Source organism: Hymenobacter mucosus, from assembly GCF_900188255.1.
Classification (GTDB): domain Bacteria; phylum Bacteroidota; class Bacteroidia; order Cytophagales; family Hymenobacteraceae; genus Hymenobacter; species Hymenobacter mucosus.
Genome location: NZ_FZNS01000006.1, coordinates 345,878 through 396,571 on the forward strand (window position 1 = coordinate 345,878; position 50,694 = coordinate 396,571).

A 50,694-nucleotide genomic window follows, 5' to 3' on the forward strand; every position below is an offset into this window, starting at 1 on the left:
ACGTGCAAGCAAACGGGTTGCAGTACCAAGCGTATTCGTTCTCTTTCACAGAGCCGTGGCTAGGTGGTCGCAAGCCGAACTCCTTCTCCTTCAGCCTAAATAAGAGTATCCAGCGCTTGGGTACCAACTTCGACCCCGAAACAGGCCAGTCTATCAAGGTAAACAGCGCTTCAGTAAGCTTGGGTCGCCGCCTGCGGTGGCCAGACGACTACTTCACGTTGAGTAACTCACTGTCGTACAGTCAGTACAAGCTGCAGAACTATAACATCTTCGAAGGTTTTACCAACGGTAACGCAAATAACTTCACGTTCAACACTACGCTGTCGCGCAACAGCATTGATAACCCAACGTTTACGCGTCGTGGCTCTTCCGTATCGTTGAGCGTAAACTTGACGCCTCCCTACTCTCTGTTCCCCGGTTCGCATCCGAATGTGAATGAGTGGGTAGAATTCCACAAGTGGATGTTCGATGCCTCCTGGTTCTCACCGGTGGTAGGAAAGTTGGTACTCAACACACGGGCCCACTTTGGCTTCATTGGCAGCTACAACAGCAGCCGCCAGATAGGTCCCTTCGAGCGATTTAAACTAGGTGGCTCTGGCTTGGGTGCTGGTGGTGCTTCCAACTTCTTGGTGGGTACTGAGTACGTAGGTCTGCGCGGCTATGCTGACCCAGGTAGCGACGATAGTGCACCTATCCCGACGGCCCGTAGTGGCTCCAATGGCGGGGTAGTGTATAACAAGTTCGTAATGGAAATGCGTTATCCTGTGAGCTTGAACCCTGCTGCAACTGTCTATGTTCTAAGCTTTGCAGAGGCAGGTAATGCTTTTGAACGCTACACTGATTACAACCCTTACAAGTTGTACCGTTCAGCTGGCTTCGGCGCGCGTATCTTTATGTCGGCATTTGGTTTGCTAGGCTTCGACTACGGCTGGGGCTTTGACAAAGTGCCGATCTATACGTCTGGACAGAACCAGCAGAAAGGCATGTTCCACTTTATCATCGGTCAGCAGATTCGCTAAGTTCGGCGGGCCGGTGGTTACCTTATCTTCACTCACATGCAGAAGTTAATAACGTGGATGATGGCAGCATTGCTGCTTGGTTTCACGGCCACCGCCGCAAATGCTCAGAAGTTCGGCTACGTTGATTCCGAGTTTATCATGAGTAAGCTGCCTGCCTACGCACAGGCTCAGCAGGAACTCAATACCTTGTCGGGTAACTGGCAGAAGGACATTGAGTCACAGAAAAGAGACCTTGATAAACTGTACCGGAATTATCAGGCCGAGGAAGTGGTTCTAACGGAGCCAATGAAGAAGAAACGTCAAGACGAGATTCTGAAGAAGGAACAGGACATTAAAGCCTACCAGAACAAGATTTTCGGCTTCGAGGGTCAACTCTTCAAAAAGCGCCAGGAGCTAACTAAGCCGGTGCAGGACCAAGTATTTGAGGCTATTGAGAAGGTAGCCAAGAAAAAGCAGTTGGCTATTGTATTCGACAAGTCTGGTGACCTGACCATGCTCTATACGAACCCTGTGCACGATTACACGGAGTTTGTTCTGGAGGAGTTAGGCTTGGCTTCAGAAGACCGCAACCAACCCGCACAAAAAGGTGCAGTGAGAACTGTAACCACTCCTACCGCCCCGGCAGGGGTAGAAGAAGGTACAGCTGAAGAAGCTGCTCCGACGCGTACTAAGACGTCGGCTCGGCCAGCTAGCCGAAAAAATTAACTTTGTGCATCTAACTCTCTGACGATTTACCTTTTGATGACCACCATGAACAAATTTCGCGTTGCGCTGGCTGCTGCCGCCCTTACTTTCACCACGGCTACGGCTTCTATGGCTCAGACCGCCGCACCGCTGAAAATTGGCTACACCAGCGTAGAATATGTGCTGAGCCAGATGCCCGAAAGCAAGCAGATTGAGTCTCAGCTGAAGGACTACAGCACGCAGCTAAAGAATCAGCTTGATGCCAAGGGTAACGAGTATCGTACGAAAGGCGAAGCTTATGTAAAGGCTCAAAGCACCATGACAGAAGTGGTGAAAGCCGATAAGGAAAAAGAGCTGCAAAATTTGCAGCAGTCAATTCAGGAGTTTCAGCAGAACGCTGAACTGTCGTTGCAGCAGAAGCAGCAGACTTTGCTGAAGCCAGCCTTGGATAAGCTCCAGAAGACGATTGATGCCGTAGCTGACGAAAATGGCTACACCTACATCTTGAATTCAGACGGTGCTAGCCCTGTACTACTACACGGCCCCAAAGAAGGTGACGTGTCGGATCTTATCCTCAAGAAAATGGGTATCACTCCTGGTGCCGCACAAGCAGCAGCTAAGGTAACAACTCCTGCTGCCGCACCAGCATCTACTCCCGCTGCTCCTTCAAAGACTAAGACTAAAACCAAGAAGTAATTGACGGCGCTTGTCTAGCGCTATATATACACTTCTTTTGAATACAAAACAGCCGGGGCATACGCCTCGGCTGTTTTGCTATAATAAACGACTACCTGTAGCCCGTGCCCATGGAGGAAAATCACACGCCTCAAGACGAAGACGACCAAGTGCCCTCAACGGCTGATGCACTAGAGGAGGGAGATGAAGGAGACGAGCTGTATGAGCATCACCGCATTCGAGCAGATAAGGGTCAAGAGCTACTCCGGCTAGATAAGTTTCTGCTAAACCGGCTGCCTAGTACTTCCCGCACTCGCATTCAAAATGCCATTCGGGCCGAGGCTGTGCAAGTGAATGATCGGCCAGCTAAGTCTAATTACAGGGTTAAGCCGTTAGATGTTATTACTATAACACTGCCGGAGCCTCCCCGCGAGTTCAAAGTTGTGCCCGAACCCATGGCCTTGGATATTCGGTTTGAGGACAGTGAGCTTCTACTTGTGAATAAGCCCGCAGGATTGGTCGTGCATCCTGCTTTCGGAAACTGGAACGGAACTTTAGTGAATGGGCTGGCTTACCATCTCAATAACTTACCCACTGGCCGTAACGGCGAAATTAGGCCTGGGCTAGTCCATCGTATTGATAAGGACACGTCTGGGTTACTAGTAGTTGGAAAGACGGAATGGGCAATGACTCATCTGTCCCAGCAGTTCTTTCACCATACTATTGAGCGTACGTATTTGGCACTGGTATGGGGCGTGCCCAAAGAAACGTCGGGCACAATTAGAGGCCATATAGGACGAAGCGTAAAGGACCGTAAGGTACAAGCTGTGTATCCTGACGGCGAGCAAGGCAAGCATGCTGTTACGCACTACCAGGTCCTACGCTCATTCGGGAAAGTAGCTCTCCTGAAGTGTAATCTTGAGACGGGCCGAACCCATCAAATCCGAGCTCATATGAAGCACATCGGTCACCCACTATTCGGTGATGCTACATATGGTGGTGATAAAATAGTATATGGTCAGCGCACTGGAGCGTACAAAAGCTTTGCGGAAAGCGCTCTGGCAATGATGCCACGCCAAGCACTACATGCAAAGTCATTAGGGTTTGTACACCCAACTACCCACGAGCACCTGCATTTTGAGGTAGAGCTTCCCGCAGATTTTGAGGCCTTGCTGGCTAAGTGGGAGCAGTATGCAGAATAAATCAAACGGTATAAACAGAAAAGGCCCGCTACCATATGTAGCGGGCCTTTTCTGTATAATTGAAACTCTATTACTTGCGCTTTACAGTAGCAGTCTTAGGCTTCGTAATCTCAGCTACGGCAGTTTTAGCTTGCTGGTCGGCTGGGTCAAGAGCCAATACCTGCTGCCAGTAGGGCAAAGAGGCTGCCTTGTCATTCTTGGTCACGTAGTAGTACGAACCAAGATACTTGTTAGCCTCGATCAGACCTGACTTGTACTTAGCTGCATCAGCGCCGCTAGCAACCTCAATATATTTCTCGTAGTGAGCCTTGGCGAGGCCTTGCTTTGAGTCTTTATCGATGTTGGCGTTAGCACGGGCACGCATCTGGTAACCAGGTACGTAGGTTGGACGCTCAGTCACTACTAAGCTGTACAAGCTATCAGCCTGAACAAACTGACCGTTCATCTCATACGCACGGCCTAAGTATACCTTGTCCGTCAGTTCACCACCTTTGTTAGCTGTCATCTTAGCACGATAGGTGGCAATGGCATTGGGGTAATCTTTGGCTGCCAAGTAAGCCTGTGCCAGTTCGTTCTGCAGTTCAGCAGCCTTCTTCGGATCAGAATCAATGGCCTTCTTGATGATGGCTGCACCTTCACTGGTTTTACCACCTTTGATCAGCATCTTACCGTAGTACACGTTGTCTTCGGTAATCACCTTGTTGCTAGCGCTAGCAACCTGCATGTATTTTTGCATAGCCGCCAGTGCCTCATCGTTCTTACCAGTCTCATACAAGGTATAAGCCTTCAGACGATTCATGGTCAGATCGTTGGGGTTGCTAGCAAGAACCTTGTCTACTTCTACTAGTGCCTCAGGATATTTCTTAGTGAGGTACAGGAAGGATGCATACTTGGCATCAGTAGTAGGCGACTTCTCAGCCAGCGAAGAGTACTTCTGGAATTGCGCCAGAGCGTCGTCGTAACGTCCAGCGAAGTAGTACGTCTCCGCTAGAGCGTTGTACGCAGGAGCATAATTCGGATCAAGGCTGATAGCTTTATCAAAGTTGGTCTTGGCCTCGTTGTAAGTACGAGCACGCATATTCAACTGACCTTTACGCACGTATGCTTTCACGTTGTTTGGGTCAGCAAGCGTAGCACGCTCGTAGCTGTTCATGGCTTCACCACCACCCGTTTCTGATTTCAGGTAGATGTCACCACGAGCAATCATCAACGCCGGATCATCCTTGCCGCTCTTGTTGAGCTTTTGGGCTGCATCCACGTAGGTAAGGGCCTTCGTGATGTCTTTTACATCTGACTCCGCATAAGCCTGCGCAATCATTGTATACACCTGCGCATTCTTGCCTTTCGACGCTTTTACAGCATTATCAAACTGCGCTTCAGCTTCAGCCGTTTTGCCTTGTGCTAAGGCGGCACGGCCAGCAGCTACCAAAGAGGTTGCGTCTTTCTGGTTGAGCGGAATACGATTGAAATAATACGCAGCCGAATCAGGCATGTCTCGCATCTGGTAGAGGCGGCCTAATTCATAAGAGGCTTCTGGCGAAGAGCCTTGCTTAAGCAACGAAGCACGGGCTTCGCTGTAGCGCTCCAGGTCGATGGATTTTTGGGCACCCGTAGTATTCTGAGCAAGAGCGGCAGTGCCGGAAACTGACAAAGCAGCGAGGAGCGTAAGCTTCCAGGGCTTGAGGTTCATGAGCAAAAGGTTTGGTGAATACAGGTGAAAGGGAAAGGAGTAAAGTGCTTAACGCGTTGTAGTCTCGATCAGGCGAACCTGCACGTTGGCAGGCATGAGCCCCGACTTTTGAATGATCAACTGACCATTATTGCCAGCTGCAAAAGAGGCAAAACCAGTGCCAAGGCCAGCCCGAGCTTCGCGGCTAATGACGTACAAGTCGCGCCGTAACGGGTAGTTACGCAAATCGGGATGAGCCTTCAACAGTTCAGGCTTCTTGTAGGCTAGGTTGCCCTGATAAGGCTGAACATAGTCTTCAGGAGTTGAACCACTTGCTCGGGCGCTTAAAGCAGCAACATTGACCCGTTCTAAGAACTTTTCAACAGTTGCGTCATCCCGGTCGCTGATCCAGTTTACGCCCACAACGCCAATAGCGTCTGGATGGGTAGCAACGTAATCTAGCAAGGCTGGGTTCGATTTTGCTGCAAAAGCCTGTTTTGTAAGGGCGGCTCCGCGTGTTACAGAGTCCTGTACGAAACGAGTGGTACTGGAATTATTATTGTCAAACACCACCCGAATGGTTCCAAGTTTCTTTTTGCCGCTTACCTGGGTCCATTCGGCTGTCTTGCCGGTAAATATATCACGCAGCTGCGCGACGGTGAGCAAAGTATCAGGATTAGAAGGATGCAGAATAATAGCTAAACCATCCGTGCCAATCTTAATGCTGCGAGGCTCCAGATTGATGCGCTTAAATACATTGCGCTCCGTTTCGCTCAGCTCCCGCGGTACAATAGCTAGTCGGGCCTTATCAGTGAGCAGGTCCTGAATAGCATCGCCCTCTGGCTTGTAAGCAGCCTGTAAATGGGCACTTGGGTACAGTTTCTCGAAGGTGTCAACCTGGGAAGTAATAATTGGCGCAAACGTCTCATCTACGCTAATATTAATGGTGCCACTAGTCGTGGTATCAGTAGAGTCAGGACTAGTAGAGCTGTTGCCATTCCCACAGCTGGCCAATACTCCACTGAGCAGAAGGAAAGCGCCGGCGAACCGGATGTTAGCGTGCATCGTCATTACGTTTGCGAAAATGGTGCTGATAGGTGCGGACAAATCTAACAATTCCGTAAAACACGAAGACCAAACCTAATAATTGACGCTTGGTGCTAGATATTGTTAATGCACTGGCTGCATCCGTCCAAAAGAAAATACCCAGTCCGCAATATACTACTGACATGACAAGCATGAAGTAGTGTGAGAAACGCTGTTTAGAAGGCTGATTTAATCTTTCTTCGGTGGGCGTGAGATTAAGCATGAGTATGCAACAGGAATGAGTTGATACTGAGCAAACAACGGAAGCTAATCAATTTGTTCAGCTAAGTAGCAGATGACAACGTGATGCGCATCACATTATTGCCACAAAAAAAGCCAAAAAATAGTCGGTTTAGCATAAACCGACTATTTTTTGGCTTTAGCAAAAACAACTAGATGATACAGGTAGTAGCTTTTACTACCTGCCACAACTACCTATTCGTAGTGAAAAGTGATAGGTAAGGTGTAACGTACTGGCACTGCACGGTTGTTTTGCCGACCTGGTTTCCAAGAAGGCATAGCTTTAATTACACGAGCGGCTTCCTCCTCGGTACCATAGCCCAAGCCCTTTAAGATCTCTACATCAGCAATACTACCGTCGGAGTTAACAGTAAATGCAACAAAGACACGGCCAGATACTCCTTCTCGAAGAGCATTGGATGGATATTTTAGGTTGCGTTGCAGATACTTTACCAGAGCCGCTTGGCCGCCAATAAAATCTGGCATTTCTTCCACATGAAGGAATGGTTTCGTTACGGCTGGCTCCGCCACTTTCGCAGACGTATCCTTACCGGTACCACCCAGAACTCCAGCATCGACGGCCTCACCTGCAATTGGGCCAACGGTTGTCCCTGGAGTGGCGTCGTTGTTAGTAATGACTTCTACAGGTTTTGTGTCGGGTTTTACTAATTCATCAGGTAGAATCTGAGGAGCAACATCCTTCGGCGGTTGCACCACAGCTATGGGCCGGGCAGCTGGTGGTGTAGTAACCGGGTCCGCTATATGCACATCAGTAAGCACGGTAGTAGGCGGTACTAACGGAATCTCAGGTACAACGACCAATGGTGGAAAGAAATACCGGACTGCCATTGGAATGCTGATCAACAGGGCTGCTAACGCAATGGCTAACATTAGCGCTTTCCTCATGTGTTCTCCGTACACACGGCGTAACACATATGCCCCGTAAGCTTTGTTACGTCCCTCAAAAACGATATCGTCTAAGGAGGGTAAGATGGAGGTGTGCGGTGTTGTGGTCATAGGATATAAAGAATAAAGTGAACAATGGTGCCAACGATATATTCCCCAAGCCAACTCATCCTCAACTCATCCTTATTAGGTGGCTTTCAACTAGTAAACGATGTGCCTAAATAGAATAGTATGCGTGCTGACTATATATATGTTATAAAATAAAACCCCGGATCAAGCAATTGCTTAATCCGGGGTTTAAAGGCTATAAACCGAAGTTTATGGCAGTACTATTTGATAGCGAAGGTTACTGGAACAGTAAAGTATACTGGTACAGCACGACCATTTTGTTTGCCAGGCGTGAACTTAGGCAGGTTCTTAATTACGCGAAGAGCCTCTTCGTCGCAACCAGCGCCAATGCCTTTTTCAATTGTAGCACCAGTTACGCTACCATCGGCACCTACTACGAACTTGATAAATACGCGGCCTTCCACCTGATTGCGCAGGGCCATGGCAGGATACTTAATATTCTTGCCGATGTAGCCGAGAAGAGCTTCTTGACCACCTGGGAATACAGGCATCTGCTCTACGTATTGATAAGGCTTTGTCTCTACTACTTCTTCTACTGCTTTGGTGCCTTCACCAGGCTCCAAACCAGCCAAATCAGCAGGGTTATCCGTGTTGCCTTTTACAGTTTCGTTAGCAACTACCTTATCCTTCAGCTCCTCTTGGTCAGGAATCTCTTCCTGCTTTGGTACTTCTTCATCCTTCTTGATAACAGGAGGGACAAATTTAACCGTGGTGAGCTTTGGTGGAGGTGGTGGCGGCGCGTCTGGCGGCGGCGGGGGTGGGGGTGGCGGCTTTGTAGCATCCAGCGGAGGTGCCTCAAGCGTATTCACCTTTAGCATCTTATCCTCCACTACCACTTCTTCTTTCTTCATCATGCGCGCCACAAGTGGAAAGGCAATGAGAAGAGCAAAGACAGCAACGGCAATAAGTACTGCTCGGGTTACGTGCTTGCCATATACCCGCCGGATTACGTAGGCTCCATAGGCCTTGTTGCGACCTTCGAAGACGATGTCATCGAGGGAAGCGTTGGCCAACTGTGCGTTGTCCATCATAATCCAGAAGATTTAATCAGTTCCTGGTCAGGCTTCGTGATGTCCACCAACGCGTACTTTTTCGTTTCGGTGATGTTCATCTCGTCGAAGATATCGACCATATTCTTGTACTCTGACTTGTCGTCCGGCTTGATCAGAACTACCAGATCAGGATTGCTTCGGTGCTGCAGCAACACTTTACGGATGCCATCGGCGCCGTAATTAGAAAGCTTTAGCTCTGGCTTAGTTGTGCCACTCAGCAAACCATCGTAGTAATAAATCTTGTTGCCTTCACCTAAGAGCAGAGTCAAAGCGTTTGATGCCTTAATTGCTGGGGGCTCCGGATCGTTTGGCTTCGGTTTCACCGGCATGGCCACTTCCATTACGGTTGGCTTGCTGAAGGTGGTCGTGAGCATAAAGAAGGTGAGCAGCAGGAAGGCCAAGTCCACCATAGGTGTCATGTCGATTTTGGTCGACATTTTTTTGGCCCGCTTCTTACCTCCTTTACCGGAGTCGGCTGACTGTTGTATTTCTGCCATGGCTGTGCGGGTTAGTTACCAGCTACTGGTTTTGTTTCCAGGTCGGTAATCAGGTTGAACCGGTTAATGTTCTTATCCTGCATCAGTTTGATGACTTTCCTCACCGTTGGTACGTCAGCAGTGCCGTCACCTTTGATAGCAACGTAAGCGGGCTTACCATAGGCGGATTTGCGGCTGAGTGACTGAGCAGTTTGTACCCATTCGATAAACTGGTTGTTAGCAGAGTCAGCAGGAATGCCTTCTTGCTTAACCAATTTGCGCTGTTCGCTATCCAAGCTAAGGAGAGCAGGTAGCTTTTCGATAGGGGTACCAAAGCTCGAAGCAACACCTTTGAAGGCTTGAACCTGAGCGGCAGTGAAACTCACTCCGTATTTGGCTCCAACCTGCGTCAGCAAATCTGCTTTGATAGCGTCATCATCTACCCCAAAGAATACGCGCTTGTCCTTATCAACAGCAATGGTAATTACGTGCGATTCAGGAAGGCGAATTTCCGAAGTGGAAGTTGGCGTATCTACCACCACTGCCTCTTCTGGGGCAAACTTGGTGGTGAGCATGAAGAAAGTCACCAGCAGGAAGGCCAAGTCTACCATCGGAGTCATATCCAACGACGGCGATGTTCTATGAGGCTTTACTTTGGGCATTGCTGGTGTAATTAATGAGCGTGATTCAGAAACGAATAAACCTGTGCTTTAGTGCACTGGCTGCCAGAAATTAAGCAGCGTGGTGTTCGGTTTCGCCGTGTTGAGCAGCGAAGGTCTGAATGATGCTGAAGCCAGCTTCGTCGATGCTGTAGGTCAACTCGTCAATCTTGCTCGTGAAGAAGTTATACGCTACGATGGCAAGAGCCGAAGTACCGATACCCAGTGCCGTGTTGATCAGTGCTTCCGAAATACCGTTAGCCAGACCTACTGCGTCAGGAGCGCCACCTTGTGCCAGAGCCGAGAAGGCCTTGATCATACCAAGTACCGTACCGATCAGACCAGTCAGGGTAGCTACCGAAGCCAGGGTAGAGATAATAACGAGGTTCTTCTCCAGCATAGGCAGTTCCAGAGCAGTTGATTCTTCAATCTCCTTCTGAATAGCCAAGATTTTCTGGTCTTTCTCCATGTTGCGCTCACGCGACATCTCTTGGTATTTCAACAGGCCAGCGCGTACTACGTTAGCAACGGAACCTTTCTGCTGGTCACAGGTAGCAATAGCACCGGTGATGTCGTTTACATTCAGCTTCTGACGGATGGTGCGAACGAAGCTTTCGATGCTCTTCGAACCTTTGGCACGGCTGATAGTGAGGGCACGCTCAATCGAGAAGATGAACACGCACAGGAACATTGTCATCAGTACGGGTACTACCGGACCACCTTTGTACACTACACCGAAGTAGTCACCAGATACTGGGTTGTTGTCGTGGTTACCACCTTGGAAGTGGCTGCCATCTCCTAGTACGAAGATGAAAATGAGGACGCTGACAATGAACGCCGCGAGGATGGCGATAACGGCAAACGAGGATGAACCACCACCCTTAGCTTCGCCTTTCGGCGCAGCAGCAGCAGCGGGCCGAGCCGCGGGCTTGTTTATGGCATTCTTTTGTTCCATTGTTCCGGAGAATTAGTGGGTTGTTGGTGAAAGGTTGAAGTTGAATGTAAAAAAGTGAACAATTGATCTAGCCATCAAAGACAGAGAAGCCCCGCTCACCCACACGCTGGCTGGTAGGCCATAAATAACGTGGGTCTGCTCGTGCGCGGGGCCTGTTCCAAAAGTGGGGCTAGCCTTGGCAAACCTAAGTAAAAACCTGTGTGCCGCCAAATGAAAAATGGCTTTAAACGCTTTAAACCAATTCGAGTCCTTTAAAAAGGCTATTTCTCGCTGTTTGAGGACTCAGACGAAACTTGGATTGATTTGGCTTCTTCCCAGTATTGGTCCATTTGAGCGAGGGATAAATCCTGAAGACGATGACCATCCTGTGCAGATGCAGTTTCCAAGTATTGAAAACGTTGGATAAACTTTCGGTTGGTTCTTTCGAGTGCTTCTTCCGGGTTGATACCGGCGTGACGAGCAAAATTGACCAGTGAAAACAGTAGGTCTCCGAACTCGGCGGTGGCGCGCTCCTGCTCAATTTGGTTGGGTTCCTGAACCGCAAACTCAACTCGGAACTCTTCTAGTTCCTCTTGTACCTTTTCCCAGACTTGTTCGGGCTTTTCCCAATCAAAGCCTGCGCCACGTGCTTTCTCTTGCACGCGCATCGCTTTAACTAAAGCGGGTAAGGAAACGGGGACCCCGCCTAATACGGACGTAGTACCCTTTTCACGAAGCTTTAGTTGTTCCCAATTGCGCTTTACGTCATCCTCGGTTTCAGCTTTTACATCGCTATAAATGTGAGGATGGCGGAAGATTAGCTTTTCACACTGAGCGTTCAACGCATCCGCAATATCAAAAGCGCCCTGCTCGCTTGCTATCTTAGCGTAGAAGGTTAGATGTAACATCACATCGCCTAGTTCCTTCTGAACGTCTGGCAGGTCCTTGCGCAGAATAGCATCACTGAGTTCGTAGGTTTCTTCTATGGTGAGGTGGCGCAAGCTCTCCATAGTCTGTTTTCGATCCCAGGGGCATTCGGCCCGGAGGCGGTCCAACACATCAAGAAGGCGTCCGAAAGCAGCTAACTGCTCAGCTCGCCGAGAAGCACTTGTATATTCCATTATCTCAAATATACGGGTGTCCTAGCGGATATGCGAACTACTCTCCCAACTACCACTGTCGGTACGTAGGAAACTAAAGTTAGGACTTCATCATATGGGACGCAACTTTCGTAGGGAAAGCAGGGGGGTTTGCCTACTTTTGTGCACTCCAACTCTGATCAAAACTGTGGCATTAATCAAATCTATTTCGGGCATACGAGGCACGATAGGTGGCGCGGCTGGTGACGGCTTGACCCCCCTAGACGTGGTTAAATACGCGGCTGCCTTTGGTACGTGGGTGTTGTCTAAAACGCAGAATAATACCATCGTTATTGGGCGCGACGCACGTCTGTCCGGCGATATGGTAAGCCGTCTAGTGTCGGCAACTCTGCAAGGACTAGGCATCAACGTTATTGACCTTGGCCTGAGCACTACCCCAACAGTAGAAATGGCGGTGCCAGCTAAGAATGCTGGTGGCGGCATTATCCTGACTGCTTCGCACAACCCAAAACAGTGGAATGCGCTGAAGCTTCTTAACAGCGTTGGAGAGTTTATTTCTGATGAAGATGGCAAGCAAGTGCTTGCTTTAGGTGATTCGGAGTCGTTTGTATTTGCTCCCGTAACGAAGCTAGGCAAATACTCAACGGACGACGCCTTCTTACAGCAGCATATCGATGCTATCCTGGCCCTGCCTTTGGTAGACAAAGAAGCTATTCGTGCTCGTAACTTCCGGGTAGTAGTAGATGCTGTGAATTCTACAGGCGGCTTTGCTGTACCTATGCTTCTAGAGCAGTTGGGCGTAGAGATTATTGAAAAACTGTTTTGCGAGCCTACCGGTGATTTTGCTCACAACCCTGAGCCGCTACCAGAAAATCTGCGTGATATTGCCCGAGTGCTGGAGAAAGGCTCCTTTGACGTGGGTATCGTAGTAGATCCTGATGTGGATCGTTTGGCGTTGGTGAACGAAGACGGTACTATGTTTGGAGAAGAGTATACGCTAGTGGCCGTGTCCGACTATGTGTTGCAGCAGAATGGAGGCGGCAACACGGTTAGCAACCTGAGCAGTACTCGTGCCCTGCGTGATGTAACCGAGAAGCACGGGGGAAGCTACGCCGCCGCTGCCGTTGGAGAGGTAAACGTGGTGAACAAGATGAAGGAAACCAACGCCGTAATTGGTGGTGAGGGTAACGGGGGCATCATATACCCCGAGCTTCACTACGGACGTGACTCGTTGGTAGGAATTGCGCTTTTCCTGAGCCACTTGGCGAAAAGTGGACTAACAATGACGCGGTTGCGGGCTTCGTACCCGAACTACTTCATCTCCAAAAATAAGATTGAACTCACGCCGGAAATTAACACCGATACGGTGCTGGTACGGATGCAAGAGCGCTACGCCAAGCAGCCAATCAATACGGTAGACGGTGTTAAGATTGAGTTCGATAAAGAATGGGTGCACCTACGCAAGTCTAACACCGAGCCTATCATTCGCATCTATGCTGAATCAGACTCTAACGCTACGGCCGACCATTTAGCTAATAAAATAATTGGCGACATAAAAGAAATTATCAACCAGTAAGGCAAAACCACTTTGCACCCGCTTAGTTGTCATTAAAGTGCTAATGACAGTGCTGAGTTGGCAAAATCCTGGTAGTCCAGCTTCGCGCTTATAGAAAGGATTCCGGCTACCCCGCCGGAATCCTTTATTTTTGTGCCACCTTCCTCGTTTTCCGTCTTAGCCACGCCTGCTCATGACCGTGTATTTCGATAATGCTGCCACCACTCCCTTGGACCCCGAAGTGCTGGATGCAATGTTGCCCTTCCTGCAAAACCACTTCGGCAACCCAAGCAGTATTCATGGCCATGGCCGGCAGGTGCGGGCTGCTATTGAGAATGCCCGCAAGACTATTGCTCATTTAATTAATGCCGCTCCATCTGAGGTGGTCTTTACCTCTTGCGGAACGGAGGCAGATAACTACGCTGCCGTAGGTAGCATTCGGACGTTGGGGCTGAAATATGCTATTACGTCGCCGCTGGAACACCATGCCGTGCTGCACACGTTGCAAGCCCTAGAGAAAGCCGGAGATATTCAGTTAAGCTACGTGCGCCACGATGAGCAGGGCCGGCTAGATCTTGCGCATCTGGACGCGCTGCTAGCTGGGCATGTCGGGCGCAGCTTCGTTAGTCTGATGCACGCCAACAATGAGATTGGCAATCTAAACGATATTAACTCAATTGGTAATATCTGTGCCCAACACAATGCAGTCTTCCATACCGACACGGTGCAAACAATGGGGCACTACCCGCACGATGTACAGCAGCTGAAAGCCAACTTTCTAGTGGGCTCAGCGCATAAGTTTCACGGCCCTAAAGGTGCCGGCTTCTTGTATCGGCGGTCTGGGCAGCAGTTAGACTCATTGATTAACGGCGGCTCTCAGGAGCGCAACCAACGTGCAGGTACTGAAAATGTGTACGGTATCGTAGGGCTGGCAAAAGCCCTTGAAATTTCGTACCGCGACATGAGCGCTCATCATCAGCATATCCAGGGGCTGAAGGATCGGTTTATTCAAAAGCTGCGGGCTGAAATTGAAGGCGTAGAGTTCAATGGTACTTCTGCCGAAGCCGATAAGAGTTTGTACACGGTTCTCAGTGTAAGCTTGCCCGCTTCGGATATAAACGAAATGCTGTTATTCAACCTAGATATCAGCCGCGTATCGGTGTCAGGGGGCTCTGCATGTACTAGTGGCGCCAACGCGGGTTCTCACGTGTTGAATGCTCTAGACTGTGACCCATCCCGAGGTACGATTCGTTTCTCCATGAGCAAATACAATACGGCTGAGGAGGTTGACTATGCAGTGGCCCAGTTAGCGAAGATGTATCAGAAGACTCCCTTGAAGGCCTAAACACTCGAGTAACACCCATACAAAAGGCCAGCTGTTTGACGACGGCTGGCCTTTTGTATGGGTGTTACTCGAGTGGCTTGCGCCGGTGTAAGAACCGTTGTTTCGAGTAGAATATTAGTAGCCCAAGTCCTAACACGAAGGCCATATCTATTCCAAAACGGCTGAGACCTTCTAGTGCCAAGTGAGAACGACCAACTGCCAGCCCGCAGCCTATTAAAGCTGCCGCAGGCATCAGAATGAGGGCAATCAGAGCACCTGCAATTACACTACGTCGGTAAGCAGCAATAATGATAATACCTGCTGCCGCACCGCAAGCGGAAACCAATAAAGTTTTGAGTGAGGGCTGAGCCATGCTTTTAACTTCGGGATTGGTAGCCAATTCCGCTGCTGAACTTTCGCCCGCGGCTGTGAGGCACAGCATGGTGAGGCCCGCCATTAAAATAAAGAGAGCATAGCCCAGCAGGGTAGACCGCAGGCCACGGCCTACTACATGCCAGCGTTTCAATACGGTACCCATTGGTATTGCCGCAATCGGCTCGAAACCCGGCGAAATAATGCTGGATGCAATAAAAGCTACGGCCTGCGGTACTGGCTCAGATACTAAACCTACGGCTGATAAAATTCCACCAAGGCCCATGAGTGCCATGTAATTCGGGGTAGGCTTTCCTTGATGGCGTAAGCCAGCTTCTATTTCTTCCCAAATTGCCTCATCCTTATCTCCCAAAATCTTTTCGCCTTCAGCAGGCGCAATAATGCTGCTTAACTCGGCTGAAGCTACCGATAGGTCGTTGGGGTGAGCGACAACTTCGCCCGCAATACGTAGTACATCGTCGGCACCCTTATTTAATACTTGCACGGAAATGATGTCGCCGACTGGTTTGCGCGAGGCCCCAATCTGCACGCTTAGGCTAATTACCTCATCGAGCCCAACAAGCTGCTGGCAAAGGTTTTCGGTGATGTTGGAAGGGACAGTTAGCTCAAGGCTGCGGTGCATACAGTAGCAGTAGTTGAAGTATAGAGTACGTGGTTTTCAACTAGCCAGCTATAGAGCTGCACAATTAAATGCCTTTGCAGCAGATAGTGCCGCCCTTAACATCACTGTAACGAGGCGGCTTCGTATTCTTTGACCCAAGGCATTTTTAGTGGGTCGCTTAGTGAATATTGACCGCGTTGCTCAGTCCCTTCACTAGGGAAGATGCGAAGTGGCGTATCGTATTTCGGCTATGGTTCGTATGGAATTGCCGAACTACACATGCCCGCTCTACGCTATGGCCGACATCAACATTCAGCGCAAGAAATCATCCCCTAGTCCTTGGCTGCTTATTTTGCTAGTGGTAGCAGGCTTGGGCATAGCTGCCTACTTCCTATTTCGAGCCGAGTCGGAGCCGCCGCAAGACGTTCCGGCTCCTGTTGGTTCGGGTATTCAGCCCCCACCCGATAGCACTACGGGTGCCGAAACAGGTCCTCGACCTACTGCAGATGCCGTGGGCGATATGGCAGCGGAAACGGCACCAGTGACTCCCGATGTACTAGCAGGCTTTGCCCAAGGCGATGCTTCCCAACCCCAGTACGGACGAGAAGGATTACGCTTGCTAACGTCCGCTTTGCTACCCCTGGCTGACCGCGACGACCTACGCGATGCTACCATAGCCGAAAAGCGCAACGACTTGACCAGTGCAACCAGCCGCCTGCAAGAAGACGGAAGCAGCTTGCGTCCGGGATACGTGGCCGCGGCGGCGTTCTTACAGGCCGTGCAGCAGAAGGCATATCCAAATCTGGAAGCCGAAGTTGGTGAACTGATGACGCAGGCCGGAGCACTGAGTGGCCGCGTTGCTACTCCTCAAGACCAAGCACAAGTGCAGCAATTTCTTACGCGCGCTGCTGCCGTACTACGCACTATCAACGAGACTGCTCGGTAGTTCGAGTTATTACTCTTAGCCAACTCACGTATGGAACCTACTACTGATCCTATTCCCTCCAGTGAGGGCATGCATTTGCGCCGCCTGCGCGACTTACCTAGTTTTGAAGTAGCCGATGGCAATCCAGATGTGCGCGGCTGGACCGTACGCGGTGGCGACGGCAAGCCTTTCGGGGAGGTATACGAACTGATAGTGGAGGCCGACGCCCTCAAGGTGCGTTACCTCGACGTGGAACTTTCGGCCGATCTGCATATTAACGAGCGAGACCGACACATTTTGCTACCAATTGGGGCAGCAGCCATTGATGAAGATGCTGATAATGTATTTGTGCCTTCGCTTACCGCTGAGACAGTATTGGAGTACCCACCCTACAACGAAATTCAAATCACCCGCGAATATGAGCAAGCTATGTTACTAGCTCTTCGTCTTCCACTATCTGAGGCCCAGCCCCGCAGCTTTTACGAGCAGCCTGGGTACGATGACCAGCAATTTTATCAGCGCCGTCGCATAGGATAGCAGTGCTGGTTACAACTTTAAGGGCGGCTCCCGCGCTACTACCAAGTTATTGGTAGTAGCGCGGGAGCCGCCCTTCTGTATGCTGGTTGTACTTGGTAAGTTAATTTCGGCGGATCATGTTAGCCACTGCTTCCACCCACTGCGGGTGCGAATTGAGGGATGGCACTAGCTGCCAATGGCTGCCACCTGCTTCCTCAAACATCTCTTTAAACTCGGTGCCTACTTCTATGGTAGTCTCCAAGCAGTCGGCTACAAAGGCGGGGGAGAAGGCCAACACATTCTTAATGCCTTTGCCCGGCATTTCTTTTAGCACCTCATCCGTGTAGGGCTGCAACCACGGGTCACGCAGGCGGCTTTGTAAGCGGCTTTGGAAGGAAGTGGTGTATTGCTCAGGAGTAAGCCCCAATGCCTTACCTAGCTGGCGGGAGGTCTCGAAACACTGTGCCCGATAGCAATACCGGTTGTTCTTGTTATAGCTGTTGCAGCAGTTACCCAGCTTGCAGTACCCGTTGTGGCTACCTTTCAACACATGGCGCTCAGGAATGCCATGGTAGCTAAACACGACGTGGTCGTAGTCGTGCTTAGCCATTTCCTCCCGGCCTAGCGTGGCGAAAGTGCCGATAAAGCCGGGGTCTTCCACGAACGTGCTGATAAACGAAATACTGGGCACTACCCACCATTTGCTTACAATGTCCATCACCTTTTCCTGTACCGAGCCAGTACTGGCCGCCGCGTACTGCGGAAACAGTGGTAGCACAATAATGCGGTCTACGGCAGCATCGCGCAGCTCTTGCAGGGCACTCTCTATACTGGGCTTCTGGTAGCGCATGCCAAAAGCTACTAGGTAGTCCTTGCCTAGCTTTTCTTGCACTAGCTTCTGCAAATCGAGACCGTGATAGAGCAGGGGCGAGCCGCGCTCAGTATCCCAGAGTTGCTGGTATATTTTGGCCGACTTGGGTGCCCGTAGGGGCACCACTAAGCCCTGAAACAACGGGTAACGTACCGCGGCCGGCATGTCAATCACGCGGGCATCAGTTAGAAATTCGTTTAGGTAGCGACGCACGTCGCTGGTCTGGGGCGAATCGGGAGTGCCGAGGTTAACGAGCAAAACGCCAATACGGCCGTTTGTGGGAGCAGGAGAGGGCATAGAATACAAAGGTGCCGGCTGGTGCCCGGCAAAAGTCATACGAACAGTTGATGACAAACAGCCACCGGTAAGCAACTACAAAGGTCGCACAACGAACGGCTAACTGAAACCTGACGTTCATCAACTTTCAGTTAGCCTATAGACAATCATCTGGCAGCCGATGTTTGTATAACAAGCGGTGAGCCCACCGAAAAACTGTACCTTTGCAGGCCAATTTTCAGATTCTGAAGTGAATACCGAACCTAAACCGCACCGCGCTGGCTTTGTGAGCATTATCGGCAAGCCCAATGTGGGTAAGTCAACGCTTATGAACGCCCTCATGGGCGAGCGGCTCAGCATCGTTACCAGCAAGGCCCAAACTACGCGTCACCGTATCTTGGGTATTCTCAATGGGGATGATTTTCAGCTCGTTTACTCCGATACGCCGGGTATCATTCAGCCCAAATATGAATTACACAACGCCATGATGTCGTTTGTGTACTCGTCTTTGGAAGATGCGGACGTCGTTTTGTTCGTTACCGACATCTACGAGAAGCACGACGAAGAGCCAGTTGTGGAGCGCTTGCGCAAGATGACGAACACGCCCATCATCTTGTTAGTCAATAAAATTGATCAAGCTGATCAAGCTGAAGTAGAAGCCAAGCTGGCCTATTGGAAAGAGCACTTGCCCAATGCCGCTGAGGTACTACCCATTTCGGCCCTCGAAAAGTTTGGTACCGACCAAGTGCTGCAACTGGTGCTAGACCGTCTACCAGAGCACCCTGCGTACTACCCCAAGGATGAGCTAACCGACAAGCCGGAGCGTTTCTTCGCTGCCGAAATGATTCGGGAAAAAATTTTCAAGCTCTACAAAAAAGAGGTGCCCTATAGCTGTGAGGTAGGCATTGAGGAATTTAAGGAGGAAGAAACCATCATTCGGATGCGTGCTACGATTTATGTAGAGCGTGCCAGCCAGAAGGGCATCATCATTGGCCAGAAGGGAGAAGCCCTGAAGAAAGTTGGTACCTGGGCCCGCGAGGAAATGGAGAGGTTTTTCCTGAAAAAAGTGTTCTTAGAAATCCACGTCAAAGTCAACGAGAACTGGCGTACCGACCCTAAGGCGTTGAACCGCTTCGGGTATCAGCAATAACCGTGAGCCATTGAACATTACCCAGTAGGGCAAAACGGCTACTAATACATTCCGACCTTCTTATCACTTAACTACTCCGGGCACTGCCGAAACTGGTCGGGCCGGCGGCTGGAGTCAGACACATGAAAAACACAATTGCCATTGTGGGCCGCCCAAACGTGGGCAAGTCCACGCTCTTTAACCGTCTGGTTGGCCAGCGCAAAGCCATCATGGACAACGAATCGGGCGTAACCCGTGACCGGCACTACGGCTATGGCGAGTGGACCGGGAAGTACTACACCGTCATCGACACGGGCGGGTACGTGCACAACTCCGACGATATTTTCGAAGGTGAAATCAATAAGCAGGTAAAGCTGGCTATTGATGAAGCCGATGTGGTACTGTTCATGGTAGACGTAGATGCAGGATTGCATTCCCTCGATGAGGAGTTTGCGAATGTGCTGCGCCGCTACCAGGGCAAGAAGCCCATCTACCTTGTGGCTAATAAGGCCGACACCAACGCCCGTGCTCATGCTTCGGGGGAGTTCTACGCACTTGGTATTGGCGACGGCGAAATCTATCCTATCAGCTCGCAGAGCGGCTCAGGTACCGGCGACTTGCTGGATGCCGTTATCAGCCATTTTGAAGAAGAAGGGGTAGAAGAGCCGGATGCTGGCATTCCCAAAATTGCCATGGTAGGACGCCCAAATGTGGGTAAGTCATCCTTTGTGAACTTGCTACTAGGTACCGACCGTAGCATTGTGACCGATATTGCCGGCACTACCCGCGACTCTATTCAGGCGCGCTACAACGCGTTTGGTAAAGAGTTTATTTTGGTAGACACGGCTGGTCTGCGTCGTAAGACCAAAGTGCACGAAGACGTAGAGTTTTACTCTGTTCTCCGCTCCATTCGCGCTTTGGAAGAGTCCGACGTGTGCATTGTGATGCTCGATGCTACCCGGGGTATTGAGGCCCAAGACCTAAACATCATTGGTCTGGCTGATAAGAACCGCAAGGGCATTGTCATCTTGGTAAACAAGTGGGACCTGATTGAAAACAAGGAAACCAATACGGCCAAGGAGTTTGAGGAGAAGATTCGTGAGAAGATTGCTCCCATCAGCTACCCACCCATCATTTTCACATCCGTTCTCACCAAGCAGCGTGTGCACAAGGCCATTGAAACGGCAGTGCAAGTGTATGAGAACAAGCGGAAGAAAATTCCGACTTCGGAGCTGAATGAAGTGATGCTCAAGGAAATTGAAAAGTATCCTCCGCCCATTACCAAGGGCAAGATGGTGCGCATCAAGTACGTTACTCAGCTGCCCACGCACAATCCAGTGTTTGCTTTCTTCTGCAACCTGCCTCAGTACGTGAAAGAAAGCTACACGCGCTACTTAGAGAACCGCCTGCGGGAAAACTTCGACTTTGAGGGGGTTCCCATTGGAATCGTGTTCCGTAAGAAGTAATACCAATTCTATCTAAAAAAAGCCTGTCTTGCAGTAGTGCAGGGCAGGCTTTTTTTGGCGCAGGGAGGGTTGGTGAAAAATAAATTAAAATTTTTTTTACAGTTGGGGTTACCTTCTCAATGGTGGAGTATAAAGCCCTGAATCTTGCGATTCGTCACTGGAGGAATTGCAGATTTTACCAACAAAGACTTTACAAACTCTCTCATCAACCCCCGATCATGAAAAAGGTATTGTTCCTCGCTCTGGCTGCTGCTTCGTTCTCATTTGCTTCTTGCGACAGCAAGACGGAAGATGCTCAAGAGCAAGCTGCTGACAACGTAGAAAATGCTGGCGAGGCTAAAGCTGACGCTATGGAGAATGCTGGCAACGAAGCTGGTGCTGACTCTGTAGAAAACGCTACGGACGCTCAGGCTGACAAAATTGAAAACGCTGCTGACTCAACCGACGCTCAGTAAATAGATGCGCCGTCCGGCGCTTAAAAAAGGGCCGCTCCTCAACGAGGAGCGGCCCTTTTTCTTTTGCTATGGTTTCGTATTAGCCTAAGCGGCGTTGTAGTAACCCGTCTACTACCTCAAATAATTTGCGTGGTGGATAGGTTCGCCAGGGTAGCTCATCGAGTTGGCCACCGAAGTTGACGTAGGAGTCAATGTTGTACTGACGCATTTCGCGAATGACGTGCTCCTGGAAATTTATGCCCGCAATCCAGCCTTCTTCTACGTCCTCAAACCATTCTTCATAGTAGGAGTCATCGGAGCCGTGAAAGTTGAACACGTTTTCGCCAATGAGAATGAACTTGCGGACACCCTCATGGGTCATCAAATCAATGATGTTCCGTTTGAGCTGCATGATATCATTTTCAATAGCATCATTCCACTCCCCAATGAACTCGATAATACCGATGCCTAACTCGTAATCAACGAATAGAATCTTGAGGTAGAGGGTTTCTGAGTCTAGGCTGTCCCACTGCGGGTGGATGTAGTAGCCGTAGATGGTGTTCACGTAAGTATCAAGGCTGTTTTCGGCCTCAAAGAGGGGAGAGCGAGGGTCTTCAGAAGCTGAATACTGATCCAGCCAGGCGTAGTGAGGTTCGATGGTGTGCACGGCGCGGGTAAGGGCAGAAGTGACCGAAAAAGTGAGCCTGCCCACGTGTAGCAGAGGCGGCAGGTGGTTTAACGGGTTTAGCCTCGAAACCGTTCGAGCAAGTTCGGAATGCTAAATAGTAGCTTAGGAGGACTGATACGCATCCAACGCCGCTCGCACCGAGCCATGTTGGCGGAGCAAGTCGGCAGCTTCTGGTTGAGAAATGCCTAGCTCATCCACAAGCATTCGTTCACCGCGGTCTACCAGCTTATGATTAGAAAGCTGCATATCAACCATTTTATTGCCCTTTACTCTACCCAAGCGAATGAAGGTAGCAGTAGTAAGCATATTCAGCACGAGTTTTTGCGCTGTTCCCGCTTTCAACCGAGTGCTCCCCGTCACAAACTCCGGTCCTGTTACTACTTCTACCGGAAACTCTGCTGCCGCCGCTACAGCCGAACCAGCATTGCACACAATGCAGCCCGTAGCCAAGCCATGCTGCCGAGCCTGCGCTAAGCCACCAATGACGTAAGGTGTGCGCCCTGAGGCCGCAATACCGACCACTATATCCCTGTCTGTGATAGCATGGGCCTGTAAATCGCGCCAGGCCTGCTCAGCATCATCCTCCGCATTCTCAACCGCCTTGCGAATTGCCGTATCTCCACCTGCAATCAGACCTATGACTATCCCATGGGGCACCCCGAAGGTAGGAGGGCATTCGGAGGCGTCTAGGATACCGAGCCGCCCGCTAGTGCCTGCCCCAATGTAAAAGAGTCGTCCGCCCGCTCCTACTCTGGCTACCGTAGCTTCTACTAAGGCTTCAAGCTGCGGGAGGGCTTTCGCAACAGCCTGAGGCACTGTTTGGTCCACGCTATTCATGCCAGCAAGCAGATCATGCGTGGAGAGGGTCTCCAGGTTATTGAATTGCGAAGAACTTTCAGTGGTGCTCATTGAAGACTTGGGGAAGGAGAGTAGGGAGGATGCGGTACGTAGTAGATGAGTAGCCGATGAACAGGCCGCGTTGTTTAGGTAGCCAACCGTCCAATGACGGGAAATTTATCAAAAACGTGTTCTGTATGGGGCGCATCCTGCTGCAACTCCTGTGTGAGGTCTTGCCCGGCCCAGTGCTCATAGTGGTTGCCCCGCTTCCATAAGCGGGAGCGGCTCACATCGTATACCAGCCCTTGGTAGCCCACCCATACCTCGTCCCTATCTTGGCCATTGCGCAGGGCTAATTGGGCTTTTGTATAGGTTGGAAGTTCCATAGTACGATAAGAAGTTGTTTGCTCGCCAGGGGCATTGTAGGCGAGTATCCACTGAAGAAGGCTTGCCCTGCCACTGCTCGCCTTTACCCCAGAAGGGCTTGGGTTAAGATCCAGCGGTTCGGCAGGTCGCCTTGGGCCGCGCGCAGGTAGTCTTGATAGCTACAGGGTACAATACGCTTGATGTGACTGTCGGCTAAGCTTTCTACCTCTAGCCACCATTTTTCGGTGCGCTTGCTTTTGTAGAATACTAACTTGGCTGGTGTACCGGGTAAGCCTACTGCGTAGCGTAGGAAACGGCGACTTTGAAAGTCGTCTTCGTGGCGACGGTGGTAGTAACCTTCCACAAAGTACCAAAGCATAGTTGCCAACGTCATGGCAGCTAAACCATGGTGGTCGTGGTCGGGACGGTAGCCGTAGAGGCCAAAAGAGCTAAGCTGGTCGTTGTGGCCCGCGTACCAAGCTAGCTTGGCGGCTTCTTCATTGGTAAGGCCGAACGGGTTGGCCGGGTAGTAGGCCGGGGCGTCGTTCCAGCGTAGGGCCGCCACATCGAAGCTGACGAAGTCGGCCTGCCGTAGTAAGGGCTCCGCTTGGCGCGTGTCGTCCCGTATCTGGCCCAAACGCAACGTCTCGAAGTGAAGTTTTTCTAGTGCCGCTAGCACGTCGGGGGCCACTAGGTACTGCTGGTGAGCCAGCTGAGCAAAGTTGAAGAGGAAGCTGGGCTCGTGCATGAGCATGCGGCGCAGATGGCTTTCTTCCGGGCAAGAGCCAACCTGCTCGGCCATATCCACGCGCGCATCAATAGTTGCGAAGCTAACGGCGCGGTCTAGGGTTTCGTACGCTAGAAACTGCCCGTAATCTAAATCGTGCGAGCCACCAAGCAGAATAGGCACGGTGTTATGCTCTAGTAAGGCGGCAATAATTTCGCGTAGGCGCTGGTAAGTATCTTCCAAGGCTAAGCCTGGGCGTAGATTGCCTAAGTCAACAAGCCGAATAGGGCCAGTACCCTTTTGCAGCTGATAAAAGTGACGGCGCACTAGGTCGGCGCCGTGCGCGGCTGGGGCACCAGCAGCACTGCCACGCCACTCATTCAGCCCAATTAAGGCCAAATCGGCAGAGCGCCAATCTGGAAACGTGTCCAGAAACGGCGTGGCGTATGCCGCTAAGGTAGTGGGAGAAGCGGAAGAAGAAATCAGCTCTTCGTGGAGCGGATCGAAAAAAATGGCCAGATTCATCGGGCGCGGCAGATGCGGACTCCGACAAAGCTACGTAAAAGCCAGGCACGGCCCTACCTGCTTTCAGCTGAGCATAGAAGCTTTCCCGTAAAAAAAGCAGTTATTTAAGCAGCGTTTTCTGTTGCGCTTTCTTGTGTGGCCCAACGGACTATTGCTCTGCCTCTCTTTTACTACTCCCACCCCTAGTGTCTTTCACTCGCATGGACATTCGCCGTACGTTTGATATTCTGCCTCAACTTCAGCAGAAATACAACAAGCCTGATTGCTTCGCCGCAAAAATCAATGGCCAATACACGCCTATTAGCACAGATGCGGCGGTTGAAAAGGTCAACCAAGTAAGCCTGGGCTTGCGCAGTTTGGGCGTTGGTAAGGACGATAAGGTCGCCATTATCTCCATGAACCGTCCTGAGTGGATGTTCGCTGATTTTGGCATTGCCCAACTAGGGGCCACCAGCGTACCCATGTATCCCAGCATCACGGTAGAGGATTACAAGTACATCTTTTCGGATGCCGACGTGAAGGCCGTGTTTGTGTCCGACAAGAAATTGCTGGACAAAGTGCGTGAGGCCACGCAGGGGCTGAATATTCCGCCGCAGAACGTTTTCACCTTTGATAAGGTAGAAGGTGCCCGCCACTTTTCGGAGCTGCTAGACTTGGGCAAGCAAGGTAACCCCGCCGATTTAGAGCCTTTGAAGGCTGCCGTGCAGCCCGATGACCTGCTGACGCTTATCTATACTTCGGGCACTACTGGCCAGCCCAAAGGCGTGATGCTGACGCACAACAATATCCTCAGCAACTGCCGCAATGCCCAACGTTTCGTACCTGTCACGAAAGATGACAAGGCCCTAAGCTTCTTGCCGCTCTGCCACATCTTTGAGCGCATGGTAACCCATATATACCTCATCAACGGCGTAAGCATATACTACGCCGAGAGCATGGAAACCATTGCCGACAACCTACGCGAAGTGAAGCCTGAAATCTTCACTACCGTGCCGCGCCTGCTGGAGAAGGTATACGATAAGATTGTAGCCAAAGGTCATAGCCTGGAAGGCACCAAGAAGCAGCTTTTCTTCTGGGCACTTAACCTGGGGCTCAAGTACGATAATCAGCAGAACCACGGATTCTTCTATAACACCCAATTGGCACTAGCCAATAAGCTCATCTTTAACAAGTGGCGCGAAGCACTTGGCGGCAATCTGCGGTGTATTGTGAGCGGGGGCGGAGCCTTGCAGCCCCGCTTAGCTCGTGTGTTTTGGGCGGCGGGCATTCCAGTAATGGAAGGTTATGGCCTCACCGAAACTTCGCCGGTTATTGCCGTGGGTGGATATGAGCCCGACAACAATATGATTGGTACCGTGGGGCCCATCATCGATAATACGGAGGTGAAGATTGCAGCCGATGGCGAAATCTTGACTAAGTCAGAATCGGTAATGAAAGGCTATTACAACAAGCCCGAGCTGACGGCCAAAGAATTTGACGAAGAAGGCTGGTTCCACACTGGCGACATCGGCGAAATTGTAGAAGGCCGGTTTCTCAAAATTACTGACCGTAAGAAGGAGATGTTCAAGACCTCCGGGGGTAAGTATATTGCCCCGCAGGTTATTGAAAGCAAGCTCAAGGAGTCGCCGCTGGTAGAGCAGTGTATGGTAGTAGGCGACGGGCAGAAATTCCCTTCCGCGCTGGTTATTCCGTCCTTTGATGATTTGAAAGGCTGGTGCAAGCGCAACGGGGTTGATTGCAATGGCTCCAACGAGGAACTCGTCAAGAATGAGAAGATAGTGAAGATGTACGAGGACCTAGTGCACAAGTACAACAGCGGCTTTGCGCAGTGGGAGCAGGTGAAAAAGGTAGTACTGCTACCTCATCTCTGGACCGTGGAAACCGGGGAGATGACTCCAACCATGAAAGTCAAGCGTAAAATCATCACAGCCAACAACAAGGACATTATCGAGAGGCTTTACCAGCACGCTGAGAAGCATTAGTAATCGACTTATAAAAGGCCCAGCTACCAACCAGTAGCTGGGCCTTTTTGCGCATGATGGAAATGGCATGTTGTTGGTAACCACAAAACAGACTCAGGTTGAGCGTCTTTATTTTACTCTCATGAACAAGTCTTACGTTTCGGCGGGCTTTGTGCTAGGCAGTAGCCTATGCATGATAACCAGTTGCAACAAATCCAACGGGGTTGATCCAACACCTGCCGCTATTGGCGCTATTGTATCGGGTGTGGTATTGGCGCAGGATGAAGTGCTACAGCCAATGAGCGAAGCAGGCTCAACAGTAATGATAGAAGGCACGGATAAGAAAGCCTTAACTGACGCCCAAGGCAGCTTCGAATTGCGAGATCTTAAGCTGGGAAAGTATGTTCTTAACGTAAGCCGTGCTGGTATGGGCACTCTTCGATACGAGCTAGAAATTAAAAGTCCAGCCCCTGTTGATATTTCTTCAATCATGCTGGACCAAGAAAGTAGCACACAAGTGCTCAGCATGACCCCCGTGGGGAAGTACATGCATTCATTGGCAGATGAGGTGGCCGCGTTTGAATGTCAAATAGCCTATAACCCCCAGCTCTATCCGGCACCCAAGCTGTACTCGATGATGCTGTTCTTGGGCAATACGAGTGAGGTAAGTAATACAAGCTATGTGTCGGCTACTCAGCTCAGTCAATCGGAAAGCACGCCAGCGCCTGCCATTAGGGGTATTGCTAAAATGCGAATTGCATTTCACGCGTCCTCACTGAATAGTTTGGGTTTGCAAGGGGTGACAAGGTATACGTAATAGCTTACGGAGCACCACGAGATGTTGCAAGTGGCGGCATTGGGCGTGAAGCCTACTACTTTGAGCCTTATTCCTTCAATCCGGTCACCGGCCAAGTGCGGCGGGTAGTGGCCAACTTGAACGCTAAGCCGGTGAGAACCAGCTTCACTATGCCCTAGGCTAAGCTAAAGCTGATGAAAGGTTAGCCTGCCCTATCTACAGCAAAGATGCCTGGGCAGGCTAAACTTTTTTTGAGCAACTTAGTATGCAAGCATAACATATTTCTGTATGTTTACCGGACTTGTTCTTGCCCACCATGACACCTGAAGAAACCGTCGATTATAATATCAAAGTTGCCTGGCACGCCATTTCGCGCATGTACAATACGCAGGCGGCCAAGCACGACATCACCACGAGCATTGGCTTTGTGCTGCTGAACATCGACCAGGAGAACGGTACACCTGCCACCAAGATAGCACCTTTATTGGGTCTAGAAACCCGTTCTCTGACACGCATTCTGCGCAGCATGGAGGAGAAAGGGTTGATCTACAAACAGGCCGATACCCAAGACAAACGCTCGGTGCGAATTTTCCTTACCGAGGAAGGCCTGCGCGGTAAGGAAATATCTCGTCAGACAGTTCGTCATTTCAACTCCAAGGTGCGAGAGAAGATACCGCAAAGCGAGCTAAATGTGTTCTTCAAAGTCGTCGCTCAAATTACGGGCATGATTGAGGGCAAAACGCTCTACGACGACTTCAAACCTAAACCCCTGCGCTCCGAGTCGCCGGCCTAGGCCAGCAGCTCGGAGTATTTGCTTTTGATGCTCAACCCAATTAGCGCTAAACCGTCCCTATAAACTCGGCATGACGAGTAGTTTGGTGCTACTATCTTCTACTGATTCTTTCATTTCTCACCCACTCATTCCTCCCCACGAATGAATCGTACCATCAAAAAAGTAGCTGTATTAGGCTCCGGTGTGATGGGCTCGCGCATTGCGTGCCACTTCGCCAACATCGGGGTGCAAGTACTGTTGCTCGACATCGCGCCCAAGGAGCTGCTGCCTGCCGAAGAAGCCAAAGGCCTAAAGCTGGACAACCCCGCGGTGAAAAACCGCATTGTAAACAGTTCTTTGCAGGCAGCCGTGGCGGCTAACCCCTCGCCGCTCTACCGTAAGTCGGAAGCCAGCCGCATCAAGACCGGCAACTTCGACGACAACCTCAAAGAAATTGCCACTTGCGACTGGACGATTGAGGTAGTAGTAGAGCGCCTCGATATCAAAAAGAGCCTGTTTGAGCGCGTGGAGCAATATCGCAAGCCCGGCACGCTCATCACCTCGAACACCAGTGGCATCCCGATTCACATGATGACGGAGGGCCGCTCCGACGATTTTAAGAAATACTTCTGCGGCACGCACTTCTTCAACCCGCCGCGCTACCTAAAGCTGCTCGAAATCATCCCGACCCCCGACACGGACCAGGCGGTAGTTGATTTCCTGATGCACTACGGCGACCTGTACCTGGGCAAAACCACCGTACTGGCCAAAGACACCCCGGCTTTCATTGCCAACCGCGTGGGCGTTTTCGCCATCATGGATGTGGTGCAGGTAATGAGCCAGCTAGGCCTCTCGGTGGAGGAAGTAGACAAGCTCACCGGTCCGGTTATCGGTCACGCCAAGTCGGCCACGTTCCGGACTTCCGACGTGGTAGGCCTGGATACGATGATCAACGTAGCCAATGGCCTAGCCCAAAACCTGCCCAACGACGAAGCCAAAGCCGCATTTCAACTGCCAGACTTCATCAAGAAGATGGCCGAGAACAAGTGGCTAGGCGACAAAACCGGCCAGGGCTTCTATAAAAAGGTAAAAGGAGAAGGCGGCAAGTCGGAAATTCAAGCTCTCGACCTGAATACGCTGGAGTACAAGCCCAGCTCCAAGGTGAAGTTTGCCACGCTGGAAACCACCAAACCCATTGAGAAGCTGGCCGACCGCTTTAAGGTGCTGGTAGCCGGCAAAGACAAAGCCGCTGACTTCTACCGCAAGACGTTTGCGGGCCTCTTTGCCTACGTGAGCAACCGGATTCCAGAAATCACCGATTCTCTCTACAAGATTGACGACGCCCTGCGCGCTGGCTTTGGTTGGGAGATGGGGCCGTTTGAAACTTGGGATGCGCTAGGCGTGCAGAAAGGTTTGGAACTGGCGCAGGCGGAAGGCAAGACCGTGGCTCCGTGGGTGGAGGAAATGCTGGCGGCTGGCAACGCTACCTTCTACAAGGTAAGCGAGCAGGGCGTGAAACAGTTCTATGACATCGAGAGCAAGGCCTACAAAGCAATTCCGGGCGTTGAGAACTTCATCCTCCTCGATAACCTGCGCGCCACTGGCAAAGTGCTGTGGAAAAACGCAGGCGCTTCAGTACTCGACCTCGGCGACGGTATCCTAAACGTAGAGTTCCACAGCAAGATGAACGCGCTGGGCTCCGACGTAATTCAGGGCCTGATGAAGGGCGTGGAGCTAGCGGAGAAAGACTTTCGTGGGCTGGTAGTCGGCAACGACGGACCAAACTTCTCTGCTGGGGCCAACCTAGGCCTGGTGTACATGTTCGCGCTGGATCAGGAATACGACGAGCTGAACCTGATGATTGCCCAGTTCCAGCAGGCCATGATGCGCATGCGCTACAGCAGCATTCCGGTGGTAGGCGCGCCGCACGGACTTGCTCTGGGTGGCGGCTGCGAACTGAACCTGCACTGCGACCGGGTGGTAGCAGGCGCCGAAACATATATGGGCCTCGTGGAATTTGGCGTAGGCCTGATTCCCGGTGGTGGTGGCACCAAGGAAATGACCCTGCGCACTGCGGCCAAGTATGAGGAAGGCGAGCCAGAGTTTAACCTGTTGCGCAACACCTTCATGACGGTCAGCACCGCTAAGGTTTCCACTTCCGCTGCCGAGGCCTTCGACCTAGGCTTCCTGCGCCGCGGCGACGAGGTAGTAGTGAACAGCAACCGCATTATTGCGCAAGCCAAAGCTGCCGCTATTGAGCTGGCCGAGGATGGCTACACCCAGCCTACCCAGAAAACCAACATCAAGGTGCACGGTAAAGGGGCACTTGCTATGTTCATGACCGGTGTGCACGCCATGAAGGAAGGCCGCTACATCTCCGACCACGATGTGAAGATTGCCAACAAACTGGCCTACATCATGTGCGGCGGCGACCTAAGCAGCCCCACCGAAGTATCGGAGCAGTACCTACTGGATCTGGAGCGCGAAGCCTTCCTCAGCCTCACTGGCGAACGGAAAACGCTGGAGCGTATCCAGTCGATTCTAACTACCGGCAAACCCTTGAGAAACTAGAGCTAAAATCTAGTTCCCCTCTTAGTTGAGGAGGGGCTAGGGGTGGTTGACTGACCTAGAACGAAAGCTATAGATAGCGTTGTTCTATGGGTAATCAACTATGCTCAGCCTCTCTAACTGAGACGGTGAACTAGGCCTATACTAGCTCTAATCCCACTTTTTTCTTCAAGACTAACTACAATGAATGCATATATCGTAGCTGGTTACCGCACGGCCGTTGGCAAAGCCACCCGCGGCGGTTTCCGCTTCACCCGCCCCGATGACCTCGCCGCCGACGTCATCAAGCACCTGGTCGCCTCCGTGCCTGCTCTTGATCCTACTCGCATTGACGATGTGATGGTAGGCAACGCGGTACCAGAAGCGGAGCAAGGCCTGCAAATGGGCCGCCTGATTTCGTTGCTGGCCCTGCCCATGAACGTATCAGGCCTCATCGTGAACCGCTACTGTGGTTCCGGCGTGGAAACCATTGCCATGGCCGCCAGCAAAATCACGGCTGGCATGGCCGACTGCATCGTGGCCGGTGGCACCGAGAGCATGAGCATGGTGCCCACCGTGGGCTGGAAAACAGTGCCGAATTACAAGCTAGCCCAGCAGCACCCCGACTACTACCTCGGCATGGGCCTGACCGCCGAAGCCGTAGCGCAGGACTACAAAGTGTCGCGCGAAGACCAAGATCAGTTTGCTTACAACTCGCACCAGAAAGCCATTAAGGCTATTCAGGAAGGCAAGTTTAAGTCGCAGATTGTGCCCATCACGGTAGAGGAAACTTACCTCGACCAGGCCACCAGCAAGAAGAAAACCCGCTCTTACGTAGTCGATACCGACGAAGGTCCTCGGGCGGATACCTCCCTGGAGGCGCTGGCCAAACTACGTCCGGTATTTGCGCAGAACGGCTCCGTAACGGCTGGTAACTCCTCCCAGACTTCCGATGGTGCCGCTTTCGTGCTGGTAATGTCGGAGCGCATGGTGAAGGAGTTGAACCTGGAGCCCATTGCTCGCATGATTACCTACGCCACTGAGGGCATTGACCCGCGCATCATGGGTATGGGCCCCATTAAGGCTATTCCGAAGGCGCTGAAGCAAGCCGGCATGCAACTCCAGGACATCGACCTGATTGAGTTGAACGAGGCCTTCGCTTCTCAGTCGATTGCTATTACCCGCGAGCTGGATATTGACGAGAGCAAGCTGAACGTAAACGGCGGCGCCATCGCGCTAGGCCACCCACTCGGCTGCTCCGGCGCCAAGCTCAGCATTCAGCTCTTCCATGAGCTGCGCGAGCGGGGCCAGAAGTACGGCATGGTTACCGCCTGCGTAGGCGGCGGCCAGGGCGTAGCTGGCATTTATGAATTGCTGAAGTAAGCTGGTAGCGTATTCGGTCGTCGGTGGCGTGCGTCTTTCGGAAAACGTGGCAGCGTTTTTCACTGGAAAACTCACTTGACCCACGACACCGACCGCCGGATACGCTCCATTTTCAGAACCAGATACTTACGTAAGCTGTTCTGCTTCTAAAGATTATAAACCCCGGCCTGCGGGGTTTCTTTTTCGGAAAGTACTCGGCAAGCATAACATAATTTGTTATCTTTCGGTATCCCACACAGAAGGGGCTATTGGCGGCCTGATAGTAGGTATGCCGAGCATCTTCCCTCTAATTGACATCGATTTTTCCAACCCCCTACATCTCACCCGGTCATGGAAGTAACCAACAAGCTTGTGAAAGGCGGCGAGTTCATCATTAAAGAAACCGACGCTCAGGATGTATTTACCCCCGCCGATTTTTCGGAGGAGCAGAACATGATGCACCAAACGGCCCTGGACTTCGTCGAGAAAGAAGTGCAGCCCCTACTGGAGCGCCTTGATAACCACGAAGAAGGCCTGATGCGTGGGCTGATGGAAAAGGCCGGGGAGTTGGGCCTGTTTGGGGTCAGCATCCCGGAGCAGTACGGCGGACTGGACATGGACTTCACTACCTCCCTGCGCGTGACCGAAGGCGTAGGCGGTGGCCACTCGTTTCCGGTAGCGTTTGCGGCCCACACGGGTATTGCCATGCTGCCCATCCTGTACTTCGGCAACGAAGAGCAGAAGGCTAAGTACCTGCCCGGACTGACCAGCGGTGAGCTGATGGGTGCTTACTGCCTCACGGAGCCCGGCTCTGGCTCAGACGCGCTGGGTGCTAAAACCAAAGCTATTCCGACCGAAGACGGTGAGCACTATGTGCTAAACGGTCAGAAGATGTGGATTACGAATGGTGGTTTCGCCGATGTATTCATTGTATTTGCACAGGTAGACGGCGACAAGTTCACTGGCTTCATTGTGGAGCGTAACACGCCCGGTCTGAGCCTCGGTAATGAGGAGCACAAGATGGGTATCAAAGGCTCTTCTACCCGTCAGGTATTCCTGTCGGATGTGAAGGTACCGAAGTCTGCCGTACTGGGTGAGATTGGCAAAGGCCACCTCATTGCTTTCAATATCCTGAACATTGGCCGTATCAAACTGGCTGCGGCGTGCTTGGGCGCTACCAAAATGGCGTCTACGCTGAGCGTGAAGTACGCCAATGAGCGGGTGCAGTTCAAGCTGCCTATCAGCAAGTTTGGTGCTATCAAGCACAAGCTGGCTCAGCAGGCCGTGCGTATCTACGCCGTAGAATCGGCTATTTACCGCGCCGGTATGGACATTGCCCGCATGGAGCAAGAGCTGCTGGCAAAAGGCCAGAGCCATAACGAGGCCCTGCTGGGTGCTGCTCGTGAGTTTGCTGTGGAGTGTGCTATTCTGAAAGTAGAAGGCTCGGAAGTACTCGACTATGTAGTGGACGAAGGCGTACAGGTGTATGGCGGCTACGGCTTCTCGGCCGACTACCCCATGGACCGGGCGTACCGCGACTCGCGCATCAACCGCATCTTCGAGGGCACGAACGAAATCAACCGTATGCTGGCCGTTGACATGATCCTGAAGAAGGCCATGAAAGGCGAGTTGGATTTGATGGGCCCTGCCCAAGCGGTACAGCAAGAACTGATGGCTATTCCAGATTTCAATTTGGAGGAGGAAACTGGTTTGTTCGCTGCTGAGAAAAAAACCATCCAGAAGCTGAAGAAGGCCATTCTGATGGTAGCTGGTACAGCTGTTCAGAAATACATGAACTCGCTCGCCAAAGAGCAGGAAGTATTGATGAACATTGCCGACATGGCTATCAAAGTGTACACCGCCGAAAGCGTGCTGTTGCGCGTGGAGAAGGAGGCCGCTACCAAGGGCGAAGAAGCCCTATCGGTACAGGCTGACATTGCCCGGGTGTATTTGGCTGACGCCGTAGACCAAGTGCAGAAGTTTGGCAAGGATGCCATTGCCTCCATGACGGAAGGGGACGAGCAGCGTCTGATGGCTATGGGACTGAAGCGCTTCACTAAAGCGGACCTGTACAACGCCAAAGATGCTCGCCGCCGTATTGCCGACGTGCTAATTGCCGCCAACGAATATGCTTTCTAAGCCACAGAAAAATTAATTGCTTAAGTTCAAGTAACAACGAAAAGCCCCCTCTGCTAGAGTAGAGGGGGCTTTTCGTTGTTGTGCGCGGCTATTGAATAACAATCTGATGACGAACAGAGTGATTGTCAATCAGGAAGTGAAGTGAATAAATGCCGGCAGAAAGATGCTGAACGTCGAAGCGCGTCTCGGTATACGTTTCAGAGGTAGAGGCTGGCAGCAATTGGCGCCGTACTACTTGCCCTAGGCTGTTGTACAGTAAAACCTGAATGGCCTTTGCAGTAGAAGCTCCCTTAAGCGAAGGGAGACGCAAGGTAAAGTGAGTAGATGCTGGGTTGGGGAAGACCTGTAGCTGTGCGGCAAAGGCCGGATTCTGGGTGGCCGTTACAGTGGAGCCAAGTTGCGCTACAAAAGGACCAGCTTCTGCGGTAGTAAAGGAGCCAAAAGCCGCAGTAGCGTCACAATAACCTGCTACCACAGGTTCACCTGCGGGACTCAACGATAAGCCGTAGCCAAAGTCGCGGCCAGAACTGCCGGCTCGAGTGGCCCATTGCCATTGGCCCGTAGCTCCGGCTAGCTTTGCTACAAAGACATCTTCGTTGCCAGCGCTAAGTAGTGGAGGCAACGAACCGAAGGTGGCCTCCTCGTTGAATGTGCCAGCTACTAGCGCATCGCCGCTAGGGGTAGCTATTACAGTTGGTTCGGGAGCATAGTAGTAGTCGTTGACCTGCGTAGCCCATTGCCACTGGCCTGCTCCATTTACTTTAGCCACAAAAATTGCTTGCGGCCAAGAATCACTAGGTGCCGTGAGTACGGGTGTGGCGCCAAACTGCGCAGATCGGGAAAAGACACCCGCTATAAAGGCCTCGCCGGAAGGTGTGGTAGCTATACTTAGCCCGCTTGTAGACCCGGGGCCAGCTACCTGGCTTGCCCACTGCCACTGTCCCGTACTACCAGTCAGCTTAGCCACGTAGGTATCGGCCATAGTGCTAGTGAGAGCGGGGAGGGCTCCAAACTGCGCAGTGCCAGAGAAAGAGCCAGCCGTAAATACGTCTCCGTTGGGTAGGGCTGCAATTATTCGGCCGGTACTCTCTGCCCCAGGTATTGGAGTTGCCCATTGCCACTGTCCCGTACTACCGTCGGCCTTTGCCACAAAGGCGTTGGGGCCAATGTTGCCGGCGGTTGCTGTAGCACTAGTGAAGCTAATGTTGTCTCCGAAACTAACCCGGCCCCTAAAGAAGCCAGTAAGGATAGGGTCGCCGTTAGAAGTAAGCGTTACTTGTGTTGCTTCATCGGCATCAATACCAAAGCCTTGGGTAGTTGATACCCATACCCATTGCCCTGTATTACCATTCAGCTTGGCCACAAAAGCCTCACGGCCGCCCCCGCCCCCGGTTGGCAAGGTGCCAAAAAGATTTCCTTCTAGGCAATAGCCTACGGCCACTACATCACCGGTTGAAGTAAACGCAGCGCTTTTCACGGCACTTTCTGTATATGAGGTGCCAGCCTGAATGCTAGTAGACCATAACCACTGCTTACCTCGAGTATCGTACTTCGCTATAAATCCTGTAAACCGGCCCGTTGGCAAGGGTGCTAGAGTGCCAAACTGAGGAACTCCTGTATAGGAACCCATCAGAATAACGGTACCGTTGGGCCCGGCTGCACAGTAGTTAGGGCGGACGGTGGTGCCTGCCGGCTGGGAGCTAACTGCTAATGCACTCCACGTGGGCGTCTGTGCAACAGAGCCTGCTGGAATGGCTAGCCATGCTACACACAAACACAACCATAAGCGGTAATAGGAAATAAGTATGGATTTCATGGTAACAGCTTAAACGTGAATAACTGCTATAATATACTGATTATTTAATACATGCAATTCGGCCCCACAATACCCGGGCATCTGTAGTGCTCAAGTGCTGTAGGGCCGAACTGTATATTGAAGTAATTGGGCTACTTCACCACAATTTTATTTAGCATTAGGGCCGAAGATTTTTTGCTAGGGCGGCTCACGCCTACAATAGTTTTAGCATCTAGCCATCCGGTAAAATCCTTCACATAGGATGGGTTCTGGTCGGCTGCTACATTCAGTCCCAGACTTTTTGGCTCTTGCACGGCACCGTTCTGTCCGTTGAGCCGGCGTAGGTAGAGGTCAGATTTTCCTTTGATTTTCTCCCAGGTTACAAGCTGGAGTTCGGATCCAAACATAGCGGCCCGGTAGCCTATACTACTAAATCCTTCGGCGGCGGGCGCTACTTGGTCTTTCGCCACAATACGCTGCCAACTGGGGGTAAGAAACTCGTTATATCCGAACACATGTAGTTCGCGGGTATGGCCCGGGGAGTCGTCGCCTCCTTCCTCGAATTTCTTTTCTGCCAGCACAACGAGTTGCTTCTCTTCGGTCAGGAATAAGTCGGTTAGGTACACATCCTCGAGTCGTTTGGCAGTAGCACCGCTGGCCTTATTTACTAGTGCTAAGTACTCGGGCGCAAATTTTACCTCGGGCGCAAATTTCATTTCGCTCTCGCCGCTAAAGTCAAACTTTATAACTTTTAGGCTGTGGTACAAACCACTTTCACGTTCATTGCAAATGGCGGCGGCATATAGCGTGTTATCGGGCTGTAAGGCAAAGCGGGAGTCAAATACGTTGACCACCTTGCCACCGAATGTACCGCCCACTGACACCGACATTACCTTGATGTCGGGGGAGTCGTTGTGGTAGCGCCGCACGGTAAGTTTCTTCATCTCATCACCCACCAACGTTACGTACTGGGTGCCATCATTGCCCACGTGCACCGTGGTAGAGAAGAAACCGCCTTGGTCATGAAAGTCGTAGGTGCGGTCTTTTAGCTTCTGTAGCTTCTCATCAAACACGGTTGCGCTGATAGCTTTGATTTGCGCTTCGCGGGTCAGGTAGCGCCAAGCAACTAGCTTGGTGCCGTCCGAGGAAAATGATACACCTGGCCGCCGGTCGCGGCTGCCTGTTTCAATCAGTTTCTTACTACCCGACTTTTGTCCATTAGCAAGAGAGATAGTATGGGCGGAGAGGGTTTGGACAGATCCTTCCTTTTGGTAGACAACCACTACCGCCTGCTCCGCAGAACGAGCAAATCCATCAACCGCCTGATCGGAAGTGAGGGGTACGGCTGCCGACCATAGTCGCTTCAAATCCGCGTCGTACCGCTCAATCGTATATTCTCCGGCTGCCTTGTGAGCTAAAATAACAAAGCCCCCACCAGGCAAAATGAGGGTCTTGCTAGGTACGCGCTGATTATACCGGTCATCGGATTTTTCCGGGAGGTAGCTAAAGGAAGCCGACTTTACTTTCTGAGCTATCAAATCTCCTGAAGCCAGTTGAAGGCTGGCAGCGAGTAGGCTAGTTGCCAAAATATAAGAAAAACGCACAGGCAAAGGCAGTTAAGAAGCCAAGAATAAAAAGACTGAAAAATGTACTCTCCAAAGGTATCCAACTTCTGTTGTTCTCCGTACAACCCGCGCTTCCCTAGCAAGTTGCTAGTTAAGCACTGTTTCTTCACGCTTACTTAACGCTAAAGAGGCTGATTTTAACGTAAAAAGCGACAAACTTTGTGATGACAAGCGAGACGCAACGTTCCTTTTTTGGGACGAGGTCTTTCGATTGTAGTCCTAAAAAATATGAATATTCTTCAATAGATCATTTTCACGCATCGTAGAGAGCCACTCTGGAGGCATCTGCATTGGTTAGCCCTAGCTTCTTACTATGGCTAAAGCATATTTCTTCTCATGATTAGTTTGGCCTAAAAATTGATAAGCCAGACCAGCCTTCAAAACGGTACTGCACACTATGAAGTCTTTACTCAAGTTTTTTCTGCTTTTCTCGCTAGTTATTTTGGGCAAGGTTGCCAAGCAGCAAAGCTTTACTGTTACTACTGCCAAAGCTTCACGGATTGGATTGCAAGCCCCTATTCGTAGTGCTTCGATGCTCAACTCTCGGTTAGCAGCAAAAAGTGAAGTTTCTGGTGGTGGTAGCTATTTCTGGCAAACAACAGCACCAGTAACCAACGAGCACGTTAGTTACGAATAGCTTCGGTAGGCGACTCTTAAGTCGCCTTTTTTGTGCTCTACCCCATAGAAACGGGTCAGCGAGAGTCTACCAGTAGACTCTCGCTGACCCGTTTCTATGAGAAGCAAATGCCTCGCTCTTGGTCAGCTAATGCGGCTCCAATTGACGGCCGTGGCGGGCAAGCTTTCAATATGCCGACGGATAGGCTGGTTGTTTGGCTTGTGAAGGCCAGGATCGTCGGTGAGGAGGGCTTGGGCGGCGGCTCTACTCTCGGAAAGAATACGGCCGTCTTTTGCCAAGTCGGCAATCAGCAAATCCAGTACGCCGCTTTGTTGGGTACCCATAAGGTCGCCGGGGCCCCGTAACTTCAAATCGATATCGGCAATTTCAAATCCATTGTTGGTACGCACCATGGTTTCAATGCGCGTGCGCGAGTCTTTGCTGAGCTTGTAGCCGCTCATCAGGATACAATAACTCTGCTCGGCGCCCCGTCCTACTCGGCCGCGGAGCTGGTGCAACTGGGATAGGCCAAACCGTTCGGTGCTTTCAATAACCATAACGGAAGCATTGGGCACGTTCACCCCCACCTCAATAACAGTGGTAGCTACCATGATCTGGGTTTCTTGCTTCACGAAGCGCTGCATTTCGGCATCTTTCTCTCCCGCCGTCATGCGCCCGTGCACAATGCTGATCTGGAACTCGGGGAAAGCGCGCGCAATACTCTCGTAGCCATCCATGAGGTCTTTGTAGTCCGCCATGGCTTCGCTTTCCTCAATCAGGGGGTACACGATGTATACCTGCCGACCCAAGTTGATTTGATCACGCAGAAACTGAAATACCTTGAGCCGGTTGGCATCATAGCGATGCACCGTTACGATGGGTTTGCGGCCAGCAGGTAGCTCGTCAATTACAGATACGTCCAAGTCACCGTAGAGCGTCATGGCCAAAGTGCGAGGAATAGGCGTAGCCGTCATGACGAGTACGTGGGGTATCACATGCGGGTTCTTCTGCCACAATTTAGAGCGCTGGGCTACCCCAAAGCGGTGCTGCTCATCCATGATGGTAAGGCCCAAATTCCGAAACTGCACCACATCTTCTAGCAGGGCATGCGTGCCTACGAGCATGTGCATCTCGCCGGAACGCAGCTGCTCGTGTAGTACGCGCCGCTCGGCGGTGCGGGTACTGCCGGTGAGCTTACCAATCTTGAGGCCTAGTAGGTCTGCAAACTGTTTTAAGCCCACATAGTGCTGATCCGCTAGAATCTCAGTGGGAGCCATTAAACAACTCTGGGCCCCGTTGTCGGCCGCCATCAGCATGCTAATGAAGGCAACAATAGTTTTGCCTGAGCCTACATCGCCTTGCAGCAAGCGGTTCATTTGCTTGCCCGAGCAAAAATCCTTGTAGATATCGTGAATAACGCGCTTTTGGGCTCCCGTGAGGTCGAAGGGCATCACGTTCTTATAGAAGTGCACTAGAGTAGGCACCTCCTTAAATACTTGCCCTGCTAGCTCCACCTTGCGCTGGTCTCGTTGACGCAACAGCTTTAGCTGTACATAGAACAGTTCCTCAAACTTGAGTCGGAACCGAGCCGTTTGGAGCAGTTCCGTACTCTGCGGGAAGTGTATCTGCTGAATGGCCGTGGCTTTATCCATCAAGCCGTACTGACGCACCAAGTCCTCCGATAGAGTTTCGTGTACTTGCGGTAAGGCAATCTTCAGCAGATCGGCTACCATGCGGGCAATAGCCTTGCTGTCTATGCGATGGTAGTTCTTGAGCTTCTCAGAGGTGTTGTATACCGGCTGCAAGTAGCTTTGGCCAGCCTTTGCTTCGGTCACTTCTTCTAGTTCAGGATGAGCCATTTGGGGTCGCCCATTAAACATGGTCGGTTTCCCGAAGACAATATACTCCTGATGGTTTTTAATGATTTTCTCCAGGTAATTTACCCCTTTAAACCACACTAGCTCTAGCTCGCCGCTGGCATCAGCCACTTTGGCCACCATGCGCTTCTTGGGGCCTTCGCCCACCACTTCCCGGTTGCGTAAAATGCCCTTTATCTGCACAAAGGGCAGGTCGTCATGCAGGTCGCAGACGTTGTAAAACTGCGTACGGTCGAGGTAGCGAAAAGGGTAGCGCTGAATTAGGTCGCCGTACGTAAACAGGCCCAATTCTTTCTGCAGCAGCTGGGCCCGCTGCAAGCCTACGCCACGCAGGTACTCTAGTTTGGTTTGAAAGAAATTACTCATAGTTCCATGAGCAGTGAACTAGGAGCCGATAACAAAACTCCCACAAGCATGCCACAACAGGCTTGTGCTACGCGGGGTGTATCGGTCTAGTCTACTGGTATTTCAGCGTGTTCAGGAGCTGTACAATATCTTTCTTCACGTAGTCGATAACCGGAGCCAGCGAGTCGTTTGCCGTGGCTGTGCGGAAATACAGGGCCCCGCGGAAGAAGTGCTTGGTGCTATCGGTAGTATAGAATTGAAACTGGCTAGGTACATCGCCCTGCAACTCAAAAACGGACACCCGCATTCCGTTTGGGGTCTTCAGTACACTCTCGTCAATAGCCGTAGCTTTGATTTGATGTTTGCTGGTGAGTTTGCGGGCGTCTTCAAGAAGCTTGTTGCTTAACTGCCGGCTTTGGCGCAAATCGGAGTAGGTGATCTGGACGCTGGCGTGCAGCTGAGGATAATACACATTAATCCAATGCGGCTGCGCCAAGTAGGAAGAATCACGCAAAATCTTGGCGAAGCGGGAGTACTGGAACGTGTATGGGTGCCCAGGAGCCAATTGTTGGTATCGGTGGGGCGGAAGATCAATACGATTGAACCCCTTAGGTTTGGGCGTGTAGTCGGGTGCTTCATTGCAGCCGACCAAGAGGGCCACGCTAGTCAATGCCGTACCCCAGGTGCTCAAAAAACGGAAAACAGCCATACAAGACGAATGAGAAAGTAAAGGTAGCTACAACGCGTCAGGAACCGGCCCTAGTTTCCCCTGGCATTTGTAAGCCAGCAAGACTGTTTCCCCAAACTACCTGGCTTGACCTATTGTAGGAAGCAAAAAGCCCTGAGCAGTTGTCAGGGCTTTAAGTAGTGCTGTGAAAAAGCTTAGAAGGGTAGCCGGTCTAGCTCGGGTTCTTGCCGGAATGTAGCAGGAGCTTCGGGGGCAGCAGGCTGTTCGGGGGCTGGGCTTTCGCCTGTGGTTCGAACTCCCAACAAGGAGATTTCCTCGGCTACGATTTCTGTAACGTAGCGGGTCTGGTTGTCCTTGTCTTGGTACTGCCGGGTCCGGATGCGCCCTTCCACGTATACCTGCTGGCCTTTGCGTAAGTGCTTTTCGGCTAGTTCTGCCAAGCCGCGCCATGCTGCAATAGTATGCCACTCGGTACGCTCTACGCGGTTACCCTGCTTGTCCTTGTAATACTCATTTGTAGCCATCGTAAAGTTAGCTACTGCGTTGCCGCCTTCCAGATGCCGCACTTCGGGGTCTTTGCCCAAGTGGCCAATTAGAATAACTTTGTTTACGCTTGCCATGCCGTTGAAAAAGAAGATGTTGAAAATTAAATAGGGACTATTTTTCTTTGTTTAAAGATACGAATTCTGTGGTTAATTGCCAACTTATTTAGTTAATTAAAAGCCGATATTACTAATATAATTGGTAATAAGAATTGACTTTGGCAACGATTCTATTTCAGAGGCTTTGTACGGTAGCAAACCTGCAGTAGCAAGTGCCTTTGGAGTAAGTGGTGCTTCCAACTTCACGGGATGAAAGCGAGCTTCTACTTTTTGATGGCTTAGAACGTGCCGCAAGCTCTGAACAGGCTCTTCTACCTGAGCAAGATCTATGCGGCCGCCCAGTGCTTCTACTGTGTCAACTACCGTGCGTGCGGGTAGATCAGCCGAGTCGGCTTCATGCAAGGCAAAGTCATACAGCCCTTCCCAAATATCTTTAGGCCCCCGTTTGCGCATGTACAACGTGTCTTCGTACTGAAGCACGAAGTAGTGGAAGTAGCGGGTGCGGCCCGCTTTTGCCTTGCTTTTCACCGGCAATTCAGAAATCAGCCCGTGTTGAAAAGCATAGCATTGACTTTGCAGAGGACAAAACAAGCAATCTGGTTTCACAGGGGTGCATTGAATGGCCCCGAACTCCATAATGGCTTGGTTAAATTCTGCCGGTTGATCAGCCGGAATAAGCGTATCAGCTACTTGCTGAAATACCTTACGGCTCGCGGGCGCTGCAATATCCTGGGCTAAGCCAAACACGCGGGCTAATACTCGGTATACATTGCCATCGAGTACCGCTACCTGCTCATCATAGGCAAACGATGCAATTGCTGCGGCAGTGTATTGCCCCACGCCCCGCAGCTTCAGCAGCTCGGCGTACGTGCCCGGAAACCGTCCGCTGTATTCCTGCACCACTTGCTGAGCAGTATGGTGCATGTTGCGAGCCCGCGAGTAATATCCTAACCCTTGCCAATGGCGTAGAACTTCGTCTTGGGGTGCTGCTGCTAAATCGTGTACAGTGGGGTAGGTCGTGATGAAATCGAGATAATAGGGTAGGCCCTGTTTCACCCGAGTCTGCTGCAAAATCACCTCCGACAGCCAAATGGCATAAGGGTCACGAGTGTGGCGCCAGGGCAGGTCGCGACGGTGGCGAGGGTACCAGTTCAGTAGGGCTGCGCCAAACCAAGGATTGGAAGATGAAACAAAAGTTGAGCTCAAGGCTTTGAGAAAGAAATAGTTGGATGCAACCAGGTAACCATACCCGATTGCAGTGAAATCTATTGTAAAACCAAAAAAGGCAACTACCTTTGTGCCCCTCAAAACGTTAGCAACCCCTTACCGGGCAAGTGCTTACGTTTTGGGGACGGCAAGTTTTGCCAAGCACCCATTTTTCACACCTTAGTACACATACCAGCGTGACTAAAGCAGAAGTAATCGCCGAAATTGCCGACAAAACCGGCATCGAAAAAGCAGACGTTTCGGCTACCGTAGAAGCCTTCTTCAAAGTGGTGAAGGACTCTATGGCCGACGGCAACAACATCTACGTGCGTGGCTTTGGCTCGTTCGTAAACAAAAAACGCGCGAAGAAAGTAGCCCGCAACATCTCCAAAAATACGTCGATTATCATCGACGAGCACTTCATCCCGAGCTTCAAGCCGTCGAAGACCTTCATCGGTAAGATCAAGAACAGCAAAAAGATCAAGGAGACGGCTAACGCCTAATTTCTTGGTTACGTTATTGCCGGCTGAGCCGCTGGGTGTCTACCTGTTGGACATCCGGCGGCCTGCTTTTTCATCTTATTAATGGCGACTACTTCCTCTTCTTCGAAGCATCAACTGTTGGTTCTAGCGCTAGCTGTAGCGCTGGTTGTGGGCTTGTTTTGGCTGCCGAAGGTGATTGTAAAGCCCAAAGGTGACAAAGGGAGCCTGCAAACGGCTGCTAGCACAGCAAACCGCGACGCCGGAGCCGCTGCCCCCTCCACAGCCGCCAGTGGCTTAGACGAGCATGGCCATGACACAGGTGCTACTCCTGAGCAGCCCCACATGACTGTGCCGGCTGCCCAGCGCACCGAAATCAATGGCCTGCTGACTAAGTACAACGCTGAGCAGAACATTACTGCCAAGCTGCGGCTGGCTTCTGAACTGGCTGCCAAGTACAAAGCAGTTGAAAAGTTTGACAGCGCTGGCTACTACTACGAGCAAGTAGCCTTGGTGCGTCCTGGAGAGCAAGCGTGGAAACGCGCTGCCGATGAGTACTTCGAGGCGTATAGTTTCGCAGCTACTGAGGAGCGGCAAAAGCTGCTAGGTGCTAAGTGCCAGGAGTTGTACGGGAAAGTTCTCAAGAATAACCCCGACAACCTCGATGCCAAAACTAATCTGGGTATGGCATTTATGGCGAGCACCAATCCTGTGCAAGGAATTCAACTCCTGCGCGAAGTCTTGGCTACCGATCCGCGCAATGAAAAAGCCTTGTATAACCTTGGTTTACTGGCTATTCAAAGCAATCAGAACGACAAAGCAGTGGAACGATTCCGGGAATTGATGAAAGTCAATCCTGAAAACGTCAATGGACAGTTCTATCTTGGCGTCTCGTTAGCTCGTAACGGAGCTAAGGAAGAGGCTCGTCAGGCTTTCCTGAAAGCCAAAACGCTCAGCACCGACCCGGCTCTGGCTGCTTCGGTAGACGAGGAACTGCAAAAGCTGCAATAGCCTGTTACGAGCTGTCTTGCAGCCGAAACAAAGAAATCAAAATCATTTAACCACCTAACTCATCATCATCATGCCCTGCGGTAAAAAGAGAAAGCGTCATAAGATTGCCACTCACAAGCGGAAGAAGCGCCTGCGCAAGAACCGTCACAAGAAGAAGTAAGCCCTTCCGGGGTTTGCTGGCGGGTTATTTCGTACAGAGATTATGACCCGTGTATCTCTCACTTAGCATCTCTGAGAGTGGCTAGCTACTTGCTTTCCCCCCGGCTTAAAAGGGAAGTTGGCGCATTATGCGCTGGCTTCCCTTTACGGGTTTCTGGTGGAAAGCATCAGCGGCAGCTCTCACGGGAGGCTACTATAACCGCTTAATCCATTGAGTAACGAATTAATCATTAATTCTACTCAGGACGGAGAACGGATTGCCCTACTACAGGACAAGCGGCTGATCGAATACCATTTCGACCGCAATGACACCGCCTACTCGGTTGGTGACATCTTCCTGGGTACGGTCAAGAAAGTTATGCCCGGTCTGAACGCCGCGTTCATTGACATTGGGTATCAAAAAGATGCCTTTTTACACTACGGCGACTTGGGGGAGAGCTTCCCCTCGCTAACGAAGTGGGTAAAAGGCGTACAATCGCAGAAAATTCCCGTTGGGCCCCTAAAAACATTCCAGTTTGATGGGCCGCTCGACAAAGTCGGTAAAATCGACAGCACCCTGAAGAAGGGCCAGCAACTGCTGGTTCAAATCATTAAGGAGCCTATTTCTACCAAAGGTCCGCGCCTATCAACGGATATTTCCATGGCGGGCCGTTACTTGGTACTGGTTCCTTTCTCTAATGTCATCAGCGTATCTAAGAAGATTGTTAGCAAGACGGAGCGGGAGCGGCTCAAGCGCCTCATTGCCTCCATCAAGCCCGACAACTTTGGTGTCATTATCCGAACTGTAGCCGAAGGGCGTGAGGTAGCGGAGCTTGACAAGGATATGCAGAGCATGGTGGATAAGTGGGATACACTCTTCCAGAATCTGCGTAAGGCCAAGCCAAACGACAAGATACTTGGAGAGTTGGGCCGTACTAGCTCCATGTTGCGTGACATGCTCAACGAGTCGTTTGATGCCATTACGGTAGATTCGACGCCCATGTACGAAGAAATGCGGAATTACCTGCAGCAGATTGCGCCCGACAAGCTCGGCCTGCTGAAGCTACATTCCGGCAAAGTAAAGGTCTTCGAGCATCTGGGTATCGAAAAGCAGCTTAAAACGCTGTTTGGTAAAACCGTAACGGTACCCGGCGGCGGATATCTGGTTATTGAGCACACAGAAGCCCTGCACGTTATCGACGTTAATTCAGGCAACAAGAGCAATCAGGAAGGCGACCAAGAGGCCACAGCCCTGCACGTGAACCTCGCGGCTGCCAAAGAAGTAGCCCGCCAGCTTCGGCTGCGCGACATGGGCGGTATCATCGTCGTCGATTTCATCGATATGAAGTCGGGCGAGAGCCGCAAGAAGGTAGAAGATACGGTGCACAGCATTATGAAGCTGGACAAAGCCCGGTATACTATTCTGCCAATCACCAAGTTTGGTTTGCTTCAGATTACCCGGCAGCGTGTGCGGCCGGCCGAAGCCATTGTCACCGGCGAGGTATGCCCCACCTGCGGTGGCACGGGCAAGATTTCAGCTTCCATCCTTGTGACGGACGAAATCGACAACAGCATTGAAGACCTACTGATTACGCAAAATCAGTCAGGCATTACGCTTTACGTACATCCCTTCTTACATGCTTACTACACTAAAGGCTTAGTAAGTCGGCAAATGAAGTGGTATCTAAAGTATTACAAGTGGGTGAAGGTTACGAAAGACACTAGTCTGGGCTTAACCGAATACCGCATCGAGGACGAGCAAGGCGAGGAAATCGAGTTGCACTCTGCCGCTGCGGCCATGAGCCGGTTGCAGGACCGGGAAATAGAAATAACTGACTGACGGATTTTTTCTGCGAGAAAACTCCTCCTGATAGAAGAGAGGCCCGGACTACAGGTAGTAGCCCGGGCTTTTTTATGCAAGCAGCCAGTGACTAAGCACAGCTTTAGCCGTTAAAAGCACCCATTGAATGGGTAGAAAGGTCCATTTAGCCAGATGTCTGACCTTTTAGTAAGTGAAAACGTATTTTCGAGGCTGTCTTTATGGTAGCTCTCACGCATGCAATTTCCTGTTCCTACTATCTTATCAGATCTGCCATCAGAATTAGCGCAAGCTCAGCAGCGTATTCAAGATCTGGAACAGGCCTTGCACCTTGCCAATGCGCAGAGTGAAACAGTAGGCCAACGCCTAAGTCAGCTGGTAGACCACCTGCAAGAAGGGGTGATGCTGACAAATGAGAAAGGTATTATCGTGTTGCTTAATGAGCAGTTTTGCTTGCTATGGAAATTGCCAACACGGGCTGTCTATTGGCACGGTCGGTCTTGGCAGGAGCTAGGTGCGGCTGCCAGGCCATTAGCCGCTGATCCAGTTGCATTCGAGCACCGTCTGCAGGAATGCAGGGCCCAAGGAGAAGCTGCTTTTAACGAACCCATTTTCTTGGCGGACGGACGCGTGTTGGAGCGGGATTTTGTCCCGATACAAGACCCCGGCACTCCGGCAGTATTGCTGGTGCGACTACGTGATATAACTGAGTACTATAGCGTTACAGAACAGCTTCGGGCCGTTGCCAGCATTCCTGGTCAGAACCCTAATCCTATCTTTCGGTTCGATACAGCCGGGGAAGTACTTTATAGGAACACTGCCGCCACTGTTTTATCTGAGCCTTTGTTGGGTCCGGAGCAGGAGAATTTGTTGCAGCAGCTGCAACGCTTGGCAATGGATGCTTTGGCTGCTAAGGAGGTCAAGCAAGTGGACTTGGCAGTAGCCACGGGGTACTACACGGCTTTCGTAGTACCTATTGAAAAGGAAGGATACGCTAACCTCTACCTAGCCAATATTACCACGCGCATTCTGGCCGAACAGGAAATGCAGCAGGCTAGGTTAGAGGCCGAGGCTGCGGTGCAGGCCCGGGAAAACTTCTTAGCCAATATGAGTCATGAAATTCGCACGCCCATGAATGGCGTGCTGGGTATGGCTGGGCAACTAGGAAAAACTCGCCTCGACGCTCGTCAGCAGGAGTTCCTGCGCATTATCCGAAGCTCGGGCCAGCATCTACTGAATATTATTAATGACGTGCTGGATATGGCCAAAATTACTTCGGGTAAGCTAGAATTCGAACAAACAGCTTTTAACCTCTGCGACTCGATAAGTTCCGCGCTACAGCCGTTAGTTATGCAAGCCCTTGAGAAGGGGCTGACTGTAGAAGGCACGCCGCTCCGTGATTCTTGCCCGTTGCCCTGGGTGCTGGGCGACCCATACCGTATAAATCAAATTCTGATTAATCTGATGGCCAACGCCGTGAAGTTCACGGAGCCAGGCGGTCGGATTACAGTAATCGGTAAGCAGATTGCTACCAGCACGGACACGCTGACGGTGGAGTTCAGTGTGACCGATACGGGAGTGGGTATTCCGCTGGATCAGCAGGCGCGCATCTTTGAAGGATTTACTCAGGCCTACTCTGATACTACCCGACGCTTCGGGGGTACAGGACTAGGGCTAAGCATTTCACGCGCTATTGTGGAGCAGCTAGGGGGCACCCTAACGGTAGAAAGTGAGGTAGGACGCGGTAGCACGTTCCAATTTACCCTCACGCTCCCACGCACGCACGCAGTACCCACTTCGACTCTAGCGCCCGCATTCGATACCGGGGCTTTGCAGGGCCGCCGAGTACTACTGGTTGAAGACAATGAAATCAACCGGGATGTAGCACGCATGCTACTAGAAGAGTGGGGCGTAGTAGTAGACGAAGCAGAAAATGGACAGCAGGGTCTCGACCTGTTCAATCAGCATCACTATGATGTAGTGCTAATGGACATTCAGATGCCCGGGATGAGTGGTTTAGAAGCGACGGCAGCTATTCGCCAGCTGCCCGACCGTAAGCGGGCCAATGTGCCAATTTTGGCTCTTACTGCTAACGCGTTTCGGGCTGATAATGTGCGCTACCTTGCAGCAGGTATGAATGCGTGCCTGACTAAACCATTTGAGGAGGCGGAGCTGTATCAGCAGATAGAACGCTTGCTCAAGCAGGCGGTTTCCGTCGTTGAGCCCAGCTATGATCTTACCAAGCTACGTGCGCTGTCCCATGGTCGCGACGCGTTCGTGGGGAAGATTATTCGCTCTTTTCTAAATAATATGCCCACCAGTATTGCGAAGGTAGAAGCTGCGGCGGCTACTCACGACTGGCCGCGAGTGGCGGAGCTAGTGCACCACATCAAACCAAGCCTGGAGTCGCTTGGTATACACAATGTGAGTGCCGCAGTGCGTCAGCTAGAACAGGGACCGAATGGGGCCGAAGCAGAGCAGCTACCTTTGCCGGAAGCAGTAGCGCGACTGGTAGCGCAAGTGAACCGGGCATTGCAGGAACTGCCGCAGGAGCTATCCTAAAGTTCTAGCCAACAGGCAAAGCCAACTCCTATAGTTCACGTAAGCTTTGGTAAAAGGCTTCTTGGTATGATTTACCAATTGGCACTGCGTAAGGGCCAAGCTTCAGCGTATTGTCTTCAATGGCATCAATACGCTGGGTATTGATGATGTAGCTACGGTGTACGCGCACGAAATGGGCAAAAGGCAACCGCTCGGTAATAGCTTTGAGCGTAAGGTACACAATGTGCTTTTGAGCTTTTGTAACGATGATAGAGTACGTCGATAGTGCTTCGATGTAGTAGACATCGTTGAAATCGAGGCGCACCATACGGGTGCCTACCTTCACAAATAACTCGGTGCTAACGGGCTCTGGTTGGGGTGCTACTTTTACGCTGCGCTGCTCTAGCACACGCTTAATTGCCTGCGTGAAACGCGAAAATTCAACTGGCTTTACTAAGTAGTCGGCGGCGCGAAGCTCGAAAGCGTCTACTGCAAATTCTCGGTGCGTAGTAACTACAATAACCGTTACTTCTGAAGGAATCAGACGTGCCAACTCCAGACCGGAGAGATGAGGCATCTCAATATCAAGTAATAAGATATCGGCACGGCCGCCTTGGCGGAAGTATTGCAGCGTTTCTAGACTTCCTGGTAGGGAAGCGGCTAACACCAACTCGGGAGTTAGTTCCACCATATGTTCTAGGGTTAAACGGTTGATTTCATTGTCATCAACAATGATACAAACAGCGGGTGTGGACATGAAACTAGTGCGCAAAACGATCTAACTCTGAAAGCACATAGACATCCTAGTTTCCCGAATCGAGACAGAAAGGAGGTTTACAGGCAATTCTTTACGAACCTAATTCTAAAATGTGGAAAGCTCAACAATACTCGGCGAGATACTCAAAATGCCAAGTAAACTAGCGGTGGCTCACCTACAAGTCAACGATATATTATCTTTTATCCTACCATAAGAAACTGCCAAGGAGCCATGCGATACTGATTCGTTCTTGAGGTAAGTGCTACTATGAGATAGCGCGATGCGGTGAATACGTAGAGTAACCCGCCTACTAGACAGAAAACCTGTGGGTTAAGAAAGAGAAACTTGCTGTTAGGCCAAATAGCTAGGGGGTAGGGGGCAAGGCAAGTACGTTTGCAATATCCTGTTACGGATACTGTTTCTGCTCCTCTACACCTTGCGCAAAATGAAGTTCTCCTATTGTTTGCTACTAGCTGGCTTGATGCTAAGCGGTAGTAGCCAGGCGTTGCCCCGACATCATAATCGTCAGTTGATCGGAGCCGACCACGAGCTACCTGAGCCCGTAGGCTATAGTGCTTTGCTTAATGCGCAAACACACTGCCTGACAGGCTATTTAACTAAGGCCCTGCACCTCACTCACTGGCAACGTGCGGCTGTGCGGCGGATTGCTCACGAGCAGATGCAGCAGTTGCTTTTACAGAATACATCAGACTTGACGGTACTTCCCTTGGATGATATTATGCTTCAGGTTCTAAATCCCGAGCAGTACAGTCTCTTTCAGCGGCTGCCATCTTACGCTTGGGTAGTAAGGCCCGCTTCTACATTTGAAAACCAAGTGGCCAAGCACTAAAACGGTTGTTGCATGCCTATACGAATAGTCTTTGGCCTGTTGCAGTTTCTGCTGTTGGCTACAATTTGCTTTGCTGGCGCCTACCATCTCACTCGACGGCCTCAGTCCGTTGCGGCCCCCAGAACTATTATGGTGGCACCCGGGGTAGAGGAACACACCCTGAGCATGTTGCCCTCGAATTAAACGTGCTGAAGTTGTGCCCTTACCAACCCTTGTATGATTACAGTGCCTTTCGTAGAAGGGTAGCCAGAAAAGGAAACGAGGTCACCAACTATCCCTAAATGCGGGGCTTCGGCCCTGACAT

General features: G+C 51.3%; 45 protein-coding genes (1 of these 45 running past the window's edge). 23 read left to right on the forward strand and 22 right to left on the reverse strand.

From position 1 onward, the window contains the following. The 4 genes from bamA to CHB83_RS16135 all read left to right on the forward strand — a co-directional run. Positions 1 to 1,019, forward strand: the final stretch of a protein-coding gene (gene bamA / locus CHB83_RS16120) for an outer membrane protein assembly factor BamA (RefSeq protein WP_055562812.1). 1,507 nt of this gene lie to the left of the window's left edge; 1,019 of the gene's 2,526 nt are visible here — the last part of the coding sequence; its start codon lies beyond the left edge, outside the window; its stop codon occupies positions 1,017 to 1,019. Positions 1,020 to 1,055: 36 nt separating this feature from the next. After that, on the forward strand, positions 1,056 to 1,724 hold the full coding sequence (locus CHB83_RS16125) for an OmpH family outer membrane protein (protein ID WP_089333341.1): 669 nt from the start codon (positions 1,056 to 1,058) through the stop codon (positions 1,722 to 1,724). A 45-nt stretch (positions 1,725 to 1,769) separates the two neighbouring features. After that, a complete protein-coding gene (locus CHB83_RS16130) occupies positions 1,770 to 2,399 on the forward strand; it encodes an OmpH family outer membrane protein (protein ID WP_245855373.1) in 630 nt (209 codons plus the stop codon). 110 nt (positions 2,400 to 2,509) lie between these two features. Next, positions 2,510 to 3,580 carry an RluA family pseudouridine synthase gene (locus CHB83_RS16135; protein WP_089333343.1) on the forward strand — a complete coding sequence of 357 codons (1,071 nt, stop codon included), beginning with the start codon at positions 2,510 to 2,512 and terminating at the stop codon, positions 3,578 to 3,580. 70 nt (positions 3,581 to 3,650) lie between these two features. On the opposite strand, the gene CHB83_RS16140 is transcribed toward CHB83_RS16135, so the two are convergent. The 9 genes from CHB83_RS16140 to mazG form a co-directional block, all read right to left on the reverse strand. Next, a complete protein-coding gene (locus tag CHB83_RS16140; protein WP_089333344.1) occupies positions 3,651 to 5,270 on the reverse strand; it encodes a tetratricopeptide repeat protein in 1,620 nt (539 codons plus the stop codon). A gap of 48 nt (positions 5,271 to 5,318) precedes the next feature. Next, positions 5,319 to 6,320 (reverse strand): PstS family phosphate ABC transporter substrate-binding protein, encoded by a 1,002-nt coding sequence (locus CHB83_RS16145; protein WP_045687171.1) that lies wholly within the window; start codon positions 6,318 to 6,320, stop codon positions 5,319 to 5,321. Further along, positions 6,304 to 6,558 (reverse strand): hypothetical protein, encoded by a 255-nt coding sequence (locus CHB83_RS23570; protein ID WP_143437159.1) that lies wholly within the window; start codon positions 6,556 to 6,558, stop codon positions 6,304 to 6,306. The genes CHB83_RS16145 and CHB83_RS23570 overlap by 17 nt, the downstream gene beginning before the upstream one ends. A gap of 212 nt (positions 6,559 to 6,770) precedes the next feature. Next, positions 6,771 to 7,592 (reverse strand): energy transducer TonB, encoded by an 822-nt coding sequence (locus CHB83_RS16150; protein WP_045690476.1) that lies wholly within the window; start codon positions 7,590 to 7,592, stop codon positions 6,771 to 6,773. A gap of 218 nt (positions 7,593 to 7,810) precedes the next feature. Further along, the gene (locus CHB83_RS16155; RefSeq protein WP_245855374.1) at positions 7,811 to 8,641 is read right to left on the reverse strand and encodes an energy transducer TonB; all 831 of its coding nucleotides are present in this window, start codon (positions 8,639 to 8,641) and stop codon (positions 7,811 to 7,813) included. Then, positions 8,638 to 9,159: an ExbD/TolR family protein gene (locus CHB83_RS16160; RefSeq protein ID WP_045689589.1), complete on the reverse strand. Its 522-nt coding sequence runs from the start codon at positions 9,157 to 9,159 to the stop codon at positions 8,638 to 8,640. The genes CHB83_RS16155 and CHB83_RS16160 overlap by 4 nt, the downstream gene beginning before the upstream one ends. Before the next feature lie 11 nt (positions 9,160 to 9,170). Next, on the reverse strand, positions 9,171 to 9,800 hold the full coding sequence (locus tag CHB83_RS16165; RefSeq protein ID WP_089333346.1) for an ExbD/TolR family protein: 630 nt from the start codon (positions 9,798 to 9,800) through the stop codon (positions 9,171 to 9,173). Positions 9,801 to 9,870: 70 nt separating this feature from the next. After that, the gene (locus CHB83_RS16170) at positions 9,871 to 10,752 is read right to left on the reverse strand and encodes a MotA/TolQ/ExbB proton channel family protein (protein ID WP_045689591.1); all 882 of its coding nucleotides are present in this window, start codon (positions 10,750 to 10,752) and stop codon (positions 9,871 to 9,873) included. Between the two features lie 260 nt (positions 10,753 to 11,012). Beyond that, positions 11,013 to 11,852: a nucleoside triphosphate pyrophosphohydrolase gene (gene mazG, locus CHB83_RS16175; RefSeq protein ID WP_045689592.1), complete on the reverse strand. Its 840-nt coding sequence runs from the start codon at positions 11,850 to 11,852 to the stop codon at positions 11,013 to 11,015. Between the two features lie 166 nt (positions 11,853 to 12,018). Here mazG and glmM point away from each other — a divergent pair, with 166 nt between their 5' ends. Both glmM and CHB83_RS16185 read left to right on the forward strand, forming a co-directional pair. Further along, positions 12,019 to 13,407, forward strand: coding sequence for a phosphoglucosamine mutase (glmM, locus tag CHB83_RS16180; protein WP_045689593.1), 1,389 nt, complete (start codon positions 12,019 to 12,021; stop codon positions 13,405 to 13,407). A gap of 172 nt (positions 13,408 to 13,579) precedes the next feature. Next, positions 13,580 to 14,731 (forward strand): cysteine desulfurase family protein, encoded by a 1,152-nt coding sequence (locus CHB83_RS16185; protein WP_089333347.1) that lies wholly within the window; start codon positions 13,580 to 13,582, stop codon positions 14,729 to 14,731. A 64-nt stretch (positions 14,732 to 14,795) separates the two neighbouring features. On the opposite strand, the gene CHB83_RS16190 is transcribed toward CHB83_RS16185, so the two are convergent. Further along, a complete protein-coding gene (locus CHB83_RS16190; protein WP_045690339.1) occupies positions 14,796 to 15,725 on the reverse strand; it encodes a DUF389 domain-containing protein in 930 nt (309 codons plus the stop codon). Between the two features lie 274 nt (positions 15,726 to 15,999). Between CHB83_RS16190 and CHB83_RS16195 the strand changes: the two genes are divergently transcribed. Further along, on the forward strand, positions 16,000 to 16,650 hold the full coding sequence (locus CHB83_RS16195; protein ID WP_089333348.1) for a hypothetical protein: 651 nt from the start codon (positions 16,000 to 16,002) through the stop codon (positions 16,648 to 16,650). A gap of 30 nt (positions 16,651 to 16,680) precedes the next feature. Next, positions 16,681 to 17,166: a PRC-barrel domain-containing protein gene (locus CHB83_RS16200; protein WP_089333349.1), complete on the forward strand. Its 486-nt coding sequence runs from the start codon at positions 16,681 to 16,683 to the stop codon at positions 17,164 to 17,166. A 100-nt stretch (positions 17,167 to 17,266) separates the two neighbouring features. Here the strand turns inward: CHB83_RS16200 and hemH are convergent, their stop codons facing one another. Continuing rightward, on the reverse strand, positions 17,267 to 18,313 hold the full coding sequence (gene hemH, locus CHB83_RS16205) for a ferrochelatase (protein ID WP_089333370.1): 1,047 nt from the start codon (positions 18,311 to 18,313) through the stop codon (positions 17,267 to 17,269). Positions 18,314 to 18,542: 229 nt separating this feature from the next. Between hemH and era the strand changes: the two genes are divergently transcribed. From era to CHB83_RS16220, 3 genes are all read left to right on the forward strand, one after another. Beyond that, on the forward strand, positions 18,543 to 19,442 hold the full coding sequence (era, locus tag CHB83_RS16210) for a GTPase Era (protein WP_089333350.1): 900 nt from the start codon (positions 18,543 to 18,545) through the stop codon (positions 19,440 to 19,442). 122 nt (positions 19,443 to 19,564) lie between these two features. Next, positions 19,565 to 20,887, forward strand: a complete 1,323-nt coding sequence (gene der / locus CHB83_RS16215) for a ribosome biogenesis GTPase Der (RefSeq protein WP_055562318.1) — start codon at positions 19,565 to 19,567, stop codon at positions 20,885 to 20,887. 218 nt (positions 20,888 to 21,105) lie between these two features. Further along, positions 21,106 to 21,342 (forward strand): hypothetical protein, encoded by a 237-nt coding sequence (locus tag CHB83_RS16220; RefSeq protein ID WP_045688404.1) that lies wholly within the window; start codon positions 21,106 to 21,108, stop codon positions 21,340 to 21,342. 79 nt (positions 21,343 to 21,421) lie between these two features. Here CHB83_RS16220 and CHB83_RS16225 read toward each other — a convergent pair whose 3' ends face one another. The 4 genes from CHB83_RS16225 to CHB83_RS16240 all read right to left on the reverse strand — a co-directional run bounded on the left by CHB83_RS16225 (position 21,422) and on the right by CHB83_RS16240 (position 24,464). Further along, positions 21,422 to 21,988, reverse strand: a complete 567-nt coding sequence (locus CHB83_RS16225; protein WP_045688403.1) for a hypothetical protein — start codon at positions 21,986 to 21,988, stop codon at positions 21,422 to 21,424. A gap of 123 nt (positions 21,989 to 22,111) precedes the next feature. Beyond that, positions 22,112 to 22,918 carry an N-acetylmuramic acid 6-phosphate etherase gene (gene murQ, locus CHB83_RS16230; protein ID WP_045688402.1) on the reverse strand — a complete coding sequence of 269 codons (807 nt, stop codon included), beginning with the start codon at positions 22,916 to 22,918 and terminating at the stop codon, positions 22,112 to 22,114. Positions 22,919 to 22,992: 74 nt separating this feature from the next. Further along, positions 22,993 to 23,232: a cytochrome b5 domain-containing protein gene (locus CHB83_RS16235; RefSeq protein WP_045688401.1), complete on the reverse strand. Its 240-nt coding sequence runs from the start codon at positions 23,230 to 23,232 to the stop codon at positions 22,993 to 22,995. An 83-nt stretch (positions 23,233 to 23,315) separates the two neighbouring features. Then, positions 23,316 to 24,464, reverse strand: a complete 1,149-nt coding sequence (locus CHB83_RS16240) for a formimidoylglutamase (protein WP_045688400.1) — start codon at positions 24,462 to 24,464, stop codon at positions 23,316 to 23,318. 185 nt (positions 24,465 to 24,649) lie between these two features. Between CHB83_RS16240 and CHB83_RS16245 the strand changes: the two genes are divergently transcribed. The 6 genes from CHB83_RS16245 to CHB83_RS16270 all read left to right on the forward strand — a co-directional run bounded on the left by CHB83_RS16245 (position 24,650) and on the right by CHB83_RS16270 (position 34,041). Beyond that, the gene (locus CHB83_RS16245) at positions 24,650 to 26,446 is read left to right on the forward strand and encodes an AMP-dependent synthetase/ligase (protein ID WP_317044795.1); all 1,797 of its coding nucleotides are present in this window, start codon (positions 24,650 to 24,652) and stop codon (positions 26,444 to 26,446) included. Positions 26,447 to 26,567: 121 nt separating this feature from the next. After that, positions 26,568 to 27,242 carry a carboxypeptidase-like regulatory domain-containing protein gene (locus CHB83_RS16250; RefSeq protein WP_179225544.1) on the forward strand — a complete coding sequence of 225 codons (675 nt, stop codon included), beginning with the start codon at positions 26,568 to 26,570 and terminating at the stop codon, positions 27,240 to 27,242. Between the two features lie 295 nt (positions 27,243 to 27,537). Next, positions 27,538 to 28,014 (forward strand): MarR family winged helix-turn-helix transcriptional regulator, encoded by a 477-nt coding sequence (locus CHB83_RS16255; protein ID WP_045688397.1) that lies wholly within the window; start codon positions 27,538 to 27,540, stop codon positions 28,012 to 28,014. 141 nt (positions 28,015 to 28,155) lie between these two features. Continuing rightward, complete coding sequence (locus tag CHB83_RS16260; protein ID WP_089333353.1) at positions 28,156 to 30,564, forward strand: 3-hydroxyacyl-CoA dehydrogenase/enoyl-CoA hydratase family protein; 2,409 nt, start codon at positions 28,156 to 28,158, stop codon at positions 30,562 to 30,564. 180 nt (positions 30,565 to 30,744) lie between these two features. Continuing rightward, positions 30,745 to 31,923, forward strand: a complete 1,179-nt coding sequence (locus CHB83_RS16265) for an acetyl-CoA C-acyltransferase (protein WP_089333354.1) — start codon at positions 30,745 to 30,747, stop codon at positions 31,921 to 31,923. Between the two features lie 330 nt (positions 31,924 to 32,253). Beyond that, positions 32,254 to 34,041, forward strand: a complete 1,788-nt coding sequence (locus CHB83_RS16270) for an acyl-CoA dehydrogenase family protein (RefSeq protein ID WP_089333355.1) — start codon at positions 32,254 to 32,256, stop codon at positions 34,039 to 34,041. A gap of 88 nt (positions 34,042 to 34,129) precedes the next feature. Here the strand turns inward: CHB83_RS16270 and CHB83_RS16275 are convergent, their stop codons facing one another. Next, positions 34,130 to 35,857, reverse strand: coding sequence for a T9SS type A sorting domain-containing protein (locus tag CHB83_RS16275; protein ID WP_089333356.1), 1,728 nt, complete (start codon positions 35,855 to 35,857; stop codon positions 34,130 to 34,132). A gap of 131 nt (positions 35,858 to 35,988) precedes the next feature. Continuing rightward, positions 35,989 to 37,440 (reverse strand): hypothetical protein, encoded by a 1,452-nt coding sequence (locus CHB83_RS16280; RefSeq protein ID WP_143437160.1) that lies wholly within the window; start codon positions 37,438 to 37,440, stop codon positions 35,989 to 35,991. Between the two features lie 418 nt (positions 37,441 to 37,858). Between CHB83_RS16280 and CHB83_RS16285 the strand changes: the two genes are divergently transcribed. Further along, positions 37,859 to 38,098 (forward strand): hypothetical protein, encoded by a 240-nt coding sequence (locus CHB83_RS16285; protein ID WP_045688021.1) that lies wholly within the window; start codon positions 37,859 to 37,861, stop codon positions 38,096 to 38,098. 122 nt (positions 38,099 to 38,220) lie between these two features. Here CHB83_RS16285 and recG read toward each other — a convergent pair whose 3' ends face one another. The 4 genes from recG to mutY form a co-directional block, all read right to left on the reverse strand. Further along, positions 38,221 to 40,320, reverse strand: coding sequence for an ATP-dependent DNA helicase RecG (gene recG / locus CHB83_RS16290; RefSeq protein WP_089333358.1), 2,100 nt, complete (start codon positions 40,318 to 40,320; stop codon positions 38,221 to 38,223). A 91-nt stretch (positions 40,321 to 40,411) separates the two neighbouring features. Beyond that, entirely contained in the window at positions 40,412 to 41,008 is a 597-nt protein-coding gene (gene gldD / locus CHB83_RS16295) for a gliding motility lipoprotein GldD (RefSeq protein ID WP_045688020.1), read from the reverse strand. 173 nt (positions 41,009 to 41,181) lie between these two features. Next, positions 41,182 to 41,607: a single-stranded DNA-binding protein gene (locus tag CHB83_RS16300; protein ID WP_045688019.1), complete on the reverse strand. Its 426-nt coding sequence runs from the start codon at positions 41,605 to 41,607 to the stop codon at positions 41,182 to 41,184. A gap of 96 nt (positions 41,608 to 41,703) precedes the next feature. Further along, positions 41,704 to 42,795 (reverse strand): A/G-specific adenine glycosylase, encoded by a 1,092-nt coding sequence (gene mutY, locus CHB83_RS16305; protein WP_089333371.1) that lies wholly within the window; start codon positions 42,793 to 42,795, stop codon positions 41,704 to 41,706. A 155-nt stretch (positions 42,796 to 42,950) separates the two neighbouring features. On the opposite strand from mutY, the gene CHB83_RS16310 reads away from it, so the two are divergent. From CHB83_RS16310 to CHB83_RS16325, 4 genes are all read left to right on the forward strand, one after another. Continuing rightward, positions 42,951 to 43,298: an HU family DNA-binding protein gene (locus CHB83_RS16310; RefSeq protein WP_161806875.1), complete on the forward strand. Its 348-nt coding sequence runs from the start codon at positions 42,951 to 42,953 to the stop codon at positions 43,296 to 43,298. 81 nt (positions 43,299 to 43,379) lie between these two features. After that, complete coding sequence (locus CHB83_RS16315; protein WP_045690056.1) at positions 43,380 to 44,285, forward strand: tetratricopeptide repeat protein; 906 nt, start codon at positions 43,380 to 43,382, stop codon at positions 44,283 to 44,285. A 370-nt stretch (positions 44,286 to 44,655) separates the two neighbouring features. Then, on the forward strand, positions 44,656 to 46,263 hold the full coding sequence (locus CHB83_RS16320; protein ID WP_045690057.1) for an Rne/Rng family ribonuclease: 1,608 nt from the start codon (positions 44,656 to 44,658) through the stop codon (positions 46,261 to 46,263). Positions 46,264 to 46,479: 216 nt separating this feature from the next. Further along, a complete protein-coding gene (locus CHB83_RS16325) occupies positions 46,480 to 48,804 on the forward strand; it encodes an ATP-binding protein (protein ID WP_089333359.1) in 2,325 nt (774 codons plus the stop codon). A 28-nt stretch (positions 48,805 to 48,832) separates the two neighbouring features. Here the strand turns inward: CHB83_RS16325 and CHB83_RS16330 are convergent, their stop codons facing one another. Beyond that, on the reverse strand, positions 48,833 to 49,540 hold the full coding sequence (locus tag CHB83_RS16330) for a LytR/AlgR family response regulator transcription factor (protein ID WP_089333360.1): 708 nt from the start codon (positions 49,538 to 49,540) through the stop codon (positions 48,833 to 48,835). 445 nt (positions 49,541 to 49,985) lie between these two features. Between CHB83_RS16330 and CHB83_RS16335 the strand changes: the two genes are divergently transcribed. Beyond that, positions 49,986 to 50,390: a hypothetical protein gene (locus CHB83_RS16335; protein ID WP_143437161.1), complete on the forward strand. Its 405-nt coding sequence runs from the start codon at positions 49,986 to 49,988 to the stop codon at positions 50,388 to 50,390. Positions 50,391 to 50,694 lie beyond the last annotated feature (304 nt).

What these genes read in the sequence shown, in the direction of transcription:
- CHB83_RS16270 (WP_089333355.1), top strand. Translation starts at nt 32,254, where the DNA reads ATGGAAGTAACCAACAAGCTTGTGAAAGGCGGCGAGTTCATCATTAAA.
- CHB83_RS16315 (WP_045690056.1), top strand. Translation starts at nt 43,380, where the DNA reads ATGGCGACTACTTCCTCTTCTTCGAAGCATCAACTGTTGGTTCTAGCG.
- CHB83_RS16160 (WP_045689589.1), bottom strand. Translation starts at nt 9,159, where the DNA reads ATGGCAGAAATACAACAGTCAGCCGACTCCGGTAAAGGAGGTAAGAAG.
- CHB83_RS16235 (WP_045688401.1), bottom strand. Translation starts at nt 23,232, where the DNA reads ATGGAACTTCCAACCTATACAAAAGCCCAATTAGCCCTGCGCAATGGC.
- mazG (WP_045689592.1), bottom strand. Translation starts at nt 11,852, where the DNA reads ATGGAATATACAAGTGCTTCTCGGCGAGCTGAGCAGTTAGCTGCTTTC.
- CHB83_RS16275 (WP_089333356.1), bottom strand. Translation starts at nt 35,857, where the DNA reads ATGAAATCCATACTTATTTCCTATTACCGCTTATGGTTGTGTTTGTGT.
- CHB83_RS16325 (WP_089333359.1), top strand. Translation starts at nt 46,480, where the DNA reads ATGCAATTTCCTGTTCCTACTATCTTATCAGATCTGCCATCAGAATTA.
- CHB83_RS16260 (WP_089333353.1), top strand. Translation starts at nt 28,156, where the DNA reads ATGAATCGTACCATCAAAAAAGTAGCTGTATTAGGCTCCGGTGTGATG.
- murQ (WP_045688402.1), bottom strand. Translation starts at nt 22,918, where the DNA reads ATGAGCACCACTGAAAGTTCTTCGCAATTCAATAACCTGGAGACCCTC.
- CHB83_RS16335 (WP_143437161.1), top strand. Translation starts at nt 49,986, where the DNA reads ATGAAGTTCTCCTATTGTTTGCTACTAGCTGGCTTGATGCTAAGCGGT.
- CHB83_RS16250 (WP_179225544.1), top strand. Translation starts at nt 26,568, where the DNA reads ATGAACAAGTCTTACGTTTCGGCGGGCTTTGTGCTAGGCAGTAGCCTA.
- CHB83_RS16265 (WP_089333354.1), top strand. Translation starts at nt 30,745, where the DNA reads ATGAATGCATATATCGTAGCTGGTTACCGCACGGCCGTTGGCAAAGCC.
- CHB83_RS16130 (WP_245855373.1), top strand. Translation starts at nt 1,770, where the DNA reads ATGAACAAATTTCGCGTTGCGCTGGCTGCTGCCGCCCTTACTTTCACC.
- hemH (WP_089333370.1), bottom strand. Translation starts at nt 18,313, where the DNA reads ATGCCCTCTCCTGCTCCCACAAACGGCCGTATTGGCGTTTTGCTCGTT.
- CHB83_RS16220 (WP_045688404.1), top strand. Translation starts at nt 21,106, where the DNA reads ATGAAAAAGGTATTGTTCCTCGCTCTGGCTGCTGCTTCGTTCTCATTT.
- recG (WP_089333358.1), bottom strand. Translation starts at nt 40,320, where the DNA reads ATGAGTAATTTCTTTCAAACCAAACTAGAGTACCTGCGTGGCGTAGGC.
- CHB83_RS16150 (WP_045690476.1), bottom strand. Translation starts at nt 7,592, where the DNA reads ATGACCACAACACCGCACACCTCCATCTTACCCTCCTTAGACGATATC.
- CHB83_RS16145 (WP_045687171.1), bottom strand. Translation starts at nt 6,320, where the DNA reads ATGACGATGCACGCTAACATCCGGTTCGCCGGCGCTTTCCTTCTGCTC.
- CHB83_RS16125 (WP_089333341.1), top strand. Translation starts at nt 1,056, where the DNA reads ATGCAGAAGTTAATAACGTGGATGATGGCAGCATTGCTGCTTGGTTTC.
- CHB83_RS16255 (WP_045688397.1), top strand. Translation starts at nt 27,538, where the DNA reads ATGACACCTGAAGAAACCGTCGATTATAATATCAAAGTTGCCTGGCAC.
- CHB83_RS16300 (WP_045688019.1), bottom strand. Translation starts at nt 41,607, where the DNA reads ATGGCAAGCGTAAACAAAGTTATTCTAATTGGCCACTTGGGCAAAGAC.
- CHB83_RS16240 (WP_045688400.1), bottom strand. Translation starts at nt 24,464, where the DNA reads ATGAATCTGGCCATTTTTTTCGATCCGCTCCACGAAGAGCTGATTTCT.
- CHB83_RS16155 (WP_245855374.1), bottom strand. Translation starts at nt 8,641, where the DNA reads ATGATGGACAACGCACAGTTGGCCAACGCTTCCCTCGATGACATCGTC.
- CHB83_RS16195 (WP_089333348.1), top strand. Translation starts at nt 16,000, where the DNA reads ATGGCCGACATCAACATTCAGCGCAAGAAATCATCCCCTAGTCCTTGG.
- CHB83_RS16200 (WP_089333349.1), top strand. Translation starts at nt 16,681, where the DNA reads ATGGAACCTACTACTGATCCTATTCCCTCCAGTGAGGGCATGCATTTG.
- CHB83_RS16285 (WP_045688021.1), top strand. Translation starts at nt 37,859, where the DNA reads ATGAAGTCTTTACTCAAGTTTTTTCTGCTTTTCTCGCTAGTTATTTTG.
- CHB83_RS16140 (WP_089333344.1), bottom strand. Translation starts at nt 5,270, where the DNA reads ATGAACCTCAAGCCCTGGAAGCTTACGCTCCTCGCTGCTTTGTCAGTT.
- CHB83_RS16185 (WP_089333347.1), top strand. Translation starts at nt 13,580, where the DNA reads ATGACCGTGTATTTCGATAATGCTGCCACCACTCCCTTGGACCCCGAA.
- CHB83_RS23570 (WP_143437159.1), bottom strand. Translation starts at nt 6,558, where the DNA reads ATGCTTAATCTCACGCCCACCGAAGAAAGATTAAATCAGCCTTCTAAA.
- CHB83_RS16190 (WP_045690339.1), bottom strand. Translation starts at nt 15,725, where the DNA reads ATGCACCGCAGCCTTGAGCTAACTGTCCCTTCCAACATCACCGAAAAC.
- CHB83_RS16135 (WP_089333343.1), top strand. Translation starts at nt 2,510, where the DNA reads ATGGAGGAAAATCACACGCCTCAAGACGAAGACGACCAAGTGCCCTCA.
- CHB83_RS16170 (WP_045689591.1), bottom strand. Translation starts at nt 10,752, where the DNA reads ATGGAACAAAAGAATGCCATAAACAAGCCCGCGGCTCGGCCCGCTGCT.
- CHB83_RS16330 (WP_089333360.1), bottom strand. Translation starts at nt 49,540, where the DNA reads ATGTCCACACCCGCTGTTTGTATCATTGTTGATGACAATGAAATCAAC.
- CHB83_RS16165 (WP_089333346.1), bottom strand. Translation starts at nt 9,800, where the DNA reads ATGCCCAAAGTAAAGCCTCATAGAACATCGCCGTCGTTGGATATGACT.
- gldD (WP_045688020.1), bottom strand. Translation starts at nt 41,008, where the DNA reads ATGGCTGTTTTCCGTTTTTTGAGCACCTGGGGTACGGCATTGACTAGC.
- der (WP_055562318.1), top strand. Translation starts at nt 19,565, where the DNA reads ATGAAAAACACAATTGCCATTGTGGGCCGCCCAAACGTGGGCAAGTCC.